Origin of the sequence: Amycolatopsis sp. NPDC001319 (assembly GCF_042896185.1) — a bacterium.
Taxonomy (GTDB): domain Bacteria; phylum Actinomycetota; class Actinomycetes; order Mycobacteriales; family Pseudonocardiaceae; genus Amycolatopsis.
Map to the genome: position 1 here is coordinate 279160 of NZ_JBIAWY010000002.1, position 55569 is coordinate 334728.

Below are 55569 nucleotides of genomic sequence, written 5' to 3' on the forward strand. Positions count from 1 at the left end.
CCGCGCGCGGCACGGCGCTGGGCGCGGCGAGTGGCATCGGCCGCTTCGGCGCGATCTCCGGCCCGCTCGTCACCGGCTTCCTGCTCACGGCCGGGCTCGCGTACCCGTGGGGCTTCTACCTTTTCGCCGTCGTCGCGGCCATCGGCGCGGTCGCGATCACGGTCGTCAACCGCGATCCGGCGCCCGACGCACCGCTGGAGGTGACGGCGGAGGAGGAAGCCGCCACCCGCACCGAGTGACGGGCGGGGTCAGGCCCGCTCGTCGAGGTCCGTGAGCTGGAGAGCGGCGTCGAGGACCAGGTTCCGCAGCCAGGTGTGCAGCGGGTCGGCGTCGAGCCGCGGGTGCCAGGCCATGCCGTACGCGAAGTCCTCCAGCTCCTCGGGCGCGGCGGCGACGCGCACCTCCCGCTCCGGGACGTGGTCGACGAGGCGGCTCGGCAGGACCCCGATGAGCGGGGTGCCGGGCAGCGCGGCGATCGCCCCGGTGAAGAACGGGACCCGCAGTCCCGGCCGCGCCGTGACGCCGAGCGCCGCGAGCCGGGACTCCGCGAGCATCCGCTCGGCGCCCAGCACCACGACACTGGCGTGCGGGTAGGACGCGAGGTCCCGGACGGTGAGGCGGCCGGCCGTCAGCGGGTGATCGCGCGACAGGACGCAGACGAAGCGTTCGGTGAACAGCGGCTGCCAGCGCAGGGGCGCCGGCGGTGGCACGGGTGTGAGGACGAGGTCCGCGCGGCCGTGTTCGAGGTCGTCGAACGACTGCGGCGAGAGCCACGCGGCCTGCACGGAGATCTCCGGCGCCTGCCCGAACACCTCGCGGAACAGCCGGTTTCCCAGGACTACGGCCGCGTAGTCGGTGAGCTGCACGCGCACGACGTCGGTCACGGAGGCGGGCGAGAACTCGTCGCCCCGCACGATCGACCGCAGCCGCGGCATCACGAGCGCCAGCTCACGCTGGATCGTGCGCGCCCGCGGAGTCGGCTCGAAACCCCGGGCCGTGCGCACGAGCAGCTCGTCGCCGAACGTGGCGCGCAGGCGCGCGAGAGTGCGGCTCATCGCCGACTGGCTGAGGTGGATCCGCGCCGCCGCCCGCGTGAGGTGCCGTTCCTCCAGCAGGACCTCCAGGGCCTTCAGGAGGTTGAGGTCCGCGTTCTCGAGTTGCACGCCATGCATGTTAGACCTGAGCACCATGCAGTGGACGCTCGATCGGTCCGGGACGAAGGTGGTGGGGTGCAGCCCGAGAAGAGGACCGGAACGATGACGAAAACCGAACTGGCGACCGCACTCGACCGGCGCGCCGGCGCCCTCGGCGGACGGGCGGCGCTCGAAGCCGTCGCGGTCGAGCGGACGGTGGCCACCGGGTGGCGGCGGCACCCGGGGTGGGGGACCGATCCCGCGAAACCCGAGCTGGTCGCCGACTTCACCGCGACGCTGGAGCTCGACGTGGCCGGGCCGCGGTACCGGTGGGCGCACCAGGCGAAGACGTACCTGGTGCCGACGGAGCTGGACTACGTGGAGACCGGGAACGGCAGCCGCGGCCACGTGTCCGGTGTGGACTTCATGTTCGACACCCGGCCGGTGGACACGGACATTCCCTCCTGGCGGGTCGCCGCACGGTTGCGGCACTTCGACCTGTCCTCACCCCTGCGGCTGGTCCGCAAGATGCTGGCGCCCGGTGCCGACGTGACCGTCGAACAGGCCGGTGCGGACACCGTTATGACGCTGCGGGAGTTCGGCCGTCCGCCGGTCCGGCTCAGCGTGGCGGCGACGGGGCTGCCGGTGTCCGTGGAGGTGACTGAGGAGCACTCGCCGCTCGGCGACGCCGCGGTCCGGGTCGCGTTCGACGACTTCCGCCGGGTTTCGCGGGTGCTGCTGTCCTTCCGCGTGGACATCACGATCGGTGATCTCCACGTCCACAGCGAAACGCGGACGGAAGCGACCGTCGGCGAGTCCGCTGACGACGCGGTTTTCGGGTCAGGGGAAGGGAAAATCGTCGACTCGACCGTGGAGCAGGCGTCCTACGCGCTGAATTCGACCGAGTGGATCATGAACTACGTCTACTCCGGCGTGCGGTTCTACTTCGACCTGCAGACGACTCCCGTGACACCGGAACCGGTCGATCTCGCGCCCGGGGTGAAGCTGGTGATCGGGCCGAGCCACAACACCCTGGTCGTGGAGCTGCCGGACCGCCTGCTCGCCGTGGAATCGCCGCTGTACGACGACTACAGCCGCGCCGCGCTCGCCCAGGTGAAGCGCGCGTTCCCGGGCAAGCCCCTGCGTGAGCTCGTCTGCACGCACTTCCACTACGACCCCGTCGGTGGTGTGCGCGAGTTCGCGGCCGACGGTGACCTGACCGTCCACGTCGGAACGCCGTCGGTGGCGTTCTTCGAGCAGGTGCTGGCCGCACCGCACGAGGTCGACCCGGATCGCCTCGCCGCCGGGCCCGTGACGACGGCCGTGCACGGTATCGACGACACCCTGACCTACGACACGGCCGGCGGCGGGACCGTCGCGGTCCACCGGATCGTCAGCGACCACGCCGACGACATGGTGATCGTCCACGTGTCGTCGGGCAAACTGGTCTTCAACTCCGACCTCTGGAACCCCACCCCGGTTCCGCCGGCGCCGGGTGACCAGCGCGGCCGCCTGGCCACCCAGCTGTACGACACCATCCAGGCCCTGGGGCTGGACGTCGACACCGTCGTCGGCGGGCACCGCGGCAGCGACGGGACGACGTGGGCCCACGCGGCGCCCGTCGAGTACCTGAAGCGGGCGGCCGGGTACTGACGGAGTCCTTTGTAGACGGACGCGCCGGCGGGAACGGACAAATCGCCCGCCGGCGCAGGGGTTCAGCCGAAGTTCAACCGGTGGCCACCGGCGGGATCACCCGGGGCTCAACCGCGGCCGAAAGCCTGTCGGAGCTCCCACCGTGCCCGAAGCCGGAAGGATTCCGATGACCGACGCCCCGGAGAACGACAGAACCGGTCTCACCCGTCGCAGGTTGTTCGGCGCTGCCGCCGCCGGTGGCCTGGCCGCCGCCGCGTCCGTGCTGCCCCCGAACGTCCGCAGCGCGCTCGCGGCCCCGCCGCCGTCCGGCGGGCGCTTGCGCGACATCGAGCACGTCGTGCTGCTGATGCAGGAGAACCGCAGCTTCGACCACTACTTCGGCACGCTGTCCGGCGTGCGCGGCTTCGACGACCCGCACGCGCTGCGGCTGCCGGGCGGGCGTTCGGTGTTCCACCAGCCCGACCCCTCGCACCCGGACGGCTACCTGCTGCCGTACCGGCTGAACACGAAGATCACCGCGGCGCAGGCGATCCCGTCCACGAGCCACGCGTGGGGCGTGCAGCACCAGGCGTGGAACGACGGGAAGATGGACAACTGGCTGCCCGCCCACCTCGCGGCCGACGGCGCCACCAACGGTCCGTACACGATGGGCTACTTCACGCGCGAGGACATCCCGTTCCAGTACGCGCTGGCGGACGCGTTCACGATCTGCGACGCCTACCACTGCTCGGTCCTCGGCCCGACCTGGCCCAACCGCTACATGTGGCTGGCCGGCACCATCGACGCGGACGGCGAGTTCGGCGGCCCGTCGCTGGAGACGGGCAACGTGCCGGACGGGCACTTCACGTTCAAGACCTACCCCGAGCGCCTCACGGAAGCCGGGGTGAGCTGGAAGGTCTACCACTCGCCGGGCGGCGCGACCGGGCTCCCGCCGTTCAACGCGATCAAGGCCTACGCCGACGCGCAGCCGGGTTCGCCCCTCTACGAGCAGGCGATCAAGCCGTCGCCCCTCGGCCAGTTCGAGTACGACGCGCTGCACGACCAGCTGCCCACCGTCAGCTGGCTGCTGCCGCCGAGCGCCGCCGACGAGCACCCCGCCCACCTGCCGGCCGCGGGCGCCCAGTTCGTCGCCGGCAAGATCGACGCGATCGCCGCCAACCCGGACGTCTGGGCCAAGACGGTGTTCATCCTGTCCTACGACGAGAACGACGGCGTGTTCGACCACGTCCTGCCGCCCACCCCGCGCCCGGGCACGCCCGGCGAGTTCGTGTCCGGCACCTCGCCCAGCGGCGTCAAGGGCGGCGGCCTGCCGACGGGACTGGGTTACCGCGTGCCGTGCATCGTCGTCTCGCCGTGGACCGCCGGCGGCTGGGTGAGCTCGGAGCTGTTCGACCACACCTCGCAGCTGCGCTTGCTGGAGAAGGTGACCGGCGTCGCCGAGCCGAACATCAGCGACTGGCGCCGCCGCACCGTCGGCGACCTGACCTCGGTCTTCCGCTTCCACGACGCGACCAAACACGCGCCGGTCCTCCCCGACACGCAGGGCCAGTACACCCTGGCCCAGTACGAGGTCGCGCAGCTGCCGAAGCCGACCGCGCCCGCCGGTGGGCAGGAAGTGCCGCACCAGGAACGAGGTCACCGCCCGCAGGTGCGCTGACCCCCCGGGAGTCTCGGTCAGCCGGTGACGGTGTCGCCGTGCCGGTGGGCCACGCGCCACACCCCGTGCTCGCGGCGGTAGACCTGCGTCGCCCGCAGGGTGTAGGTGCGTGGCTCACCGTTCACGGACACCGTGGTGTGCTCGAAGCCCGTGGTGTAGGCCATGTCGCCGACGACATCGCAGGCCAGCACCTCGAAGCGGAAGTCCGTGCAGTCGGAGAAGGTCTCGCCCAGCGCCGTGAAGAGGCCGTCGACCTCCCGCCGCCCGCACGCATTGCGCCAGGCACCCAGCACGCTCACCGGCTCGGCCCGCGACCAGATCGCCCGCCGCGGCGCCGGATCTCCGTTGTGCAGCGCGAACTCCGCGTCGTGCAGCGTGGTCCCGACCCACGCCAGGAACTCGTCGCGATCGCTCATCGCCCCATCGTCCGCCGCCGCGGGCGGGAAAGCACCGGCCCGGATTTCACCCCGGGTCCCGACGTGGCCTCGGCCGGACGGCGGGAAGGCGCCGTCCGGCTTGGGGAAACGCACGCAGAAACATGTGTTGCCGGGCCAACTGAGTGAACCACGTTCGACGCCAAGCCCCGCCGCCAACCGGCGCGCCGTGGCCGACGGGCGAAGGGTTGCCGGTGCGGTTGTCCACGCGCCGGACAGTGAAATCGAGAGCCGACAAGGACGTTCCGCCGCTCCGGTACGTCGCTGGTGGGGGGAAGCGCCTAGCCCACGCCGGCTTCGGCAGGCGAGTGGGCCTCGCCCGACGCCCGACGTGGACTCGGCCGGATGGCGGGAAGGCGCCGTCCGGCCGAGGAGTCGGGGGGTGCTCAGTTGTAGAAGTGGATGTAGCGGAAGTCGCCCTTGTCGAGGTCGTGGACGAGGTAGTGGCCGTCGCCGGCCCAGTTGTAGTCCTCGACGGTGACGGTGGAGCCGTGGACGCTGTCGACGACGGCGACGTGGCCGTAGCGGCCCGCGTCGGTCTGGGCGATGGAGCCGGGGGTGGGCGTGTTGTCCACGCGGTAGCCGTGCGAGCGGGCGTTGTCGTCCCAATACTTGGCGTCGCCGTAGTTCGAGGCGCTCTCGCCGTGGCGGTCGATGGTGAACGCGGCCCAGGAGACGCACTCGCGGTTGTACATGTTCCAGTCGTCGACGACGGAGTCCTGCGGGATGTTGCGCCACTTCGCGGGGTAGTTGTCGCCGATGAGGTTGACCTTCGCCGATGGTGCGAGGGTGCCGAGCCGGGCGGCCATCGACATCGGGCGGGCAGCGGCGGTCGCGGTGGCAGGCGCCGCGGGAGCGGCCAGGGCCGGCACGGCGGCCGCCGCGCCGGTGGCCGTGAGGGCGGCTGCGGCGGCGAGGGTGGTCAGGGTCCGGGTGAGACGGCGCATGGCGGTGCCTTTCCGGGGAAACGGGGAACGGGAGGACCGGGAGAATGTTGTGGCGGACGGTAACCAGCGCCGCACCGCGCGTTCCAGACCGAAGTGGACGGCCGGGGTCCGGCGCCGAAGACCCGCAGGTCGACAGCTCGTGTTCACAGAATTGGCGTCACCACGTCCAGCACGCGCCGTGGATGCCGGGCCGCGCGTCGCGGATGGCGAACGTGACGGCGTGGGTCGTGCCGACCCGCAGCGGATCGCCGGTGCGGCGGGGCCCGTCGGGGCCGCGGCGCTCGAACGAACGGACCTGCCGCGGCAGCCGCAGGCCGAACTGCACCTGGCACACGTACTCGCGCACCGGCCGCGTGAAGCGCCGCCCGTACTCCTGCGTCGGCGTGCCGGGCGGCAGCACGATCTCGTACTCGACGGCCGTGACCTCACCGGCCGCGAGCACCCGGTCGAGCAGCAGCTCGCCGGCCGTCATCCCGGTCTCGCGGTCCACCCGCACGCGCCCGACGCGCGCGAACCGCACACCCTGGTACCGCGGTTCGGCGGGCAGCGGGCCGTCGGCCTGGTGGTAGGTCATCATGCGGTCGACGCCGTCCATGGTGGCCTCCGCGACGAGCCGAACGTGCAGGGCGCGCTCGCACCCGTCGTCGTCGACGGCCACGCGGTCGTGCACCGACCAGAACGCGAGCTGCCCGTCCGGTGGCGGTTTGAGGTCCACAGTGAGCGGCCTCAGATCCGGCCACAGCCGGCGGCGCTTCACGCGGTCGGGCGGGTGGCCGAGCCAGCGCCCGCGCGGCGCTCGCGGGCCGAGCAGCGACGTGAGCGACCCGGGGGAGAGCTCCAGCACCGCTTCGAGCTGCGTCACGGCGTTCAGCGACGTTTCGCGCTCGGGCCGGGACCGGCCGCGGCGCCAGTAGGACAGGGCGGAGCGCGAGAGCGTCACGCCTCGGGTGGCGAGGTGGTGGCGGACCCGGTCGAGGGAGAGCCCGGAGTCTTCGATCGCGGCGTCGAGCGTGACCGCGAACGAGCCGGGGTGCTGCGCAGACACGCCCCCAGCATGATCAACACCCCGGTCATGGGGAACCGACGAAAGTCGGGGTCACCGCCCGTGACCCGTCGCGCGGTCTCAACCTTTCGGCCGTCCCACCCGTTGGACCCGGAGGAAATGTCGCCGGAGAGCTGGGGAAGTGCGTGGCGCAGGACGAGACGCGGGCGCGGGAGCCGCTGCGCGCGTCGTGGAAACCGTTGCAGGAGCGCAGATCCGCGAAAAGGAAGAAGGGTTTCCTGCGCACGTACGGCTGGCGCCTCTACGCGCTGCCGGTCATGGTCGTGCTCACCGTGCTGGTGCTGGTGAACACCGCCGCCACCTCGGTCCCGTCGACGGCGGCGCAACAGCCCGCGCCGGCAGCGGCGCCCGCCCGCGTGGAGTCCTCCGTGGACTTCGCCGAGCCGGGTGTTCCCGAGAACCCGGCGAAACCGGCCGATCCGAACGTGCCCACCGCCGACCTGCCTGCCGGCGGGCCGTACACGCAGACCGGCCAGGGCAGGTGGCACGTGATCCCCGGCTCCGGGCCGAAGATCGGCACCGGTCGCCTCTACCGCTACACCGTCGAGGTCGAGGACGGCATCGACCCGGCGAGCTACGCCGGTGACGACAGCTTCGCCGCCGCCGTACAGGGCATCCTGTCCGACCTGAAGAGCTGGACCGCCGACGGCAAAGTCGCGCTGCAGCGTGTGGACGCGAGCGATCCGCACCCCGACTTCCGCGTCAGCCTCTCCACCCCGGACACCACGCACCGCGCCGACGCCTGCGGGTTTTCCATCACCTACGAGGCTTCCTGCTTCCGGCGCAGCATGCACCGCGTGCTGATCAACCTTTCCCGCTGGGTCCGCGGCGCGAAGGCCTACGGCGCGAACACGACCGCCTACCGGCAATACGCGATCAACCACGAGGTCGGCCACGCGCTGGGTCACTCCCACGTCGGCTGCGGCGGCACCGGCCGGCCGGCGCCCGTGATGATGCAGCAGACCTTCGGCGTCGCCGACGACTACGTCGCCCGCCTCAACAACGTCCCGGGCGGCGACCAGGGTGCCGTACCGGCCGACCACCGCGTGTGCGTGACGAACTCCTGGCCCTTCCCCGACGGCCGCTGATCTGTATAACGCCCTATACGGCGGCCGATGAGTGCAGAGATCCAGCGCGGCACCCGGAAAGATCAAGCGAGGACGGCGACCGCCACCTTCGCGAGCCGCTCCGGATCCGCGATCACTTCGTACGCGGCAATACGCCCGGCCGTCACCGTCACCTTGAGCACGCCCGTCAGCCGGCCGTACGGCGCCAGCACCAGCCCGACCGTGCCGTCCACCAGGGCCGGCTCCGCGCGCCGCGCGCGGTCGGCGAACGCGGTGGTGCCGCGCGCAACGGCGTCGGCCCCGCGGAGGACGGCCGCCGCGCCCGGCGGCAACGCGGCCGCGTCGGCGTGCCGGACGACATCGGGGGCCAGCAGTTCGAGCAGGGCGGCCAGATCGCCGCCGCGGGCCGCGGCCAGGAACGCCTCCACGACCTGCCGGTGCGCCGCGAGGTCGGCGCTAATCGCGGGCGTGCCGCGCACCCGCAGCCGCGCGCGGCTGGCGAGCTTCTTCGCCGTCGCGGGCGTGCGGTCCAGGATCGGGCCGACGGCGTCGAACGGCACCGAGAACAAGTCGTGCAGCACGAACGCCACGCGCTCGGCGGGCGCGAGCGTCGCCAGCACCACGAGCAGCGCCCGGCCGACCTCGTCGGCGAGCGCGACGTCCGCTTCGGGCCCCGCCACGCCGCGGTCCGGGACCTGGTCGAACGGCGTCTCCCGCCGCGCGCGCAGCACGTCGAGGCAGATCCGCGAGACGACGGTGGTCAGCCAGGCCGCCAAGTTGTCGACTTCGGACGCCGACGCCAGCCGCAGCCAGGACTCCTGCACGGCGTCCTCGGCTTCGGCCGCCGAACCGAGCATCCGCCGGGCGAGCGCGCGCAGCCGGGGCCGTTCCGCTTCGAACCGGGCCGCGAGGGTTTCGCGCATCGGTCACCTTTCCTCTTCGTGGTGCGTCGGGGTGGGTGAGTGAGACCGACCCGCTGGACCTGAGGAGAGGAACCGGATGACCGACATGCTAGCGCCCCTGCTGCGCATCGACTCGAGCGCCGACGGCGCGGAGTCCGTGACGCGGCGGCTGACCTCGCTGTTCGTGCGGCACTGGCGGGGCGAGGTGCGCCACCGCGACCTGGCCGCCGACCCGGTGCCACCGATCCGCGAGCCCTACGCCCGCCTCGGCCGCCGCGTCGAACGCCGGGGGACCGTGCCGCCGGCCGACATCTCCGCGCTGGCCGTCGACGAAGCCGAACGCCGCGAGTGGGCCCTGACCCTTCCGCTGGTCACGGAGCTGCGCGAAGCCGGGACCGTGCTGCTGGGCGTGCCGATGTACAACTTCTCCGTCCCCGCCGCGCTGAAGGCGTGGATCGACCGCGTGACGTTCCCCGGCGTGTTCGCGAACGCCTTGGGTGACACCAGGTTCGTGGTGATCACCGCGCGCGGCGGCGCGTATGGCCCGGGCACTCCGCGCGAAGGCTTCGACTTCCAGGAGCCCTACCTGCGCGCGTACCTCACGAACTTGGGTGTCCGTCCCGACAACCTGGCGTTCGTGCACGCGGAGCTGACGCGCGTGGGCGACATCCCGGCGCTGGCCGGGCTGGAGGAGCTCGCGGAGAAATCCCTGGCCCAGGCCGAAGAGCGCATTCTCGAGCTGGTCGCATGACAGCGCTCACCCGAAAACGCGGGGCGCCCGCGGAAAAACTCCCGCGAGCGCCCCGGCACTCACCTCACGTCAGATCCGAACACTTCAGCGCGTCCGGATCTTTCGCTCCGCCAGGCGACCACCTCACGTTCGCGAACGACGCCGAGAACGGCCCGTCGGTGTAGACCAGGAACGGCGTGTTGACGTTCTCGAAGTCGAGCCCGTTCGCGAAGCACGACAGCGGGATCTTCACCGTCGACTTCTGGCCCGACGGCAGGTCCGTGAACAGCTTCGTGGCGTTGACCTCCGAGAAGCACGGGTAGACGCAGTGCATGCTCACCACGGTCCGGTTCACCGGTGGCGAGTTCACGATCACGTCGAACTCGAGCGCCCCGTCCGCGTTGGGGTATCCGCGCAGGTCGCTGGTCGCGGGGCTCTGCAGGTACAGCTGCGCCGCACCCGTGCCGGTCCACGTCGTCTTGAGGCCGTCGGCCTGCACGTTGACGTCGGCCGGGGTCACGGTGATCTCCGGGTGCTCCGCGGTGCCGTCGGGGCCGATCTCGGTGCCGCCCCAGTTCGAGGCCGAACCGATGTAGCTCTTGTACGGCGCGATGTCCGTGCGGTCGAAGATCGACAGGTCCTCGGTCGCGGTGCCCCCGCCGCCGGTCGACCCGCAGGTCGTCGGGCCCTCGGTCTCGTCGAGCTTGGCCACGGTGGCGCGCTGGCCGGTCTTGAGGCCGTAGCCCAGCGCGAACAGCGGGTCGTAGTCCGGGCTCCACGGGTTGAGCGGCGTCTGGCACGCGCTCTTCGGCCACGAGTAGGACAGCTTGCCCTGGTACCCCGTGCCGTCCTTGCCCTTGACCATCATGTCCGCGACGCCGCCGCCCTCGGTGCCGGGCAGCCAGGCCGCCACGAACGCGTCGGAACGGTTGATCTCCTTGTTCAGGTACAGCGGACGGCCGCCGACGTACGCGGTGACGACCGGGACGCCCTTGCCGCTCACCTTGTCGAGCACGGCGAGGTCCTCGGGGTAGAGCTTCGCGGCTTCCAGCGACTTGCGCTGCAGGTCGCCCACGCCCTCGGCGTACGGCGTCTCGCCGATCACGGCGATCACGGCGTCGTAGCCGGCCGGGTCGACGTCGCCCTTCTCGCTGTAGGTCACGTTGGCGTCGCCGAGGTCTTCCTTGAGCCCGCCCAGGATCGAGGTGGCGTTGGGGAAGTCGGCGTTGGTGTTGCCCGTGCCCTGCCACGACAGGGTCCAGCCGCCGGTCTGGTTCTGGATGCTGTCGGCGCTCTTGCCGACCACCAGGACCTTCGACTTCGGCTTGAGCGGCAGCACGTTGCCGTTGTTCTTCAGCAGCGTCTGCGACTCGCGCACGGCGTCGCGGGCGAGCCACTTGTCCGTGAGCGCCTCGTCGGAGTTGGCGTACGAGCGGTCCGACGGCTTCTGCTCGTCGAGGATCCCGGCGCGCAGCTTCACGCGCAGGATGCGGGTCACGGCGTCGTCGATGCGGGCCATCGGGATCTGCCCGTCGTTGACCTGCGCGACGGTGTTGGTGATGAACGCCTTCCAGTCGGCGGGCACCATCACGAGGTCGACGCCGGCGTTGATCGCCTGCGGGCAGCTCGCGTTGGTGCAGCCGGGGACCTGGCCGATGCCGTTCCAGTCGGACACGACGAGGCCGTCGAAGCCCATCTTGCCCTTGAGGATCTGGTTCAGCGCCTTGTCGCTGCCGGTCAGCTTGCCCTCGTTGATGCCGAGGTCGGCGTTGGTCCAGCTGTTGAACGACACCATCACGGTCTGGGTGCCGGCGGCGAGCGCGCCGTAGTAGCCCTGGCCGTGGATGTTGATCATGTCGGCCTCGGACGAGGGGTTCACGCCCTGGTCCTGGCCCTTGATCGTGCCGCCGTCGCCGATGTAGTGCTTGGCGGTGGCGATCACGCCGTTGTAGGTGATGCGCTTGGTGGCGCCGTCCTGCAGGCCGTTGATGGCCTCGTAGCCGTAGGCGCGGGTGATGCGCGGGTCTTCGGAGAAGCCCTCGTATGTGCGCCCCCAGCGGTCGTCCTGCACCACGGCGAGCGTGGGCGCGAACGCCCAGTCCTGGCCCGTGGCGCGGATCTGGCGGGCGGTGGCGTTCTCGACGTCGCGCACCAGGCAGGAGTCGTGGGCGGCGCCGAGCGCGATGTTCTGCGGGAAGACGGTGGCGCCGTAGACGTTGTTGTTGCCGTGCACGGCGTCGATGCCCCAGATCACGGGGATCTTCGTGCGGCTGGTCTTCGACGCGCTCCAGTAGGCGTCGGCGAGGTTCAGCCAGTCCTGCTGGGTGGCGTGCTTGTTGCCGCCGGGCCACGAGCCGCCGCCGTTGAGTACCGAGCCGATGGCGTACTGCTTGACCTCGGCGGGGGTGATCGCGTTGATCTCGGGCTGCGTCATCTGCCCGACCTTCTCCTCCAGCGTCATGCCGGAGAGGATCTTCGCGATGCGCGCCTCGTCTTGCGGGTTCTTCTGCATCTTGCTGTCGACCTTCGGCCAGTCCGAAAGCGTCGGCAGGGTGTTCTCGATGCGGGCGCAGCCGTTCTTGTCGAGCGCGGGCTGCCCGATCTCGGGCTGCGCCGCGGCCGGGGCGGCCGGTGCGGCGGGTGCGGGCGCCGCGTTCGCGACGCCGCCCAGCAGGGTGAGGCTCGCGAGTGCGGCGAACGTGGTCCTTCGGGCCCGGGACCACCCGGGGGATCTTCTGGCCATCGACAGTCCGTTCTGCAGAGGGCGGCGGGGACGGGCCCAAAGCGGGCCTTGGCGATCCTGACCGGACAAAGAGGATGGCGTCAAGAGGTCCGGACCCTACGGAAGTCCGTTATTTCTCGACTCGAATTAAGGCGTGATCGCACGGGGGTCACGGATGGACCAGACCAGTGCGCGCCGCGGGCAGACCCGGGTGGCCGCGAAGGCAGACTTCGCCGGATCGTCAGCGGATCGCGTCGGTGGGGAGTACTGCGTGCACACCCCAGGTCTGGTTGGCGACCTGGGTGACGCGCAGGTCGACCACCGGGCTCGCCAGCGCCAGCGCGGTGGGGCGGTCGAGGTCGTGGAGCGTCTGCAGCCACGTGAGCATCGCGCCGAGCGCCTCGGCGGTGGCCTCGTTGAGGTCGGTGTGGAAGCCGAACGTGACGCGCCCGGCCGGGGTCTCGGCGTGGATGCCGGGCACGGGCCGGTCGGTGGTGAGGTCGAGCGTGAGCTCGGTGGTCATCGGGCACTCGATCGCCGTGCCGCCGACCTCGCCGTCGCCCTGGGCCGCGTGCCCGTCGCCGGCGAGCAGGTGCGCGCCGGGGACCGTCACGGGCAGGTACAGCGTCGAGCCGGCCACGAGCTCGCGGCAGTCGATGTTGCCGCCGCCTTCCGGGCGTGGCGGCACGGTGGAGTGGTCGCCCGGCTCGGCCGGCGGCAGGCCGATCACGCCGAGGAACGGTGCCAGCGCCACGGTCTGGCCGCGGTCGTTGGTGCCGGTGCGCTCGCCGGCGTCGAGCTCCCACAGCAGCCGTCCGGGCGGGCCGCCGGCGACGCCGAGCTTGCGCGTGAGCCAGTTGTCCTTCGACGCCGACACGGTCCAACCCCAGTCGCCGGGCCGCAGGTCGTCCAGGTGCACGGCGAGCACGGTGCCCGGCTCCGCGCCGCGCACGGCGATCGGGCCGGTGAGGCAGTGGCCGCGACTCGGGTCGATCATCCGCGGCCGCTGCTCGCCGGGTGTGCGCTGGCGTTCCAGGAATCCGTGGCAGTCCAGCGATCCGACCACGATCGTGTCCCCCGGGTCGACGGTCAGGACGGGCTCGGTGTCCCGGTTGAAGACGTCGATCGTGGTTTCGCGGGTCGGATCGAGGTGGTGCCGGGCCATGTGCGCGCTCCCTGGGGTCGGTGCTCGCCCCGGATCGTCGCACGGACACTCGTCCGCCGGCGCCGCCGAGTGAGAAATGCCGCCAGGCGGCCGAGGCGTTCGTCGGCTTCGCGGTGGTCGCGGCGCGTCTGGTGGTCGAGCTGCCAGGCCAGGTTCGGAGTGATCACGGTGCGCTCCCTCTTCGTCGGTCGTCAGGGGGACGACTCACGGGAGAGCGCGAAACAGACACCTCTTCGCTATCCGGTTCGACCGGCCCGTTCCACGACGGCGCCGGCGACCACCGACGCGAACACGCTCAGCGCCACGATCAGCTCTGCCCACAGGAACGCGGTGTAGTCCAGCAGCGTCCCGATCGGCGGCGAGCCCGGGGCGGCGTTGCGGAACGACGCCAGCGCGAACAGCGACGCGGCCATGAACCCGAACGCCGGCCACACCAGCCCGCGGCGGCGCGCGATGAGGTGGCGCGCCCCGAGCGCCACCGCGACGGCGATCGCCCACATCGCGAACATCATGAACAGCGCGAACACGAGCACGCTGGTCGCGCGGGTGAGGCGGATGTCGAGTCCGCCGGAGCTGTCGGAGCCGGTCACCGCGAGCCCGAACAGGCTGTCGACCTTGTCCACGGTCAGCAGCACCGGCACCGGCTTCCCGTCCTGCACGGCGGCGAACTGGATGTGGCTCTCGTAGCCGTCGAACGGGTAGTCGGTGATCGCGCCGCCCGTCAGCGCGATCGGCAGGTCGGCGCTCGCGATCCGCTCGTGGGCGGGGAACGTCTGGTCGCCGCGCAGGCTCGAGGAGTTCAGCAACGTGAGGTCGCTCGCCGGCGCGAACCCGTCGTCCTCGCCCAGCCGCCCGCGCGGCACCACGAGCACCCGCAACGTCACCTCCCGCGCGACCGCGTCGACCTTCTGCACGGTGGCGTTCACGTCGATCCGGTCGGGCTCCTCGGTGCCGATGGAGTGCCACGTGTCCCCGGCCGTGCGCTCGGCCGCGTGCACCCACACCCCGGCCCCCGCCGCGATCCCGATGCCCACCAGCACGCCCGCGGCCCAGGCCACGCCCTTCCACCTCATGGCGGTGATGGTGACACCACCGGTGCCGGCCCGCCCCTCCGCTCACGCAGGCGGGTGACTGGTCGTTGCGCATGATGTGCTGCATGACGCGGTGGATTCGCTACCCCTGGAGCGACGAAGACCTGATCGGTTTCATCGAATTCGGCGACGACGGCTGGGCGATCCGGCACGTCGAGCTCCAAGGTCCTGACCGGCGGCCGGTGACAGCGGCGTCTCTCGACGAGGTGCTGCACATCCGCGACCACGGCGATCTCGGTGACATGCAGGCGTACGAGCGCCAGTACGGCGTTCTGGCCGAGGGGGACGTACGGGGCTGGGGCGAGGCAGATCAGGTCGTCGAGATCTCCGGTGCCGAGTTCGAACGAGTGTGGGTGCCTGCTCGTCGTGCCCTGGACCAGGCCGGCCCCTCCGCTCACGTAGGCGGGTGACCCCGGACGACAGGGGAGACGAACCGGTTCGTATCCTCACCGCATGGCGTTCTTCTCAGTGACCCGCCACGGGCGGTGGACGTTCGTCGGGCCGGGCGGCGAGCCGTTCGTGTCGATCGGGGTCGCGCACGCGCACGACACGAACCTCCGATACGCGCACAACCGGGACATCTGGCGCACGCGCTACGGCGGCTCGCGCGAGAAGTGGCTTCGCGACGGTCTGGGCGCGGACCTGCGCGCCTGGGGGTTCACGACGGTGGGTTCGACGGCGGAGTACATCAGCGGCACCGGGCTCGGCGTGACCGGCACGGTCGTCGATCTGGGGCACGCCGAGGACCTGCCGGGCGCGGACGTCGCGCAGGCCGGGTTGCCGTACGTGCAGGCGTTGCGGGTCGCGGAGATCGAGTCGTGGAACGGGCATCCGGCCTACCGTGACCCGCGCTCGCCCGCGTTCGCGGAGCACTGCGACCACCTGGCGCGCACGCTGTGCCGGCCGGAGGACCCGTTGCTGCTCGGGTACTTCCTCGTCGACGGGCCGGCCTGGGCCCGCCACCCGACGGGCGCGGGCTGGCCCGGCCCGCTCGCCGAAACCGCGGAGGCCTACTACGCCACCGCCACCGCGGCGATCCGCCGCTACGACCCGGACCACCTCATCCTCGGCGACCGTTTCGGCACGAAAGCCGGCGCACCGGACGAAGTTCTCGACGCGGCCGCGAAGCACGTCGCTGTCCTGTCCGTGCAGACCTTCCCCGGCCCGGGCGCGCTCGACACGGCGCTGGAGACGCTCGACCGCTGGCACCGCAGGACCGGCCTGCCGGTGCTCGTCGCCGACACCGGCAACTGGTGCCCGACCCGCCTGAGCCCGCACCGCACCGGCAGCATGCGCGACCAGGCCGACCGCGCCGCCGGGTACGTCCGCACCGCGGAGGCGTTCGCCGCGCTGGACTGGTGCCTGGGCTGGCACTGGTGCGCCTACGTCGAGAACCCCCAGCGCGGCTGGGGCCTCAAGGATCCGTGGGACGAACCGTACGAAGACCTCGTCGGCCCCATCGCCGAGGTCAACCGGCGCGTGGCCGCCACCTGGGCGGTGCGCGGTGCCTGACGCCACCCGCCGCAACCCCCAGACCCACCGCGCGATCCTCGACGCCGCCTGGGACCTCACCGCCGCCGGCGGCTGGGCCGCGGTCAGCGTCGACGCCATCGCCGCGCGCGCCGGCGTCGGCAAGCGCACCGTGTACCGCTGGTGGCCCAGCAAGGCCGCGGTGGTGCTCGAAGCCTTCCTCGACCACGCCCGCGCCAACCCCGTCACCACGCGCGCCACCACCGCCGAAGGCCTGCTGCGCGCCCACGCGCGCCACTTCGCCGACCTCTACGTGGACACGGTGCTGGGCCGCGTCTTCACCGGGCTGCTCGGCGCCGCGCAACAGGACCCCGACCTTGCCGCCCGCCTCGACGAGCACTGGTTCGAGCCCCGCCGCGCCCCTGTGCGCACCGCGGTGCGCGAGGTCGTCGGCCCTGACGTCGACGTGGAGCTGCTGCTGGACTTGGTCTTCGCGCCCCTGCACTACCGCCTCCTCACCGGCCGCCGCCCGCTCGACCACAGCTACGCGGACGCCGTCGTGACCTCGGTCGTGCGCGGGGTACTAGGTTGACGATCGAGAGCCAGCAAGCTGATCGACAGGAGTGACATGCGCAAGGAGAAGGTGGACGTCCCGGCCGCAGACGGGGTCGCCGACTCGTACCTGGTCGTTCCGGACGGCGGGCCGCACCCCGGGGTGCTGCTGTTCATCGACGCGTTCGGGTTGCGGCCGCGGATCGAGGAGATGGCGGAGCGCATCGCGGAGGCCGGTTACGCCGTGCTCGCCCCGAACCTGCTCTACCGCGGCGGCCGGGCGCCGCAGATCGACGTGGCGGAACTGGGCGATCCGGACAAGCGGGGCGAGATCTTCGGCAAGATCATGCCGCAGATCCAGGCCCTGGGCACGGACAACGCGATCCAGCGTGACGCGGAGAAGTACCTCGACTTCTTCGCGGCGCAGGAAGGGGTCGCCCAGGGCCCGGTCGTGATCACGGGCTACTGCATGGGCGGCACCAACGCCCTGCGCGTGATCGAGGCGTTCCCCGAGCGCGTCAAGGCGATCGCCGCGTTCCACGCGGGCGGGGTGGTCACGGACGCGACCGACAGCGCCCACCTGGGCGTCGGCTCGATCACCGGCGAGGTGTACTTCGGGCACGCCGACCAGGACCACTCGATGTCGGCCGAGCAGATCAAGACGCTGGAGGCCGCGCTCGACGAGGCCGGGGTCACCTACCGCTCGGAGGTCTACGAGGGCGCGACCCACGGGTACACCATGACCGACACGGCGGCTTACGACGAGGCCGGCGAGAAGCGGCACTGGGAGAACCTGTTCGCGCTGCTGGAACGCGTGAAGTGACCCACCGGCGGGGCGGCTCTCGAACAGAGAAGCCGCCCCGCCGCCGGTCAGTCCCGGCTGCGGTGGAAGATCATCCGGTACGCGACGAGGATGATCAGAGCGCCGAGGATGGCCAGGCCCCACGTGCGCAGGTCGAAAAACGTGCCGAGCTGCACGTGGAAGAGCGTCTTGCCGACCCAGCCGCCCACGAACGCGCCGCCGATGCCGAGCAGGATCGTGATGATGCAGCCGCCGGGGTCCTTGCCCGGCATGAGCGCCTTCGCGATCAGCCCCGCGATCAGGCCCAGCACGATCCAGCTGATGATTCCCATGACTGTCCTCCCGGCCGCGGTGCGGCGTCGAGCTCCGGCGCTAACCGCGCGTTCTTGAGCGCACAGGATGGCAGGCACCCGAACGGGTGGCGCGGCGAGCGGACCGGACGTGACCTGGATCTCATCGGACCGCGGGATCGGGAGTATCCACAATGGACCTGCGGCCCGCTCGATCGGCGGGGGGTGCGGACATCTGGGACCGTGGAGGTACAGACCCCGTCCGATCCCACGTACGCGCCGAACAGAGGAGCGGTCCATGGCCCAGCCCGCACCGGTCACCAAGAATCCCGACAAAGGATATCTGGCCGTGCTCGGCTGGAGTCTCAACGCGGTCGAGGCGCTCGACCGCTTCGACCGCCGTTACGTGGTCGTCGCGCCCGACTGGGCCGAGGAGTACTGCGCCGAGCACGACATCCCGTACCTGCCGTGGAACTTCGAGAGACTCAACGACCGGTCGATGGAGATCGCCGAAACCCTGAAGCAGGAGGGGGTCGACGTCGCCATCCCGCTGTTCGAGGAGACGGTGGAGTGGGCCGGCGCGATCAACTCCGTGCTGATGGACAACCCGCGCCTGTTCGGTCAGGCGATGTTGTTGCGGGACAAGGCTTTGATGAAACGCCGCGCGCAGCTGGGCGGGATCCGCGTCGGCATCTTCGAAGAGGCCCACGCGCGTGACGACGTGGTGCGGTTCCTCAAGCGCGTCAACCAGACGCTGCTCAAGCTCGACGGCGACCCCAACGACCCGATCCACCTCAAGGCGTTCGACAAGGCCGGCTGCCTGGGCCACCGCGTGATCCGCACCCCCGACGAGATCGACATGATCCCGGAGGAGGAGTTCCCCGTCCTCATGGAATCCCACCTCGACGGCTGGGAGTTCGCCGTGGAGGCGTGGATCCACGGCGGGAAGATCAAGTTCCTCAACATCTCCGAGTACGTCACGCTCGGGTACTCGGTGTTCGTGCCCGCGACGCCGGAGCTGGAGCGCTACCGGCCGCAGATCACCGCGCAGATCGAGAAGCTCGTGAAGACCTTCGACATCGAGTTCGGGTTCGTGCACCCCGAGTACTTCGTGACCAGCGACGGCGAGATGTACTTCGGCGAAGTCGCCTACCGCCCGCCGGGTTTCAAGGTGTTCGAGCTGCTCGAACGCGCCTACGGCTTCAACGCCTACCAGGCGCTGGCGCTCGCGTTCGACCCGAAGACGACCGAGGAGGAGATCGACGCGTTCTTCCCGCGCGAGGTCGTCGACGCGACCGGTGTCGCCGGCTGCTTCGGGGTCTACCCTCGGCGGCGGGTCGTCAGCGAGCTGCGGATCCCGGAAGAGACCGAAGACGACGACTACTACGAGTCCCACGACCTGTCGGCACCGCTGGAGGAGACGGTGACCAAGCGGACCGCGTTCGGCACCCACTGGGGACTGCTGTACTTCTTCGGTGACGACGCCTACCGGATGCGCGAAACGCTGAAGAAGCAGGAAGAGCTCGACTTCTACGTCTGAGAACCAGGCGGGAGAGCCGACCGGGGTAACACCAGTGAATCCGAACGCCGACAGCACGGGCGGTACCACCCTCGCCAAACGGGTGGCTTCGCTCGACGACGCCGTCCAGGCCATGGCCGAGACGCGCGATTTCGGCAAGCACGCCAAGCTGCGGCGGGTGCTGGAGGCCCTGCGGCGCGTGCTGCTGCAGCCCGGCGGGGCTGCCGCCGTCCAGGCCCGCGCGCGGGCGCTGGACGAAGCCGGGCTTTACCTGGGCACCGACTGGGCCTCGCCGGAGATCCTGTTGCCGGCTCTGGTCGGCGCCGGGCTGCACAGCGGCGAAGCGGACACGGTCGTGATCGAGGCGGCGAGCGAGCTGCGCATGCTCGCCGTCGCGCTGGGGGAGTACGAGCACCCGACGCTGTCCGCGGAGGACGCCCGCGGGTTCCTGTCGCAGGTCCTGGCGATGAACCTGGAGCTGCTGTTCACCCCGCCCACCGAGGCCGAGCGGGCGCACGAGGGCCGGACCGCGCAGCTCATCCGCGCGCTGTTCCGCCACCTCGCCGACGGGATCGGCTACGCCAGCGTGCTCGACAAGCTCGTCGAGGAGATCTGGCGGATCCTGCGCCAGCGCCCGATCCAGGTCGAGCAGGTGCAGTCGCTGATCACGCGGATCTCCGTCTACCGCGGGGATCCCGAGGTGGACCTGGGCCCGAACTCCGGGCAGGGGCTCGACCGGCTCATCACGAGCCTGTTCGGCACCACCGAGGCGTGCCGCGAGGACCCGGGCTTCGAGGTCTTCCGCGCGCGGCTGGAGGCGATGGACGCCGGCGGCCTGCAGTACGAGGCGTCCGGCTTCGCGCGGGCGATGCACGACACCGGGCTCGTTTCGCCGTACCACGCCGAGTTGCTGCGGTTCGTGCGCAACGAGGGCGACTACCTCGTCGCGGAGGCGCTCGGGCTGTCCGACACCGGGCGCAACTGCCTGCTGCGCTACCGCGATCTGGTGCACCAGCTCATCGAGGAGGCCGTGCACCCGGAGACCGCGCAGTGCGTCTACGGTCTCGCGCTGCTGCTCGACCGCGGCATCCTGCACGAGCCGCCCGTGGTGCCCGCGTTGTGGCGCCAGCTGGCGCTCACCCTCGGCCCGGTCGCGCGCGAGCGGCTCACGGCCGTGTTCGGCCCCGCGCCCGACGCGAAGGCGCGCCTGACCGCCGGCGTGCTGTCGATGCTCGGGCTGCCGCTCGGCGTCGGGCAGGGCGACAACCCGACCTGCCAGTCGGCCCGCGCGCTGTCGATGTGGGCGGGCAACGACCCGGACTACCTGCTGCAGATGGTCGTGTGGGCGGCGCGCGACGACGAGATCACCATGCACTTCGAGGGCCAGCCGATCTCGTCGCGTGAAAGCGAGGGCGGCGTCGCGCGCAAGCTGCCCGTGGACCTCGACCCGGTGTCGCTGCTCGTGGTGCCCCACCTCGACCGCATCTACGCCGAGATGGGCCGGCGCTGCGTCGACCGCCCCGGTGACCCGCACCGCTGGGTCAACCCCGAGTTCCACGGCTGGTGGGCGTTCCGCGGCTTCCGCATCAACGTCGACGTCGCCACCGGGAACCTCATCGACCTCGACGAGTTCCTGCGGGCCTTCCACGCCAGCTACCACCCGGCCTACAACGGCGACCAGCCGCTGATCCACCCGCAGCCGGCCGGCGTCGCCGTCACCGACAGCGCCGCGCGCTACGTCGGCTGGCACGCGATCACGATCCTGCGCGTCGCGCCCGACCCGCAGGACGTGATGCGCGTGTACTTCTTCAACCCCAACAACGATAGCGGCCAGGACTGGGGCGACGGCGTGGTCGTCTCCACCGCCGGCAACGGCGAACGCTTCGGCGAGGCGTCGCTGCCGTTCGACCAGTTCGCCTCGCGGCTCTACCTCTTCCACGTCGACCCGCTCGAACACGGCGAGCCGGAGAAAGTGCCGGCCGAGGTCGTCGAGCGCATCGGCGGGTACATCGAACGCAGCTGGGGCGCCGACCGGCTGCCGGCGGGGAGCTTCCAGGCCGCGCCGCCGCCGCACTGAGCCGCCGCCCGCGTGGCATCATGGACAGGCGGAACAGTGTTCCGTTCAGGTCGATGAGGAGAGCTGTGGTGAACGAGGAGCCCGTCGCGCGGACGAAGCGGGCGGACGCGCGGCGCAACGAGGAGTCGCTGCTGGCCGCGGCGGCCGCGGTGTTCGTCGCGTCCGGGGTCGACGCGCCGGTGCGCGACATCGCGGCGAAGGCCGGGGTCGGGATGGGCACGATCTACCGCCACTTCCCGACGCGGGCGGAGCTGATCGTCGCCGTGTACCGGCACCAGATCGAGGCGTGCGCGGAGGCCGGGCCGCGGCTGCTCGAGAGCGGCCCGACGCCGCACGCCGCGCTGGGGCGCTGGATCGAGCTGTTCGTCGACTTCCTGGTGACCAAGCACGGGCTCGCCGGCGCCATGCAGTCCGACCAGGCCGGGTTCGAGGCGCTGCACTCGTTGTTCCTCGACCGCCTGATGCCGGTGTGCGCGCAGCTGCTCACCGCGGCGGCCGAGGCCGGGGAGATCCGCGGCGACGTCGAGGCCTACGAGCTGATGCGCGGCGTCGGCAATCTGTGCATCGGCGCGGAGAACGACGACCGCTACGACGCGCGCCGCCTGGTGTCGCTGCTGGTCGCGGGACTGCACACGTAATCCCGCGCCGTCGGCTGGACCGGCCCGGCGCCCGGCGCTACGCTCCGCGTGGCCCGAGTCCGGCCGATGCGGAAAGGTGCAGATGACTGCGTCGACGACGATCCCGCACCGGGAGAAGCTGCTGCGCGAGGGCATGCGCCGGCTCTACGTCCACGGCTTCCACGGCACCACGATCGACGCGATCCTCGAGGGCGCCGGGGTGCCGAAGGGCTCGTTCTACCACCACTTCGGCTCGAAGGAAGGCTTCGCGAAGCAGGTGCTCGCGCGGTACGTGCAGTTCCAGCTCGACCAGCTCGGCGAGTGGAGCGGCCGCGCGGACCTGACCACACCCGCTGTGCTTTCGGGCTACTTCCGGGCGATGGCCGACCGGTTCATCGCGTCCGGGCACCGGGACGCCTGCCTGGCGGGCAAGCTGGCCACGGAGCTGTGCGCGGACCACGAGGTGTTCCGCGCACAGCTGGCCGAGGACCTGGGTGTCTGGAAAGGACGGATCGCCGAGCTGCTGCGGCAAGGGCAGCGGCGCGGTGACGTGCGGGCGGACCAGCCGGCCGAGACGCTCGCCGACGCCGTGCTCGCGTTGCTGCAAGGCGCTTTTGTCGTCGCGCTGGCTTCACGCGACGACGCGTCGCTGGCCTCGGTGGGCACGGCGCTGGAGCTGCTGGTCGCGTCGCCCGGTTGACCGTCCGTTGTGGACTCAGAAGACGAGCACGCCCTGCGCGGCGGGCTGCAGTGTGCCGACCTCCACGGACTTGATCGGGAACTGGGGCACCTGAACGGTTTGCCCGTCGAGGCCGATGAGGTCGATGTTCGTGGTTCCCGTGGTGCCGGGCGGGGTCGCCTCGAAGTTGCTCGCCACGAAGGCGTCGGGGTCGGCCTTGTCGCCGAGCGTCCACTTCACGCCGGCGAACGCGGTCGTGCCGGGCTTGAGTGTGACGGCGGTGGCCGCACCCGGGATCTCGACGTCGTGGATCGGGAAGCCGAGCGGTGAGCCGTCGGCGCCGAGGAACCGCAGCTTCGGCCAGCCCTTGAGGGTCACGGTGGTCTTGCCGCGGTTCTCGAGCGTCAGCAGGGCGACGTTCTGGTCGGGCTGCAGGGTGAGCTCCGCGTGGAACGTCTCGGCCGAGGCGGCCTTCTGAACAGGCGGTTTCGCGGATGTCGACGGGGCCTGCGGCGGGGCCGCAACCGTGGCGGGCGCGCTCGCCGACGCCGTGGCGTTGCGGGCGACGAGCGAGTCGGGCGAGGCTGAGCCACCCGTCGAACCGCTGCACGCGGTGAGGGACACGGCGAGCGCGGCGAAGGAGACGACGGTGGCCACGGTGGTGACGCGCATGGGACACGAACCCTTTCTCGAAGTGCCGGATCGTCCGCCCGGCTCACCGCCCATCACGGACGCCGGCGGAATCCGGTTCAGTGCAACGGTTTCCGGGCCTGTGACCAGGTGCGACGCGCCGGTGGACCAGGGCCGGGAACCAGGCGCGCGCGAATGCGCCTACGCTGTGGGGCCATGGCGGATCGCGCGCTGTGCCTGGAGCCACTGGAGCTGTCCGGGCGGGAACGATCGGTCCTGCGGAGTGTTGCGGTCCGCGGGGCGTCCTCGTCGTTGTACTGCGAGCTCGAGGCAGGACACGGCCACGAGCACGTCGCGGGCGTCCGCGGTGACGGGCCCGGCGGCCCGAGGTGGTGGTTGCGGTGGTGGCCCGGCCGGCGTGTGCTGGAGGCCCGCGCGGAGTGCGGCGCGCTCGCCGAAGACGGCGCGGTGTGCCGTGTGCCCGGCGGCCACGAGGGCGGTCACACGTCCGAGCTCGTGGATCTCGAGCACGTCGAGGAACTGGCCGACACAGCGCGGTCGGCCGGACCTCGGTAGAGTCGCACTTCATGCGCGAAGGTTTCAAGGACGACCTCGACCGGCTCGACGAACGGCTCGCCGGGATGGGTGACGCCGCGGCCGCGGCGATGCGGTCCGCGACCCGCGCGTTGCTGACCGCGGACCTCGCGCTCGCCGAGCAGGTCATCGGCGCCGACTCCGACCTCGACGACCAGCGCGCCGAATGCGAGGAAGAGGCGTACTCGCTGCTCGCCCTGCAGGCCCCTGTCGCCGGCGACCTGCGTGGCGTGCTCGCGGTGGTGTACTGCGCCGAGAAGATCGAGCGGATGGGTGACCTCGCGGCCCACATCGCCAGCACCGCCCGGCGCAGCCACCCGGAGCGCACCGTTCCCGCCGACCTGGAGCCCGTCTTCGCCGAACTGGGCGACGTCACCGCCCGCATGGCCGACCGCCTCACCCAGTTCATCCGCGGCGGCGGCGTCGAGGGCGGCTACGCGGAGCTCAGCCGCTCCGACGAAACCGTCGACGCCCTCCACGCCCGCGTGCTCGCCACCATCACCTCCGCCAAGTGGACCCACGGTCAGCGCACCGCCGTCGCCGCCACCCTGCTCACCCGCTTCTACGAACGCTTCGCCGACCAGACCGTGTCGGTCGCCAAGCGCCTCGAATTCGCCGCGACGGGCGCTTTGCCAGGCTGAGCCTGCCCGTCGGGTTCCTCGGGCTGGGCTTGGTTGCGGGTAGCCGCCTGCTTGCCGCGGTTTCGGTGAGCGCCTTGCCGACGCGGCTGTGTCGGTCGCTGCCGCGCCCGGAACTCGCGGCGACAGTTGTCTTCGCCGGGCCCACGCTGGCGCTGCCCCACGCGGCGACCGGCGCCTCCTCACGCCGGCCGCCGCCAGTGTCCGATGTGGATAATCAGCCGCGAAGTCCCGTCACCCCAGGCACTCGCGCAGTGCCGTGACCAGGTTGGTGGCCCGTGCGTCGCCGTGGCCGATCATGCGGTTGGCGACGTAGGCGAAGCCCACGGAGTGGTCGTCGTCGGCGAAGGAGAATTGGCCGCCGGCGCCGTCGTTGCCGAGGCTGCGCGCGCCGAGCATCGGGCGGAAGGCCGAGTCGAGCAGGAAGCCCGAGCCCCAGCGGGCGCCCGCGTCGAAGCCGAACCAGTCCGGGCCGGAGGAGACCTCGCGGGCGGCGTCGGTGACGGTCGCGGGGGACAGCAGCCGGGGGCTGCCGTCGAGGCCCGTGACGGCGGCCGCGTACAGGCCCGCGAGCCCGGTCGCCGAGGCGGTCGCCCCCGCGCCCGGCAGCTCCATGCCCAGCAGCGCCGGGTCGTTCCAGCCGTGCGGTTCGTCGAGGCCCGGGAACGCGAGTGCGCCGTTCATCGTGACGATCCGGGTCAGGATGTGCTCCGGCGGCGGCATGGGCGGGCGGCCCTCGGCCTCCGCCAGCCGGGCCCGTGCGGCCATCTCGGCCGCGGGCAGGCCGAGCCACGCGCGCAGCCCGAGCGGCTCGCCGACGACCGAGCGGAAGTACGCGCCCGGCGTCTGCCCGGTGAGCCGCCGCACGAGCTCGCCGAGCAGGAACCCGAACACGTGGCCGTGGTAGGCGTACGTGGTTCCGGGCTCCCACAACGGTTTCTGCTCCTCGATCGCGCGGATCACCGGGGCCCACCGCGCGATCTGTTCGAACGGCACGGTCTCGTCCAGCACCGGCAGCCCCGCGCGGTGCCCGAGCACCATCCGGGCGGTGATGTCCGCTTTGCCCTCCGGTGCGAACTCGGGCCAGTACCGGCTGACCGGCGCGTCGAGGTCGAGCTTCCCCTCCTGCGCGAGCAGGTGCGCACACAGGCTCACGATCGCTTTGGCACAGGAGAAAACCGGCACCACGGTGTCGCTTTCCCACGCGCGTCCCGTGGCCTCGTCGGCGACGCCGCCCCACAGCTCCACGACCTTGCGGCCGCCTACGAACACCGTCACCGCGGCACCCAGTTCGGGGAACTCGGCGAAGTTGCGCGCGAACGCGTCGGCGACGGCTCCGAACCGCTCGTCGGCTTCCCCGTGGTGGGTCGTGCTCACTGTCGCGCTCCTCCGTGCTCGATGCCGACGCGCACGCTACGGCGCGAACCCCGCCCCCACCACCGAATTTGCCGCCGGTCACCCGGCGGTGCCAAGATCCGCCCATGCCGACCTTCGCCGCGCCGGACGGGACCACCCTCGCCTACCGCGTGCTCGGCGCCGGCACACCCGTCGTCTGCCTGCCGGGCGGCCCGATGCGCGACGCGGCTTACCTCGGCGACCTCGGGGGACTGGCCGCGCACCGCAGCCTGCTGGTGCTCGACCTGCGCGGCACGGGCGCGTCCGCGGAGCCCGAAGACTCCGGCACCTTTCGCTGCGACCGCCAGGTCGGCGACGTCGAGGCCCTGCGCGCGCACCTCGGCCTCGAAACCCTCGACCTGCTCGGCCACTCCGCGGGCGCGAGCCTGGCGATGCGGTACGCGGCCGCGCGGCCCCGGCGCGTCGGCCGGCTCGCGCTGATCACCCCGAGCGCCCGGTCCGTCGCCTTCGAACCGACACCCGACCGGCGACGCGAGTCGATCGCCCGCCGGGCCGCGGAACCTTGGCACGCGGCCGTCGCGGCGGCGTACGAAGAGATCGCCGCCGGGCGCGCCACGAGCGCCGCCTGGGCCGCCCTCGCCCCGATGTACTACGGCCGCTGGAACGACACGGCGAAAGCCCACCACGCCACCGAATCGGCCCAGCGCAACGCCCGCGCCGCCCGCCGCTACAACTCCGAAGGCGCCTTCGAACCGCCGCGCACCCGAGCCGAACTGGCCGCGGTCACGGCCCCAGTGCTCGTGCTCGCCGGCGAGCTCGACTGGATCACCCCGCCGGACATCGCCGCCGCCATCGCGGCGCTCTTCCCCGACGCGCACACCGTGACCCAGCACGGCGCGAGCCACTACCCGTGGATCGACGACCCGGCCGCCTTCACCGAGACCGTGGCGAAGTTCCTGTCCTGACGCGGTTCCCCGCGCCTCTCCCGCCGCCGCTCAGCGCCGCTTTCGCCGTGCCGCCCGCTGCCACTCGGCGTCTTTGACGCGCAGCCCGAACGCCACCTTCACCTCGGGCCGCTGCAGCGGCCGCAGCACGGCCTGCGCCAGAAGCAGCCACAGGAAGAGGCCGACCGGCGCGGCGCCGCCGCCCGAGCCCGCCGAAAGCAGCGTGACGAGACCGCCCACCAGAAGGATCAGCCCGAACCCGAGCTCGATGCCGAACGTCGTCCACCACACCGCGGGCCGGCGACGGCCGAGCAGCACCGCGCAGACGGCCACCGCCACGGCCAGCACGGCGTCCAGCGAGGCCAGCGCGAGGACACCGCCGAGGCCGTCGGCGTCGTCGAGGCTCGTCACGAGGACCCAGACGAGCACCGACAGCGCGAGGTACAGCGTCGCCTGGGCGGCCATCGCCCACCGCGCCGAGGAGATGGCGTGGCGGATGTCTTCGTCGTCGTACTGGTACTGCGGGGCCGGCAGCTCGAAGGGACTCGGGTCGGACACGGCGGGCACCACCTCTCGGAGACGTCCGCCGAGCAAACCCCCGCGGGGCGCTTTCCGGTGGACGGCGGCAGGAACCGGCCAAGACCACCACACCCGCGCGGGACCGGTCCCGGCGTCTCCGATCAGGGCAGCCGGTTCAGCTGTCCGTGGTCTTGCTGCACGTCACCGGCTTGCCGGGCGCGGGCGAAGTCGCCTTCGCGAGCTCCCTCTGCTTGTCCAGCAGGATCCGGCACGTCAGCGTGACGTTGCCGGTCGGCGTGGCGGTGACCGAGGCGTCGCGGCCGGCGCTGATGATCACGTCCAGCTTCCACGGCAGCCCGAGCGGGCCGGTGAGCTGGTGCTGCGTCGCGTCGTCCTGGTAGCGGTCGACCGACTGCGAGTAGGTGATCCCGCTCGTGGTCCCGCTGCCGGTGACCTCGTAGCTGATGGCCCACGATTTCCCGGTGGGGTTGGTGCAGGCGACGAGACCGACGAGCGCGGCGGGCACGAGCGCCGCGGAGAGAGCCTTCTTGATCACGCGGCGACTGTACTGGGTGTCCGGTTCGCCCGCCGCGCAGGAGAAGGGCAGGATCGGGGTATGACGGCGCTGACGACGACCAGACGATCCCTGCACGGTGTGGCCGAGCTGCTGCTCGCCGGACCCCAGTTCCGCACGTCCGAGCGCATCGAGCTGCGCGTGGTCGGCGAGGGGTTCGCGACGATCGCCGAGCCCGACCTGGTGGTGGAAGGAACCCGGCTGCGGACGCCGACCGCGGCCGTCGAGCTGCCCGGCCGCACCTACCGCGAGGTGGCCGCGTCGATCGGGGTGGAGCCGAGCGACCTCGCCGACGTCTACTCCGACGGGCCGGCCGTGGGACCCGAGGAGACGATCGAGCTCGACGCCGCCGCGGTGGCCACCCTGCTGTCGGCCTTCGCCGCCGGCGACCGGGCCCTGCGGGAGTTCGCGCCGGACGAGACCCCGGTGCTGTGGCCGGAACACTTCGACGTCGCGATCACGCTCGGCGCCGTCAACTACGGCGTCTCACCCGGCGACGGGTACCTGGCCGAGCCGTACGCCTACGTCGGCCCGCACGAGCCGCGCCAGGGCCAGTTCTGGAACGCGCCGTTCGGCGCCGCGCACCCGGTGCGGGAGCTCGGCGACCTCCTCGCGTTCTTCCGCGAAGGCCAGGCGCTCGCGGGATGACCGCGTGTCGCTGACCTCGGAGCTGGCCGACCCGGCGAGCGTCCTCACGTCCTGGTGCGCCCGGGTGTTCACCGGCACGCCCGCCGCGGCGGCCCGGGTGGAGGCGGCGGTGCAGGACGTGCGGCCGGTCCGCCCGGCCGCCCGCGACGTCCCGCGCCGGCACTGGGCCGAGATCGGGGGCGCGTTCGGCCAGCGCGTGGCCGATCTCGTGCAGCCGGCGCCGCCGTACTACGCGCTGCTCGGGCTCGTCGGCGCGCAGTGGGCCACCGGGGCGTGGGCGCACGCGCAGGCCGCCGAGTACCCGACGCACCGGGGGTTGCCGCCGGAGTTCCGCGCCCGTGCGCTCGGCGTGCGGCCCGCCGCGACGACGTGGCTGGATCTCGGCGACCGGCTCGGCGGCGCGGTGGCCGAGCCGCTGCCCGGCGTCGCCGGGGCATGGGCGGAGTTCTTCGACCGCGCTCGCGCGTACCAAGATCGTTACGCACCACCGGGAACGCTGGGCTCGCCCGGTGTGGAGGCCGGCCTGGCGCGCACGAACTTCGTGGTCTCGGCGTGTGAGGACGTCTACCGCGCGGGCGGGATCGACCCGGGGCTGGCGCGGATCGTCGACGGCGGTGGCGCGAGCGTCGACGCGCTGCGCGGGCTGGCGACGGACGAGCAGGTCTCGGAACTGGCGGAAATCGCGAAGCGGCTGCACGACCGCGGCGCTTTGTGGGAGCTGCGCCGGATGGGCGGGAACCCGCCGGACGGCGCGCAGCTCGGCATCGCCGGGCCGACGATCGTCCCCGGCTGGGCCGACGGCGACGTGCTGCTGGGCGCGATCGACCCGGCCGGCGGGATCGGCGACGGCAGCGCGACGCTGCTCGACGTGAAAACCGTGGTCGGCGTCCGCGATCCGGACCGCGTCGGCCGCTGGCTGTGGCAGCTGCTGCTCTACGCGTGGCTCGACATCGGGGACATCTACCGGATCCGCGACGTCGGGCTGCTGCTCGCGCGGCACGGCACCGTGGTGACGTGGCCGGTGGAGCAGCTCGAAGAGGAGCTGCTGGGCACGCCGGACGTCATCGAGTTCCGTCGCGACGAGGCGCGCGAGCTCGTGGGCGCCATCCTCGCGTCGGTGGGACTGGCGTTCCCGGAGAGCTGACCTCCCGCGGCGCCCGGCCGGCGAAACACACCGCTGCCACGACGACCGCGCAGCCGGCCAGCTGCAGCACCGTCGGCTCCTCGCCGAGCAGCACGATGCCGTAGCCGACGGCGCCGATCGGCTGCAGCAGCATGAGGACCGAACCCGTCGCGGACGTCATCCTCGGCAGCCCGGCGGCGATGAGCAGCCAGCCGACGACCTGGCCGACGAATGCGAGGGCCACGAGCCAGCCGAACGCGGGCCACCCCGGCGTGAAGTCGAGCCGGTGAGTGGGCACCCCGAGCGCGACGGCGACGGCGCCGGCCGAGAGCGTCGCCAGCAGCAGCGATCGGATCTGCGTCGAAGGGCCGCTGCTGAGCCGGATGAACAGCAGGTAGCCGGAGTAGCCGGCGCCGGCGGCCAGAGCGAGGAGCGCGCCGCTGAGCGGGTCGGAGCCGACGGCGCTCTTGCCGAGGAACCCGCCGCTGAGCACGATACCGACGAGCAGCACCGGTGCCGTGAGCAGGAAGCGGCGGCCGGGGGGTTCGGAGAGGAACAGCAACGCCAGCAGCGGCACGACCACGACCTGCACGCCGAGCAGCACCGTCGCGATCCCGGCGCCGACGCGCGGGATCGACTCGCCCCACAGCACGAAGTCGAGGCCGAGACCGATTCCGCCCAGCAACGGGAAAAGGATCTTCGGCCGCACGCCCGTGCGCCGCCACTCCCAGAAGGCGAGCGCGGCCAGCACGGGGAGCGAGAGCAGGCACCGCCAGAACGAGCTCGTGGAGCCGCTCGTGCCCGACACCTTGATGAACACCGACGACAACGCGATGCAGAGGCTGCCGGCCGCGGCGAGCAGGCGCGGGTCGATCCGTTCGGTGAGAACGGTGATCGGCCCGGCCGCCGGGGAACGGGACGGGAGCTCGGTCGTGGTCACCCCTTCAGCCTGCGGTGCGCGACTGTCAAGGACAAGCGAATGTTCCTGAGCGGAATTCGGTAGCATCACTACCGTGTTCAGCCTGGATCGCATGCGCGCCCTGCACGCGGTCGCCCAGCACGGCTCGGTGGCCGCGGCGGCCGCGTCACTGCACGTCACGCCGTCCGGGGTGTCGCAGCAGCTCGCGAAGCTGGAACGCGAGGCCGGCCAGGCGCTGCTGGAACCCCGCGGCCGCGGCGTGCGCCTGACGCGCGCGGGCCAGGTGCTCGCCGGGCACGCCGGCCGGATCCTGGCCCAGGTCGCGCAGGCGCGGTCGGATCTGGAGCTGCTCAACGAGGACGTGCTCGGCCCGCTGCGCCTCGGCGCCATCCCGACGACGATCCACGCCCTTCTGCCGCCGGCCCTCGCGACGCTCGCCGCCCAGCACCCGCGCCTCGAGGTGACGCTGCGCGAGGGCGAGGCCGAGCAGACCCTGCCCCAGGTCGTGGCGGGCGACCTCGACATCGCCGTGGCCGAGAGCTGGGCGGACCGCCCCACGGTGCTCCCGCCGACGGTCACCGCCACCACGCTCTTCTCCGACGTCGCCGACCTCGCCCTCCCCGGCACCCACCGCCTCGCGCACCGCCGCACCGTCGACCTGGCCGAGGTCGACGACGTGCCGTGGATCGCCTGGACCGCCGGCTCGGGCTGCTACGAATGGCTCGTCCACGTCCTCCGGGCGCAACAGCTGGAGCCCCAGATCAGCTGCACGGTCGGCGGCTATCCGACGCAGCTGGCCCTGGTCGCCGGCAACGCGGGCGCGGCTCTGGTACCGCGCCTGGCCCGCGGCACACCGCCGGCCGGCGTACGCATCCTCACCACCCGCCCGGCGTTGTCCCGCACGATCATCGCGGTCTGCCGCGCGGGCGAGGAGGAACACAGCGGCATCCGGGCGGCACTGGACGCGCTGCTGGCCGCTTCGGCCCGCTTCGCAACGGGCGCGCAGCCGGTCCGCTGACGCGGGACCTTCGTGGTGAAGGTGCGGTGTCGAGAGTCGTTCGCTGGGCCGTCGCCGAAGGCGGCTTGCGGCGGCTTGGCTTGTGGGGAGTCAGTGCGGGCGGTGCGCTGGGCGTGGGTTCGGTTGACGCGGGACTTTCGTGGTGAAGGTGCGGTGCTGAGAGGGGCTCGCAGGACCGCCGCCGAGCGCAGTTCGTGGCGGCCTGGCTTGTGGGGAGTCAGTGCGTGCGGTGGGCCGGGCGTGGGTTCGGTTGGCGCGGGATTTCGTGGTGAAGGTGCGGTGCCGAGAGAGTCGTTCGCTGGGGCCGTCGCCGAAGGCGGCTTGCGGCAGCGTCGCTTGTGGGGAGCCAGTGCGTGCGGTGGGCCGGGCGTGGATCCGTCGGCGCGCGCCGGGCGGGATCCGATCCGGTCCCGGACCTTCCGCGCGAGCGGGTCGCCGCCACCGGTGGCGGCGCGCAGGCACTCGGGGTTCAGGCCTTCGGCCCCGGGTCGTTGGGATGCGGTTCGAGCGCCGTGATCTCGAACGTCATCCAGTCGCGCAGTGGGAGGGTGCCCAGGACGTCGGTGCGGAGGGCGGCTTCGGTGTCGGCGCGCCAGATGCCGATGCTGCGCAGCTCGCCGACCGGGCGCCACAGGCGGCCGAGGTGGCCGGTGGCGGCGAGCTCGCGGGCGCGCGCGGCTTCGGCGGTGCGGCGGCGGTCGACCTCGGCGGGGTCGGTGCCGTCGGGGATGGTGGTGGTGATGCGGACCAGGAACTCCTGCATGGTGGCCTCCTCGGGATGCCGTTGCGGCAAGGAGATCCTGCGCCCCGCCGGGCGGCGGGCGCCACGACCGGATCCCTCGGACGTCGGAGGCCGCGGCTCACACGGGGTCGGGCGTGCGGCGGGCGTACGGGTCGGTCGCGGGCACCCACGTCGAGTCGTCCAGGCCGAAGGTGCCGAGGTCCGCGGTGAGGGCGTCGACGACGGCGCGCACGGAAGCGCGGGTGTCGTCGCGGCGGGTGACGAGCGACCAGGTCCAGCACGGCGTCGGGGAGACGATGGGGCGGCGCACCAGGTCCGGTGGCAGGGGAGTCGTCTGGCCCTTCGGCGAGTTGACCACGGGCCGGCGCAGGCGGCGGACGTGCTCGAAGAACGCCGGGCCGGTGATGCCCCCGTCGTCGGTCCGCTCGACGGTGGCGCCGGTGTCGCGCGCGAACTGGCCGGCGTAGAGGTTCCACGACGACCAGCTGAGCGTGTCCGAGTCGACCAGCACCACCACGTCCTTCGCCGCCACGGGTGCGGTGTCGGTGCCGGTGGACACGGCGTAGAGGTGGTCGGCGCCGATGAGGCGCGCGGTGAGGTCCTGGTCGGCGAGGTCGGGCGTCTGCACCCAGCAGATGGCCAGGTCGATGCTGCCGTCGGCGACGCGCCCGGCCTGCGCGTGCGAAGGCAGTACCCACGCGTCGACCTGCACGCGGGCGACGCCGGCGGTGCGTTCGACGAGGTCGGCGGGCCGCCAGTTCACGTAGCCGAGGCGCACGGCCTCGGTGCTCGACAGCCCGGTGGCCCGGCGGCGCAGGTCGTCCGCCTGCTGCAGCAGCGCGCGGGCGCCCGGCAGCAGCGACTCGCCGATCGCGGTCAGCGCCACCGAACGGCGGTCCCGGTCGAACAGCCGCACCCCCAGGTCACGTTCGAGCGCCTTGATCTGCTGGGAGAGCGACGGTCCGGCGATGTGCAGCCGTTCCGCGGCCCGCCCGAAGTTCATCTCCTCGGCGACGGCGACGAAGTACCGCAGCTGGCGCAGTTCCACCAGCGCATCGTAGTTCCCGCGTCACGGCCCGCTGACGAACACCGGCGTGAGCGAAACGGCCAGCCGCACCGTGCCGCCGTCGAGACGCACGGACACCGGCGCACCGAAGGCGTCGACGGCGACCGCCTCGGACGCGGTCCACGGCAGCGTCACCGGGACCGGCGGCTCCTGCTCCCCGTCCACCGGATCCCGCTGGTCCCACACCACCACCAGCGGGCCGCGCCCGGCGCGCTCGACGGCGTAGGCCGGTACCTCGGTGTCCATTCGCGACACTCGCTCGGCCCCCGCGAGCTGCTCGGCGACCAGCGAAAACGTGTCGGCCATCGGCCGCCGCACCGCCAACGACCGGCCGTGGTAGCCCAGCAGCGGCAGCTTCCCGAACAGCAGGTGCATCATCTGCAGCGGGTCGACGGGCCCGGGCACCTCCGGCGCGAGGTTCCAGTAGGCCGTGCGCCGGATCCCCGACGCGAGCGCCAGCACCGTGCGCACCACGAGCTGCCGGCAGCCGATCCGGTCGCGCAGCGCGTCGAGCTCGGGCGGGCAGCCGTCGAGGAACATCTGCAGCCGCGGCGGCAGCTCGGCCATCCGCGCGTACAGCGCCCGCATCGCGGCGCGCTCTGGCGTCTCCTGGGTCGCGCGCTCCTGCAGCTCGCCGGTGCTCTGCGTGGCGGGCGCGTCGGCGAACGCGCTCAGGAAGGCCTGCTGCATCACCGGTTCCAGCTCCGGGAACTCGAACGGCACCGGCCCGCCGTGCTCGCCCGCCACGATCGGCTTGGGCTCGCCGTACGCGGCCATCATCTCGCGCGCAGTGTCCACATAGGATGGAACTGCCGACGGATCACCGTAGAGGTGCACGCTGAACACGTCGAAGTGCTCGCGCCCCGCCGACACGAGGTGGTCGAAGAACTTCCGCGGCTCACTGCCGGGTTCGCTCGAGAACACGTCGTACCCGCACCCGCCGAGCACCACCAGCGCGGCCGGATCGACCTCCTTCACCCCGTCGTGCAGCACCTTCAGCTGCCCGACGTACTCCTCGGCCGTGCCGGCCCACAGCAGCCCGGTGTTGCTCGGTTCGTTGTCGCACTGCCAGAAGTGGACCCGGCCCGCGCACCGCCGCACCAGCTCCCTCGCGAACCGCCCGTAGGTGGCCGGGTCGTGCGCCGGCGAAGGCGGCAGGAAGTCTGTCGGCACCTTCGTCGCCCACGGTGAGCTGGAACAGACGGTCAGCCACACCTCCTCGTCGCCGTCGAGCTGGGCCAGCAGGGCGTCGACCGCCGTCCAGTCGTACTCGCCGGGCCGCGGCTCGACCTGGCTCCAGAACACGTACGCGCGCAGCAGCCCGGCGCCGAGCGCGCGCGCCTGCGGCACGAACTCACCGGGCTCGCCGAACAGCCCGTAACTGATGCCCCGCACCACACCCAGCCGGACACCCGGCAGTACTTCGGTCACCGCATCCCCCTGAAATTTTCACTGATAAACTCAAACTATATGCGATAAACTCAGCGCATGCCAGCAGAGCCCCCGTTGATCTGGACGCTGCCCCCGCCTCCGCCGCGCCAGCGCTCCCTCGGCCGCGAAGAGATCGTCGCCGCGGCGATCGCCCTGGCCGACGAAGGCGCCGCGGTCACCATGAAGTCCGTGGCCGGCCGGCTCGGCCCCTACACGTCGATGGCGCTCTACCGCTACGTCCACAGCCGCGAAGGCCTCAGCGACCTCATGCTCGACGCGGCCGTCGCCGAGGTCCCCGTGCCCGCCGCCCCCGGTGGCAACTGGCGCGAAGACCTCCGCGCCCTCGCGCTGGACACGCGCGGCATGCTCAAGCGTCACCCGTGGTGCGCGCTGCTCGCCCACACCCGCCCGCCGGCCGGCCCGCACCTCATGCGGCGCCTCGAGTTCATGCTCGCCGTCCTGACCGCGCGCGGCGCCACGCTGCCCGACGCGATGACCTACGCCGCGCTGATCGACCGCCACGTCCTCGGCAGCGGCGCGCAGGAAGCCGAGGAAGCGCGCCACGAACCCACCGGCGAAGCCTTCACCGAGGCACTGGCGTCGGTGCGCGACCTCGCCGCCGCCGACCCCGCCGTGCCCCTGCTCACCGCGTGGCTCACGAAGCCGGCCGGCCCGCCCCGCGACGTCCAGTTCGACCTCGGCCTGGGGTTCCTCCTGGACGGCATCGAGTCCCGGCTGCCCGGGCGGTGACGCTCAGCCGCGCCGTTGCGCGAGCCACGCCGGGATCCGGCTGCGCGAGCTGAAGCCCAGCTTGCCGAGGATGTGGTCCACATGGGACTCGACCGTGCGGCGGCTGATCACCAGCCGTTGCGCGATCTCCTTGTTGGTCAGCCCCTCGGCGACGAGCTCGGCCACCTCGAGCTCGCGGCTCGTGAGCTCGGGCTCCGAGGTGTCCCGGACGGGCGCGACCGGCGCGGGAGGGGCGACGGTCTCACCGAGCAGGTGGGCGAGGGCGGCCTCGAAATTCGTCGAAGCCTCGGCGCCACGCTTGAACGCCGTGCGATACCGGGCGTTCCCGAGGGATTCGCGGACCGCCTGTTCACACGCCGCGTGCTGGTCGAGCAGACGGCGCATCCCGAGCATCGCCTTGCCGCCGGTCAGCGGCCACACGCGGTGGGCCACCCCGAGGCGCTCGGCCGCGAGCTCCGTCCGGCCGGTTGCGGCTGCGGTCCACGACAGCAGCTCCACCGACAGCGCCGCATTGAGGATGTCGTTGAACAGGCGCGCCGTGCGAATTCCGCGCAGCAGCCCCGTTTCCGCCGCGTCGTGCTCGCCGAGCATCCATTGCGCGAGCGAACGCGAGTACAGCAGGTGCGTGCGGGCGCGCAGCTCACCGGTCGATTCGCACGCGGCCAGCCCCTCCTCCGCGACGGCCACGGCTGTCGCCGGGTCACCACCCCACGCCTCGGACTGCGCCACCGTGCCCAGGCTGAGCACTTTGATGCTGGTGTAGCCGGGGATGCCAGCGAAGCGGTCGTGGGCTTTCCGGAACACCGTGGTGGCCGTCGGGAAATCTCCTTCCAGGAAGTGGCACGCCGCCGTCAGCATTTCCGTGTAGCCGAGCACGACCTCGTCGCCGTTGCGGCGGCCCCAGTCCTCGGCTTCACGGATCAGCGGCAGCGCGGCGCGGGGTTCGCCCATGAGACAGGCGGCGTACGCGCTGATCCACAGCGCCCGAGCGCGGTCGCGGCTCGGTTCGGGGTTCACGTCGAGCGCCCGCGCGAGCCACAGCCGGCCTTCGGTGAGGTGGCCGCACTGCAGCCAGAAGAAGTGCAGGGTCACCACCAGGTCGAGGCCGGCCGCGTACCGAGCGGGGGTGCCCAGGTCGTGATCGAGCGCGGTGCGCAGGTTCGCGTGGTCGCGCAGCACCGTCGCGTACACCTCGACCTGGTCGGCTCCGGAGTCCCAGTCGGTCTGGGCGCGCTGGGCCAGGCGCTGGAAGTACTCGCTGTGCCGGTTGCGCATCGCTGCTTCGCCGCCCGCCTCGGCCAGCTTCTGCCGGCCGTACTCGCGGATCGTCGTCAGGAGGCGGAAGCGGGTCGGCGCCCGGTCGGCCGAGGTCTGCACGATGGACTTGTCCACGAGCCCCGCCACCAGGCCGAGCACGTCGCCGGGGTCGATGCCGTCTCCGGAGCACACCTCCTCGGCCGCCGCGAGGTGCAACCCGCCGGTGAACACCGCGAGACGCGTCCACAGCACCCGCTGACGCGGTGTGCACAGCAGGTAGCTCCAGTCGATCGTGCTCATCAGCGACTTCTGCCGTTGCGGCGCGACCGGGTTGGGGCTCAGCAGCTGGAAAGTGTCGTCGAGCCGGTCCAGGAGCTCGTCGATCGCCAGGGTGCGCAGCCACACGGCGGCCAGCTCGAGCGCCAGCGGCAGCCCGTCGAGCCGGCGGCACACCTCGACGACGATGGACCAGTTGTGGCTGTCGAGGGCGAACCGGCTGGACACGGCGGTTGCGCGTTCGGTGAACAGCGTCACCGCGTCGAGCCCGACGGCACCGGCGAGGTCGTGGACTTCCGGCACCGCCAGCGGCGCCACGGCGTACACGTGTTCGCCCTGGACACCCAGCACGTGCCTGCTGGTGGCGAGGATCCGGAGGTCCGGCGCCGCGGCGAGGAGGTCGCGCGCGAGCCGTGCGCACGCCTCGACGAGGTGTTCGCAGCAGTCGAGCACCAGCAGCGGGCTCTTGTCGCGCAGGTACTCGGCGAGCCGGCGCGGCGGGTCCTCGTCGGCGTCGCGGATCCCGAACGCCGCGCCGACCGTCTGGGCGAGCAGCGCGGGATCGTGGAGGTCGCCCAGCTCGATCAGCCAGACGTCGTCGGGGAACGTGTGTGCCACCTGGTCGGCGACGCGGAGGGCGAGTCGGGTCTTGCCGACGCCGCCGGCCCCGGTGAGCGTGACGAGCCGTCCCGCGGACAGCAGTCTGCGGACCTCGACCAGTTCGCGCTGCCGGCCGATGAAGCTGGTCAGCTCTGCGGGCAGCGTCCCCATCGAGACCACCTCCACGAGTTGTGAGAGTACGTCTCGCGGTGGCCGATGTCAGGTTGTTCCGTTTTATCCGGGCAGCACCGAACCCCGTACCACGGTGCGGCGCGGGTACGGGGGTTCGGCGGGTCGGCTCACTCGATCGGGGGCGAGAGTGAGGACCTCCTTTCCGCGGGGGCGCTTTTCTTTCAGGCAGCCAGATCCGATGCGGGCGGTCTGGTGTCCGGTGCGGGGGAGTGCAACGCCTCCCGGTCGCGCCCGGCCGGCTCGCAGCCGGGGCGCCAGGTGCCGACGTGCGTCCACTGCCGGCCCCACCAGTGGCTGATGAGGACGGTGGACCGGAAGCAGACCGGGCACGGCTGGCGAAGCGAGTCGATCGCCATGGGGACCTCCGTGTCGGTGGTGCTTCTTGTCCTTCAAGACTCGCGGCTCGGCGCGGCCCGCACATCGGAAGTCCTACGGAGAAACTACGTACGTATCCGGTTCGGCAGAGTTCACCGCCGCTCCAGCCGCCGGACAGGTCCGGGTCGACGGCGCCGGGTGGACTCACCCGGATCCGCTTGAGGCAAGGGAGAAACCCACAGTGTTCACCTCGTCACGCGCCCGGCGCGTGCTCGCGGCAGCCGTCGTCGTCGCAGGGACGGCGGCGGTGGTCACGCCGGCCGCCGACGCGTCGGTGCCCGGTCCCGCCGGCTACACCTGGACCACCGACGTGGTCGCGCCGGGCGTCACCGTCCTCACCGGCGTGCTGAGCCGCACGGCCCACCCTCCGTTCTGGACGGTCACGATCACCGCGCCGGCCCGGAACATCCTCACCGGCGCCGCGACGACGGCCGAGCTCGGCACGGCGGCCTGGGCGCGCGACACCGCCGCCAAGCTGGCCGCGGCGGGCGACCCGGCGCGGCAGGACACCGTCCGCTGGCCCGGTTTCTCCGACACCCCGCACGGCGTCGAGGGCGTGCGCGTGCGCACCGGCTCCTACCCGGCGCAGGCCGCGGCCACCGCTGCGGCGACGACGCTGAAGGCGGCCGGGTTCAGCGCCGTGGCGGAGTGGACGGGCTACGACGCCGACCAGGCGCCCGACGCCGAACGCGTCCACGTCGCCGTGATCGACCGCGACCGCTTCCACGGCAGCATCGAGGCGACGCACGACGGCACGGTGGCGCAGCGGGAAACCACGTCGTCGATCGCGGCGAAGACGGGCGCGCTGGTGGCCGTGAACGGCGGGTTCTTCGTGACCGCCGACGCCGACGGGTTCCAGGGCGTGCCCGCCGGGCTCGCCGCCTACGACGGCAAGCTCGAGTCGCAGTCGTCCGGCGCCCGCGCGGCGCTGGTGCTCGGCCGCCGCGGCGACGTGTCCATCGAGAACGTGACGTCCACGGTGACCCTGGGCTCCGGCGCGGCGACCCACCCGGTCGAAGGCGTGAACCGCAAGCCCGGTGTCGTGCGCGACTGCGGCCGGCCCGGCCTGACGCCGACCACGAAGCCCCGGCAGGACTTCACCTGCACCACAGCCGACGACCTCGTGCTCTTCACCGGCGAGTTCGGCGCCGCCCTGCCGGCCGGCCCGGGCACGCAGGTCACCCTCGGCCGCGACGGCCGTGTGCTCACCGTGGGCGCGCGTGGTGGCGCGGTGCCCGCCGGCGGTTCCGCCGTGCAGGGCATCGGCGCGGCCGCCGGCTGGCTCACCGCCCACGCCGTCGCCGGCCGCAAGCTGACCGTCGACGAGCGCGTGCGCACCGCGTCGGGCCGGCCGGTCGACCTCCGCGCGGGCGACGGCATCGTCAGCGCGGCGCCGATGCTGCTGCGCAACGGCCGCCAGGCCATCGACGCCGCCACCGAGGGTGTGCTCGACCCGAAGGACCTGTCGTTCGGGTACGCCTGGGCCGAGCAGCGCCAGCCGCGCACGATGGCCGGGCTCGACGCGCAGGGCCGCTTGCTGCTCGTGACGGTCGACGGCCGGCAGCCCGGCGTCAGCGAAGGCGTCACGATCGAGGAAGGCGCGCAGCTGATGCGCAGCCTCGGCGCGGTCGACGCGCTCAACCTCGACGGCGGTGGCTCCACCGCGATGGCCGTCGCGGGACAGCTCGTGAACCACCCGTCGGACGCCACGGGCGAGCGCCCGATCGGCGACGCGGTGCTCGTGCGCTGACCCGTCCGGCCGGGCGCGTCCGATCCACCCGGACGCGCCCGGCCGGACAAACCGGGCACCTCGGCTTCCCTTGCGGTTCTTGACCGGCGGCGCCCTCCCGGCGTCCGACATCGATGTCATCTCGGCCGATTCTTGTCTCTCTTGTCTTCTTGACGGGCGGGTGAGCGGCCGGGAAGCTTCCTGGCAACGTTGTCACCCGTCGACGTCGACGCCTGCGGTCCCCGCGTCACGAGGACGGGTTTTGTCTCGAGACCGGGAGATCCCATGACGTTGGACCAGAGCGGCGCGCCGGGCGCGGATTCGGCACTGTCGCGCCGGGGCGTGCTGGCCGCCGGCACCGGGTTGCTGGCCGGGTTCGGCCTGACGGCGGTGCTGCCGGGCGTGGCCTCGGCGGCGCCCGCTTCCCCCGCGGTCGCCGACGGGCACAGCTCGACCGACCTGGCGCTGTTCCGCCCGGTGCAGGTGTCCTCCACCGACTACGCGGCCACCCCGGCCGAGTTCGCGGTGGACGGCCTCGCGCAGGTCGGCGTGCAGGGCTCCGGCTGGCGCGCGGCCGGGAGCGGCTCGCAGTGGATCATCGTGGACCTGCAGGGCCGCTGCCAGGTCGACTCCGTGGTGCTCACGTTCGAGGCCCGCCCGGGCGACCCTGCGTTCGACCCGGCCGCCTCGCGCAGCAACACCAAGGGCACCGAGGTCCAGTCGAGCTACGCGACCGTGTTCGACCTCGACGTCTCCCAGGACGGCAAGGCCTGGCGCACCGTCTACAGCACCGCGCAGGGCACCGGCGGCGTGGTGACCATCCCGCTGAAGCCGGCCGTCGCCGCGCGCTGGGTCCGCCTCACGAGCTCCGCCGGGTCGACCACTAACCCGTTGGGGCTCAACGGGTTCCAGGTCTACGGCACCACCCGCGACAACCGACCGGCCGTGCGCGGCTGGACGTCGTTCCCCGTGCGCGGCCACGACAACCCGCCGGCGCTGGCGGTGGCCGCCGACGGCTCCGTGCCGCTGGAGTCCGGCTGGGTCCTCACCATGCAGGACTGGGCGCCGAGCACCGACGGCGCCGTCCTGTCCGGCACCGCGGTCGACACGCGCGGCTGGCTGCCGGCGTCCGTGCCGGGCACGGTGCTCGGCTCGCTCGTGGAGCAGGGGCAGCTGCCCGACCCGGTCAAGGGCATGGGCAACATGCACATCCCCGAGGCCCTTTCGCGGCACTCCTGGTGGTACCGCCGCACGTTCTCCGTGCCGCGCGGCCTCGACACCTCGGCGGGCCGGCACGTGTGGCTCGAGTTCGACGGCGTCAACCACGAGGCCGACATCTGGCTCAACGGCGCCCACGTCGGCAACCTGGCGCACCCGTTCGGCCGGGCCGCCCTCGACGTCACGGCGGCGCTGCGCCGCACCGGCGACCAGAACGTCGCGGTGAAGATCGCGCCGATGCCGTTTCCCGGCAGCCCGGGCGACAAGGGCCCGGCCGGGCAGTCCTTCGTGGACGCGGGCGGCACGATGTTCGCGAACTCGCCCACGCTCGTCGCGGTGTCCGGCTGGGACTGGATGCCCGCGGTGCGCGACCGCGCGTCCGGCATCTGGAACCACGTCCGGCTGCGCTCGACCGGCGCGATCGTGGTGGGCGACGCCCGCGTGGACACGAAACTGCCCAACCTGCCCGCGACCGACGTCGCGGAGGTGACCATCACGGTCCCCGTCCGCAACGCCGGTTCGGTGGCCCAGCGCGTGAAGGTCACCGCGGCGTTCGACGGGATCTCGGTGTCGAGCACCGTCACCGTCGCGCCGGGTGCGGAGGGCGCGGCCGTCTTCGCGCCGTCCGATTTCCCGCAGCTGCGGATCAAGAACCCGAAGCTGTGGTGGCCCAACGGCTACGGCGACGCGACGCTGCACGATCTCACGGTGACCGCGGCCATCGGCTCCGCGGTGAGCGACCGCAAGAGCCTCAAGTTCGGCATCCGCCAGATCACCTACACCTACGACCAGCCGATCGTGCCCGTCGACGGTGTCGCCTCCCAGACCGTGGACCTCGCGCCCCAGCAGGCGCGCTACGTCCGGGTGCAGTGCGACAAACGCGCCACCGGCTGGGGGTTCTCGCTCTGGACGATGTCCGTGGTGGACAGTGCGAACGCCGGCACCGACCTGGCCCAGGGCAAGACGGGCACCAGCTCCACGGTCGCCGACGGCAATCCGCCGCAGAACGCGTTCGACGGCGACCCGAAGACCCGCTGGACCTCGGAGTACGCCGACAACCAGTGGCTGCAGGTCGACCTCGGCGCCACGACGTCGTTCGACCGCGTCGTGCTGGCGTGGGAAACCGCGTACGCGCAGACGTTCCGCATCCAGGTCTCGGCCGACGGCGACAGCTGGACCGACGTGACGTCGGTGGACAACTCCGCGAAGCCACTGACGTTCATCGTCAACGGGGTCAAGGTGTTCTGCCGCGGCGGCAGCTGGGGCTGGGACGAGCTGCTGCGCCGGATGCCGCCGGAGCGCGTGGACAACGTCGTGGCGATGCACCGCGACATGAACTTCACCATGCTGCGCAACTGGATCGGCTCCTCCTACCGCGAAGAGCTGTTCGAGGCGTGCGACCGGTACGGAATCCTCGTGTGGACGGAGTTCTGGGACGGGTTCTCCACCGACCCGGCCAACCACGACATCTTCCTGGCCCAGGCCAAGGACACCGTGCTGCGCTACCGCTCCCACCCGTCGGTCGCGGTGTGGTTCGGCTGCAACGAGGGCACCCCGCCGGCCGTGATCGACCAGGCGCTGCGCGCGATCGTCACGGAGAACACGGACCTGTTGTACCAGAGCAACTCCGCCGGCGGCGTGATCACCGGCGACGGCCCGTACCGCTGGCTCGACCCGAAGCAGTACTTCACGGGTGAGGCGACGGGCGGCAAGGCCGGGTTCTGGAGCGAGATCGGCATTCCCACCGTGTCCGTGGTGGAGAGCATGCGCAACCTCGTCGGTGACGGCGACCCAGGCTGGCCGATCGGCGCGCCGTGGTTTCTGCACGACTGGTCCACGCAGGGCAACCAGTCGCCGCAGACCTACCTCGCGGCGATCGACGCGCGGCTCGCGCCCTCGTCGAGCCTGGAGGAGTTCTGCCGCAAGGCGCAGTTCGTGAACTTCGAGAGCATGCGCGCGATCTTCGAGGCGTGGAACTCGAAGCTGTGGAACGACGCCACCGGCGTGCTGCTGTGGATGTCGCACCCGGCCTGGCACAGCACGGTGTGGCAGACCTACGACTACGACCTCGACGTGAACGGCAGCTACTACGGCTCCCGCAAGGGCTGCGAGGCCCGCCACGTGCAGGCGGATCTCACGACCTGGCAGGTGCGCGCGATCAACCACACCCCCGACGCCATGAGCGGCATGACCGTCACCGCGCAGCTGCACGGGCTCGACGGCAAGCCGCTGGGCGCGGCGCAGACGCAGAAGGTCGACGTGGCCCCGATCTCGGGCACGGCCGCGTTCACGGTGCCGTTCGGCGCGGACCTGCCGGCGCTGCACCTGCTGCGCCTGACGATGACGGACTCGCACGGCGCCGTCGTCTCGGAGAACACCTACTGGCGCTACCAGGCGGACACGGCGATGCGCGCGCTCAACCAGCTCGGGCGCACGCAGCTGTCGACGAGCCTTCGCCCGGCGGGCAAGGACGGTTACACCGCGACGATCCGCAACACGGGCAAGACCGTGGCCGCGATGGTGCGGCTGTCGCTGCGCGAGAACAACGGCAAGGACCGCGTGCTGCCGACGATCTACGGCGACAACTACTTCTGGCTGCTGCCAGGGGAGTCCCGCACGGTCACGGTCGCGCCGCGGCGCTCCGTCAAGTCCCCGCGGCTGTCGGTGGAGGCGTACAACGTGCCGGCCAGGCTGAGCTGACTCCCGGTTGCCGGGGCCTGTCCGCGAGGCGGCCCCGGCAACCGGTGTTCACGAGACGGCCGCCCGCAGTCGGTCGGTGAACGTCGCGTCGTCGAGCCCGTCGGTGAGGTGCGTCGCGTAGGCGCCGTCGGGATCGAGCACGTAGGTGATGGCCGTGTGCGGCACCGCGTAGCCGTCGGGGTCCTCGGGATCGTCCTTGCGGCGCGCGAAAACCCGGAAGGCGCGCTTGGCCCGCTCGATCTGCTCGGGCGAGCCGGTGAGGCCGGTGAAGCGCGGGTGGTCGCCTTCGAGGTACACGCGCATCACCTCGGCACTGTCGCGCTCCGGATCGACGGTGATGTACAGCGGCTGGATCTTGTCCGCCAGCGGCCCCAGCGCGGCCAACGCGGCGTCCAGGCGCCCGAGCGCCCGCGGGCACACCATGCGGCAGTGGGTGAAGCCGAAGAAGACCGTGACCCACTTGCCCCGGTAGTCCCGCTCGGTCACGGCCCTGCCGTGGTGGTCGACGAGACTGAAGGTGGCGTCGATCGGCGTCACGCCGGGTCCTCCCTGTCGTGCTGGTGCTCGCGCAGTGCGACGCTACTCCGGCGGGAACGTGGGCGGGCGCCCCGGATTACCCTGGTTTCGTGGCCTCCGACGCGCTTCACCGAGCTCTGACCGAACCCGGCGACCCACCCGTCCGGGCCCTGCCTCCGGAGGCCGCGCGGCTGCTGACTTCGCTGGCCGCGCCCGGGCGATTGGCCGCCCACCTGCGCGCGGTGCACGACGTGGCTTCGGACCTGACCGCCTGGCTCCTGCGGTCCTACCCGGTGGTCGGTTTCGACCGGGCCGCGGTGCTGTTCGGCGCGGCGACCCACGACATCGGCAAGATCGCCCACCCTCGGGAACTGTCCGAGCCCGGCTCGGACCACGAGGAAGCCGGCTACCACCTGCTGCTCGCCGAGAACATCGACCAGCGCCTGGCGCGGTTCGCGCGGACGCACGGCAGCTGGGACCGGCCCGGCAACGAGCTCGACGACCTGCTGGTCAGCCTGGCCGACAAGGTCTGGAAAGCGAAACGGGTCCCGGACCTGGAACAGCTCGTCGTCGACCGGCTCGCCGAGGCCACCGGCGAGCAGCCGTGGCAGACGTTCCTGAAGCTCGACGAGCAACTCGAGCACCTGGCGGCCGGCGCCGATCATCGGCTGGACTTCCAGAACCAGTACCCCGTCGCGGCGTGATCTCCCCGCCGGTCGAGGCGGCAGGGTTCAAGTCAAGCACTTGACTTAACTCGCGAAGATCCGGTTGACTGATCACGAACCGCAGGCACGACGCGGGGAGGAGCAACCGTGGCCGGAGTGATCGGGAAGGCGGTCCGCGCCGAGGCGACGCGGGAGCGGATCCTCGCCACGGCCGAGCGGCTGTTCGCCGAGCACGGCGTGTACGCGGTGTCGAACCGGCAGATCAGCGAGGCCGCGGGGCAGGGCAACAACGCGGCCGTGGGCTACCACTTCGGCACGAAAGCCGACCTCGTGCGCGCGATCGCCCGCAAGCACGCCGGGGGCATCGAGGAGATCCGGACGCGCATGGTCGCGCGGGTTCCCGAGGACGCCGGCGTGCGCGACTGGGTCGAGTGCCTGGTGCGGCCGGTCACCGACCACCTGGCCGCCCTGCGCGCGCCGACGTGGTTCGCGCGCTTCGCCGCGCAGGTGATGACCGACCCGGCGCTGCGCGGGATCATGATCGAGGAGGCGCTGAGCGCGCCGGCGCTGCACCGCATCCTCCACGGCCTCGACACCTGCCTGCCCCACCTCAGTCCCGCCGCCCGCGCCGAGCGCGACGCCATGGCGCGCCTGCTGATGGTCCACACCTGCGCCGAACGCGAACGCGCTCTCGCCGAAGCCGGCCCCACCCCGCGCCCCGACTGGCCCACCGCCGGCACGGGCCTCGTCGACGCCATCGTCGGCCTCTGGCTCGCCCCTGCCACGGTGCCGGCACCTGATGCCCGCTGACGTCACACCGAAGCGGGCCACCGTCCACTTCGGACCGACAACCACCCACCCCGCCGCGGAGGAACGCATGACGAGCACGCTGGACCAGGCCACCCCGGGCGCCGACGAGGTGCCCGAGTTCCCGATGGCCCGGGCGGCCGGATGCCCGTTCGATCCGCCGCCGCGGGCGCGCGAGTTGCAGGAGGCCGGGCCGCTGGCGCGGGTGCGGCTGTGGGACGGCAGCACTCCGTGGCTGGTGACGCGGTACGCGGACCAGCGGGCGCTGCTGGCGGACGCCAGGGTGAGCGCCGACATCACGCGGCCCGGCTACCCGAGCCCCGCGCCGTTGCCTCCGGGCGGGTCGGCGATCAGTTTCATCCTGATGGACAACCCGGAGCACGCGCGGTTGCGCCGGATGGTGACGGCGCCGTTCACGGTGCGGCGGATCGAGGCGCTGCGCCCGGCGGTGCAGAAGATCGTGGACGACTCGCTCGACGCGATGCTCGCCGGGCCGAACCCGGTGGACCTCGTGGAGGCGTTCGCGCTGCCGGTGCCCTCGCTGGTGATCTGCGAGCTGCTCGGCGTGCCCTACCGCGACCACGACTTCTTCCAGACCAACAGCAAGGTCATCATCAAGCGCGACGCCGATCCGGCCGAACGCGCCGCCGGGCACCGCGCGCTGCTGGGGTACCTCGACGACCTCATGGGGGAGAAGCTCGCCCGCCGGCAGGACGACCTGCTGTCCGGGCTCGCCGACCGCGTCGAGGCCGGCGAGCTCACCCGCGCCGAGGCCGCGCAGATGGGTGTGCTGCTGCTGATCGCGGGCCACGAGACCACGGCCAACATGATCGCGCTCGGCACGCTGACGCTGCTGCGCCACCCGGACCAGCTCGCCCTGGTCCGCGAGACCGACGACCCGGCCGTGATCGCCGGCGCGGTCGAGGAACTGTTGCGCTACCTCACGATCACGCACAACGGCCGCCGCCGCGTGGCGATCGAGGACATCGAGATCGCCGGTGAGACGATCCACGCGGGCGAAGGCCTGATCATGGCCAACGACATCGCCAACCGCGACGAGAGCGTGTTCCCGGACCCCGACGGGCTCGACGTGCGCCGTCCTGACTCGCGCCGCCACGTGGCGTTCGGCTTCGGCGTGCACCAGTGCCTCGGGCAGCCGCTCGCGCGCGTGGAGCTGCAGGTCGTCTACAACACGCTCTACCGGCGCGTCCCCACGCTCGCCCTCGCGGCGGACCTGGACGAGATTCCCTTCAAGCACAACGGTTCCGTGTACGGCGTGTACGAGCTGCCCGTCACGTGGTGATGCGGAGCCCCTCCAGCACGACGTCGAGGTAGGGCTCGGCGGTGCGGCCCGTCGCCGGGTCCTTCGGCAGAGCGCCGACGAGGGTGAGCACCTGAGTCGCCGTCACGTCGGGCCGCACGTGGCCCTCGGCGCGGGCGCGGTCGAGCAACGCGGCGAAGCTCGCCTTCATCGGCGCGCACGTGGTGGCGACCGGGGAGCCGTCGTCGGCCAGCCCGTCGCCGACGTGCCCGCTCAGGCCCGGGTACTCGGTCGCGGCGCGGTCGTAGAGCCGCAGCCACTCCGGGAGCCGGGCGGCGCCGTCGGGCGCGTCGAGCAGTTCGCGGGCGCGCGCGTCGAGCAGGTCCGCGCTGTCGCGCATGATCGCGGCGAACACGTGCTCGCGCGACGGGAAATGCCGGTACAGCGTGCCGCGGCCGACTCCCGCTTCCTGCGCGACGACCTCCAGCGGCGCGTCGGTGCCCAGGCGCGCGAAGACGTCTTTCGCAGCTTCGAGGAGCACGTCGTAGTTGCGGCGCGCATCGGCGCGCCGGGGTTTCGCGGGACCGGTCACGTCCCGAGTGTATCCGGACGCGGTGTCCGCTATCACCGTGACAACCGGACGCGGTGTCCATATCGTCGGTGGCAGGAAATGGACACGACGTCCGGATGGAGAGGAGATCCCATGGCTCCCGTGATCGCCGTGGTCACCGGCGCGAGCCGCGGCGCCGGCAAGGGCATCGCCCTGGCGCTGGGCGCGACCGGCGCCACCGTCTACGTCACCGGCCGCAGCGCGAACCCCGGCGACTCGCCCCACGGCGGCACGGTCGCCGACACCGCGGCCCTGATCGACGAAGCCGGCGGCACCGGCGTGCCCGTGGTCGTGGACCACGCCGACGACGAGGCCGTCGCCGCGCTGTTCGCCCGCGTCGCCCGGGAGCGCGGACGGCTCGACATCCTCGTGAACAACGCCGCGAAGGTCGCCGAGCCGATGCGGCCCGGCGGGTTCTGGGCCAACCCGGTCGAGGCGGCCGACCTGATCACCGTCGGCCTGCGTTCGCATTTCGTCGCCGCCCACCACGCCGCGCCGCTGCTGCTGGCCAACGGCCGCGGCCTGATCGTCCACACCGGTCACTACGGCGCCGTCTCCTACCACCAGGGCCCGGCCTACGGCGCGCAGAAGGCGGGCGCGGACAAGATGGCGGCCGACATGGCGAAAGACCTGCGTCCGCACCACGTCGCGGCCGTCTCGATCTGGATGGGCGGCCTGCGCACCGAACGCGCCGAGGCCCACCTCGCGACACTCCCGCCGGCCGCCCGGACCGGCCTGCGCGAGTCGCCGCAGTTCACCGGCCGCGTGATCGCCGCGCTCTACGCGTCGCCCGACCTGATGGGCTACTCGGGCCGCACGCTCATCGGCGCCGAGCTCGGCGCCCGGCTCGGGGTCACCGACGTGGACGGCACGGTTCCGCTCAGCCGGCGCGACGAGCTCGGCGCGCCTCCCGAGCCGCACCCGTCGCTGCTGGGCTGAACCGGGCCGGAGAAACTTTTCGCCCCACTCGCCGCGCCGTGTCGAGTTACGGTCGGGCTGTTCGTCATCCTCTTCGGACGAGCTGGACCAGATGAGGCGGAGGACCTGTGCAGTACATGTTGCTGATCTACAACTGCGTACGCCCCGAACCGGGCGATCCCGGGTTCGAAGAGGCGGTGGCACGGGTGAACGCGTTCGCCGACGAGTGCCGGCGCCGCGGCGTGTGGGTGGAGGGCAAGCCGCTGCAGCCGGAGGCGACGGCGACGACCGTGAGCGTGCGGGACGGGCGCACGTTGATCACCGACGGCCCGTTCGCGGAGACCCACGAGCACCTCGGCGGGTTCTACCTGTTCGACTGCCGCAACCTCGACGAGGCTCTCGAGCTCGCCGCACTGTGCCCGATGGCGGAGGAAGGCTCGATCGAGGTGCGGCCGGTCGTCGGGATCCCGGGTGTGGGCCACGCGCCGCTCGACGTGGCGGCCCCTGCTGAGTGAGCCGGCCGCCGCCGCGGTGGAGCGGGTCTACCGCGCGGACCGCGCGCGGATGCTCGCCGCGCTGATCCGCGTGCTCGGCGACTTCGAGCTCGCGGAGGACGCGTTGCAGGAGGCGTGCGCGCTCGCCCTGCGCAAGTGGGCCGCCGTGCCCGACGACCCGGTCGCGTGGCTGCTCACGGCGGCGCGCAACAACGCGATCGACCGGCTGCGGCGCGCCCGGCTGGGCCGGGAGAAGCTCGCGGCGATCGGGGCCGAGGTCCAGGAGGTGCCGATGATCGACTTCTCCGATCGGCGCCTGCTCGAGGTGGGCGACGAACGGCTGAGCCTGATCTTCACCTGCTGCCACCCGGCGCTCGCCGAGCCGGCGCGCGTCGCGCTGACGCTGCAGGCCGTGGTCGGGCTGACGGCCGGGCAGATCGCCCGGACGTTCCTCATCGGCGAAGCGACGCTCGCGCAGCGGCTGGTCCGGGCCAAACGCAAGATCCGCGATGCCGGCATCACGCTGGAAGTCCCGCCGGATCACCTGCTGCCCGAACGGCTCGCCGGAGTGCTCGCCGTGGTGTACCTGATCTTCACCCAGGGCTACACCGCCGCGGCCGGCTCGCCCGAGCACACCACGCTGCGGCGGGAGGCGATCCGGCTCGCCCAGCTCGTGGCCACGCTGATGCCGGACGAACCGGAGGCGCTCGGCCTCGTCGCCGTGCTGCTGCTGCACGATTCGCGCGCGGCGGCGCGGCACAGCCCGACCGGTGACGTGGTGCTGCTGGAAGATCAGGACCGGACGCGGTGGGATCGCGGCGAGATCGCCGAAGCCCTGGGGCTGCTGGACCGCGCGCTGCGCCACGGCGAGCCCGGGCCGTACCAGGTGCAGGCCGCGATCGCCGCGCTGCACGCGCAGGCGCCCTCGGCCGAGCTCACCGACTGGGCGGGCATCGCGGGCCTGTACGCGCGGCTGCTGGAGCTCACGCCTTCGCCCGTCGTGGCGCTGAACCACGCCGTCGCGGTGGCGATGGCGCAGGGCGCGGCCGACGGGCTCGCGCTGATCGACCGCATCGACGGGCTCGGTCAGTACCACCTGATGCACGCGGCGCGCGCCGACCTGCTGCGCCGCCTCGACCGCCGCGGAGAGGCGGCCACCGCCTACCGGCGCGCCCACGAGCTCGCCCACACGCCGGCGGACCGGCGGTTCCTCGCCCGCCGCCTGCTCGACCTCGACGCACGCACCCCTGGGGAGGCACCGTGAGACTGTCCATTCTGGAGCGCGGCCACCGCCGCCGCGCGAAGCTGTTCCTGTCGGCCACGTCCGCGATGTCCCGAGTGGACAGTCCCGACATCGTGCGGACGCTGCTGTACCGGCCGGAGTTCATGACCCGTGCGCTGCTGGACCTCACGGCGCCGGCCATGCGCGGCCCGTCGTCGTGGACGGCCGGCGAGCGCGAGTACCTGGCGATGGGCACGGCGAAGCTGCACGAGTGCCCGTTCTGCATCGTCACCCACGCGGAGCTCACGCGCATCGCCGGCGACGGTGAGGTGGACCCGGACGAACCGGCGTCCGCCCGCCCCGAACTGCGGGCGGTGCGCGCCTTCCTGGACACCGTTTCGCGGCCGGGCGGCGAGCCCGACGCGTCGCTGGTAGCCGACGTGCCCGCGCCGGCCGTGCTGGAGGCGCTGCGCGTGAACCTCGTGTGGGACGTGGTCAACCGCCTGGCCAACGCGTTCGGCTTCGAGCTGCGCGACGGCCAATTGGAGAGCGGCACCCAGGCGCTGCACCGCTTCGGCTACCGCTTCCCCGGTTTCCTGCTCTCCGGCGGTACGAAGACCGACCACGGCGACGTCGTCGAAAACCTCCGCCACGTGGTGGTCGAAGCGCGCGGTGTCACCGACCGGGCTCTGCGCGCGGCGCTCGTCGCCGGCGACCCGGTGGCCGAGCCGTGGCAGACCTACGCCGACACCGTCCGCGCCGCGTCCTACCGCGTGACCGATGCCGACGTCGCCGCCCTGCTGGCCGCGGGCCACACCGAGGAAGAGGTCTTCGAGGTCACGGTCGCGGCCTCGGTCGGCGCCGCACTGGCCGCGTTCGACCGGGGCCGCAAGGCGCTCGGGACATGACCCCGGCACGACCTCGAGGACCGGGGTCGGGCCCGCCGCGTCAGGAGAGGGGAACCCAGAGCGCGGTGATCGGCGCGCTCGGTCCGGTCGTGCCCGCTTGCCGGCCGTTCCTGCCGGGTTACTGCCACCCGCCGGAATCGGACGAAGCCGGTGGGTGTGTCCACACCGGACACACCCACCGGCGTACCTCACGCGGCGACCGGCTCCCAGGCCGCCCGGCCGAGGAAGGCCAGCAGTCGCGTCTGGTCGTCCGAGCCGGCCGGCGGGGTGAGTTCCGGGCCGAAGAAGCCGGGGGCGCGCACGGCGTGCGCGCGGGCCCAGTCGAAGGCGACCGCGACCGTGGCCGGGTCGAGGTGCACGTCGGCGCCCAGGGCGTGGCCGATGTCCCACGTGTGGGCGACCAAGTCGGTGGTCAGCAGGCTCACCACCGCGGCGACCGGCACGTCGCCGAGGCCCGGGATCGTGGTGGTCCGCGTGAGTGCTTCCGGGGTCAGCGCGGCGAGGCAGGCCGTGCGGGCGTTCCGCCAGGTCGTGAGCGGGTCGTCGCCCGCGACCGGCGCGGGGTGGGGCGAACCCGGTGCACCCGAGCGGTCTGCGTAGTCCTCGCCGGCGGCCCAGGCGCGCAGCTGGTGCTGGCCCCAGACCGCGTGGCCCGCGAGGTCGCGCACCGACCACCCGGGGCACGTCGAGCGCGCGTCCCAGCGCTCGGCCGGCACCGCGGCGAGCACCGCGTCGAACCCGTCCTGCGCCTGCCGGTACAACGCCAAAGTGTCCATCGTCCGTCCTTTCCACGAGGTCCTTGCACCCCGAGGACGAACGGGCGTGGCCCGGCTCGACAGCGGTCTACGGACTGGCGGCGAGGAACACGAAAGCCGCGAGCAGCACGAGGTGGACACCGCCCTGCAGGCGCGTCGCGCGGCCCGGCACCACGGTGAGGCCGCCGACCACGACGGTGATCACCAGCAGCACGATCTGCGTGGCGTCCAGGCCCAGCAGCAGCGGCCCGCTGAGCCAGATCGACGCGAGCGCGATCGCCGGGATCGTAAGGCCGATGCTGGCCATCGCCGAACCCAGCGCGAGGTTCAGGCTGACCTGCACGCGGTCGCGCCGCGCGGCGTTGGTGGCGGCGAGCGTCTCGGGCAGGAGCACGAGCAGCGCGATCACCACGCCGACGAACGACTGCGGGAACCCCAGCGCCGCCACACCGGCCTCGATCGCCGGGGACTCCACTTTGGCCAGCCCGACCACCGCCACGAGCGCCACCAGCAGCAGCCCGAGACTGAACAACGCGGTGCGCGTGGTCGTCGGCTTCGCGTGCGAATCCTCCTCGACCACCGCGCCGGCGTCGTCGATCGGCAGGAAGAAGTCGCGGTGGCGCACGGTCTGCGTGACCACGAAAAGCCCGTAGAGGATCAGCGACGCGATCGCGGCGAACCCCAGCTGCGCGGGGGAGAACTCGGGGCCGCGGCGGGAAGTGGTGAACGTGGGCAGGACGAGGCTGAGGGTGGCGAGCGTCGCGACGGTGGCCAGCGCCGAGCCGGTGCCCTCGGCGTTGAACACCGTCGTCTTGCGCCGCCACGCGCCCACCAGCAGCGAGAGGCCGAGGATGCCGTTGCACGTGATCATCACGGCCGCGAACACCGTGTCCCGCGCGAGCGAAGCCGTTTTCGGGCCGCCGGAGACCATGAGCGTGACGATGAGCGCCACCTCGATCACCGTGACGGCCACCGCCAGCACGAGCGACCCGAACGGCTCGCCGACGCGGTGCGCCACCACCTCCGCATGGTGCACCGCCGCCAGCACCGCGGCCGCCAGCACCACCGCGACGAGGATCACCGGCACCGTCCCGAGCACCCGCCCCCACGTCACCGCCAGCACCACCACCGCGACCGCCGGGGCGATCGTCGTCCAGCGCAACCAGGGAGAACCCGTCCGGGAAGCCATGCCCCGCAGCTTCGCAGATCAGACCGCCAACCGCCCCCGGACCGCGCCGCGCCGGGTGACGGCGAACCGGGAGATCCGCTCCTGGCTGGAGCTGCCGAAGCCGTGACGGCGCGGCCGTCCTCCTTTCGGGGAGGGCGGCCGGTTTCGCGCGGCGCGGGGCGGGCAACCCCGGCGGCGGAAGGGCGGACCGGCGGCGGTTCGCCACGACGCGACCGAGCGGGGGACACCGCATGCGCATCGGCTACACGTTGATGACCGAGCAGGCCGGGCCGAAGGACCTGGTCGCCCACGCGGCCGGGGCGGAGCGGGCGGGCTTCGACTTCGAGGTCTGCAGCGACCACTACTCGCCCTGGCTCGCGGAGCAGGGACACGCGCCGTATGCGTGGAGCGTGCTCGGCGCGGTGAGCCAGGTGACCGAACGGGTGGACCTGATGACGTTCGTGACCTGCCCGACGATGCGGTACCACCCGGCCGTCGTCGCGCAGAAGGCGGCGACGATCCAGCTGCTGTCCGACGACCGGTTCACCCTCGGCCTCGGCGCGGGGGAGAACCTCAACGAGCACGTCGCCGGGCAGGGCTGGCCGCCGGTGAACGTGCGCCACGACCTGCTCGCCGAGGCCGTGCAGATCATCGGCGGCCTGTTCGACGGCGGGTCGTTCAGCTACGAGGGCAAGCACTTCCGGGTGGACTCCGCGAAGCTCTGGGACCTCTCGCCGACGCGCGTGCCGGTCGGGATCGCCGTGTCCGGCAAGCAGTCCGTGCACCGGTTCGCGCCGCAGGCGGACGTCATGATCGCGGTCGAGCCCGACCCGGCTCTGTGCGGCGAGTGGGACGCCACGCGCCTCGGCCCGCCGACGCGCAAGGTCGCCCAGCTGCCCGTGTGCTGGGATCCGGATCGCGGCGCGGCCGTGCGGCGGGCACACGACCAGTTCCGCTGGTTCAGCGGCGGGTGGAAGGTCAACTCGGAGCTGCCGGGCCCGGCCGGGTTCGCCGGTGCGACGCAGTTCGTGCGTCAGGACGACGTCGCCGCGGGGATCCCGTGCGGTCCGGAGGTGGGGCCGATCCGGGAAGCGGTGCGGCAGTTCGCGGACTCGGGGTTCACGGATCTGGCGCTGATCCAGATCGGGGGCGACCGGCAGGAGGAGTTCCTGGCGTTCTCGGAGAAGGAGCTGTTGCCGGCTCTGCGCGAGTAGGCGGCGGTGAAAAACCGGCCGATTTCCCGGTGGCCGCACGGGGTATCCGGCGCGCATGAGCCATAGCCGTGGAAAAGTGGAGGTCTCGGCCCGGGTCCGCCTCGACGGACCCGAGGACCTGGCGAAGGAGTACACGCCCGGGGTCGCCGAGGTGGCCGAGCGGGTGGCCGACGACCCGTCCGCGCTGATGCGCGAGACGGTGAAGGCCAACGCGGTCGCGATCGTGTCCGACGGCTCGGCGCTGCTCGGCCTCGGCGACCGCGGGCCGGCCGCCGCGCTGCCGGTGATGGAGGGCAAAGCGGCGCTGCTGAAGCGGTTCGCCGACGTCGACGCCTGGCCGATCTGCCCGGTCAGCCGGGACCCGGACGACCTGGTGCGCACCGTGAAGGACCTCGCGACCTCGTTCGGTGCGATCAACCTCGAGGACATCGCCGCGCCGAGGTGCTTCACCGTCGAGCGCCGCCTGCACGACGAGCTCGACATCCCCGTCTTCCACGACGACCAGCACGGCACCGCGGTCGTCGTGCTCGCGGCGCTGCACAACGCGATGAAGCTGACCGACCGCGAGGCCGCCGGCACCTCCGTGGTGATCTCCGGCGCGGGCGCGGCGGGCAGCGCCACGGCGCGGCTGCTGCGCGAGGCCGGCTACGAGCGCATCGTGGTGTGCGACAGCCAAGGCGTGCTGCACCCCGGCCGTGACCTCGTCGGCGAGAAACGCTGGCTCGCCGAGAACACCAACCGCGACGGGACCGTCGAAGGCAGCCTGCGCGACGCGCTCTCGGGCGCCGACGTCTTCATCGGCGTCAGCGCGGGCGGTCTGCTCGGCGAAGACGACATAGCCGCGATGGCCGACCGCGCGATCGTGTTCGCGCTGGCCAACCCGGACCCCGAGATCGATCCGGACCTCGCGGGCAAACACGCCGAGATCGTCGCGACCGGGCGCAGCGACCACCCGAACCAGATCAACAACGTGCTGGTGTTCCCGGGCGTCTTCCGCGGCCTGCTGGACTCCGGCGCGCCCCGCATCACGAGCCGCATGCTGCTCGCCGCGGCCCGCGCCATCGCCGATGTCGTCGCCGACGACCTCACCCCGCAGCGGATCGTGCCCACGGTTTTCGACGACGGTGTGGTGGACGCCGTGGCGGGCGCGGTGATGGAGGCC

54 protein-coding genes (2 of these 54 cut by a window edge) are annotated in these 55569 nt (G+C 72.3%); 31 read left to right on the forward strand and 23 right to left on the reverse strand.

Annotated features, from left to right (window positions below):
• Window positions 1-239, forward strand: partial view of an MFS transporter gene (locus tag ACFY1H_RS07000; protein ID WP_386945167.1) — the 3' portion only. Its footprint begins 1039 nt before the window's first position; 239 of the gene's 1278 nt are visible here — the last part of the coding sequence; the start codon falls outside the window, past its left edge; its stop codon occupies window positions 237-239.
• A gap of 9 nt (window positions 240-248) precedes the next feature.
• Here ACFY1H_RS07000 and ACFY1H_RS07005 read toward each other — a convergent pair whose 3' ends face one another.
• Window positions 249-1163 carry a LysR family transcriptional regulator gene (locus ACFY1H_RS07005; RefSeq protein ID WP_386945169.1) on the reverse strand — a complete coding sequence of 305 codons (915 nt, stop codon included), beginning with the start codon at window positions 1161-1163 and terminating at the stop codon, window positions 249-251.
• A gap of 93 nt (window positions 1164-1256) precedes the next feature.
• Between ACFY1H_RS07005 and ACFY1H_RS07010 the strand changes: the two genes are divergently transcribed.
• Entirely contained in the window at window positions 1257-2786 is a 1530-nt protein-coding gene (locus ACFY1H_RS07010; protein WP_386945170.1) for an MBL fold metallo-hydrolase, read from the forward strand.
• A 166-nt stretch (window positions 2787-2952) separates the two neighbouring features.
• Entirely contained in the window at window positions 2953-4443 is a 1491-nt protein-coding gene (locus tag ACFY1H_RS07015) for an alkaline phosphatase family protein (RefSeq protein ID WP_386945172.1), read from the forward strand.
• Between the two features lie 17 nt (window positions 4444-4460).
• Here ACFY1H_RS07015 and ACFY1H_RS07020 read toward each other — a convergent pair whose 3' ends face one another.
• The 3 genes from ACFY1H_RS07020 to ACFY1H_RS07030 all read right to left on the reverse strand — a co-directional run bounded on the left by ACFY1H_RS07020 (window position 4461) and on the right by ACFY1H_RS07030 (window position 6869).
• Window positions 4461-4859, reverse strand: a complete 399-nt coding sequence (locus ACFY1H_RS07020) for a nuclear transport factor 2 family protein (protein WP_366576567.1) — start codon at window positions 4857-4859, stop codon at window positions 4461-4463.
• Window positions 4860-5263: 404 nt separating this feature from the next.
• On the reverse strand, window positions 5264-5824 hold the full coding sequence (locus tag ACFY1H_RS07025) for a CHAP domain-containing protein (RefSeq protein WP_366576565.1): 561 nt from the start codon (window positions 5822-5824) through the stop codon (window positions 5264-5266).
• A 157-nt stretch (window positions 5825-5981) separates the two neighbouring features.
• Entirely contained in the window at window positions 5982-6869 is an 888-nt protein-coding gene (locus ACFY1H_RS07030; protein WP_386945175.1) for an XRE family transcriptional regulator, read from the reverse strand.
• Between the two features lie 143 nt (window positions 6870-7012).
• Here ACFY1H_RS07030 and ACFY1H_RS07035 point away from each other — a divergent pair, with 143 nt between their 5' ends.
• On the forward strand, window positions 7013-7975 hold the full coding sequence (locus tag ACFY1H_RS07035; RefSeq protein ID WP_386945177.1) for a DUF3152 domain-containing protein: 963 nt from the start codon (window positions 7013-7015) through the stop codon (window positions 7973-7975).
• Between the two features lie 62 nt (window positions 7976-8037).
• Here ACFY1H_RS07035 and ACFY1H_RS07040 read toward each other — a convergent pair whose 3' ends face one another.
• Window positions 8038-8877 carry a sigma-70 family RNA polymerase sigma factor gene (locus ACFY1H_RS07040; protein ID WP_386945179.1) on the reverse strand — a complete coding sequence of 280 codons (840 nt, stop codon included), beginning with the start codon at window positions 8875-8877 and terminating at the stop codon, window positions 8038-8040.
• Between the two features lie 76 nt (window positions 8878-8953).
• Here ACFY1H_RS07040 and ACFY1H_RS07045 point away from each other — a divergent pair, with 76 nt between their 5' ends.
• Window positions 8954-9607 carry an FMN-dependent NADH-azoreductase gene (locus ACFY1H_RS07045; protein ID WP_386945181.1) on the forward strand — a complete coding sequence of 218 codons (654 nt, stop codon included), beginning with the start codon at window positions 8954-8956 and terminating at the stop codon, window positions 9605-9607.
• A 64-nt stretch (window positions 9608-9671) separates the two neighbouring features.
• Here the strand turns inward: ACFY1H_RS07045 and ACFY1H_RS07050 are convergent, their stop codons facing one another.
• The 3 genes from ACFY1H_RS07050 to ACFY1H_RS07060 all read right to left on the reverse strand — a co-directional run bounded on the left by ACFY1H_RS07050 (window position 9672) and on the right by ACFY1H_RS07060 (window position 14546).
• Window positions 9672-12329, reverse strand: a complete 2658-nt coding sequence (locus ACFY1H_RS07050; protein ID WP_386945183.1) for an exo 1,3/1,4-beta-D-glucan glucohydrolase — start codon at window positions 12327-12329, stop codon at window positions 9672-9674.
• 220 nt (window positions 12330-12549) lie between these two features.
• Window positions 12550-13473: an acetamidase/formamidase family protein gene (locus tag ACFY1H_RS07055; RefSeq protein ID WP_386945185.1), complete on the reverse strand. Its 924-nt coding sequence runs from the start codon at window positions 13471-13473 to the stop codon at window positions 12550-12552.
• Between the two features lie 236 nt (window positions 13474-13709).
• Window positions 13710-14546 carry a DUF4436 family protein gene (locus ACFY1H_RS07060; RefSeq protein ID WP_386945186.1) on the reverse strand — a complete coding sequence of 279 codons (837 nt, stop codon included), beginning with the start codon at window positions 14544-14546 and terminating at the stop codon, window positions 13710-13712.
• A gap of 83 nt (window positions 14547-14629) precedes the next feature.
• Here ACFY1H_RS07060 and ACFY1H_RS07065 point away from each other — a divergent pair, with 83 nt between their 5' ends.
• The 4 genes from ACFY1H_RS07065 to ACFY1H_RS07080 are packed head-to-tail and all read left to right on the forward strand — an operon-like array spanning window position 14630 to window position 17409.
• Window positions 14630-14974 (forward strand): hypothetical protein, encoded by a 345-nt coding sequence (locus tag ACFY1H_RS07065; RefSeq protein WP_386945188.1) that lies wholly within the window; start codon window positions 14630-14632, stop codon window positions 14972-14974.
• Between the two features lie 43 nt (window positions 14975-15017).
• Window positions 15018-16076, forward strand: a complete 1059-nt coding sequence (locus ACFY1H_RS07070) for an agarase (RefSeq protein ID WP_386945190.1) — start codon at window positions 15018-15020, stop codon at window positions 16074-16076.
• A complete protein-coding gene (locus tag ACFY1H_RS07075; protein WP_386945191.1) occupies window positions 16069-16626 on the forward strand; it encodes a TetR/AcrR family transcriptional regulator in 558 nt (185 codons plus the stop codon). Before ACFY1H_RS07070 ends, ACFY1H_RS07075 begins: the two co-directional genes overlap by 8 nt.
• A gap of 36 nt (window positions 16627-16662) precedes the next feature.
• Complete coding sequence (locus ACFY1H_RS07080) at window positions 16663-17409, forward strand: dienelactone hydrolase family protein (RefSeq protein ID WP_386945193.1); 747 nt, start codon at window positions 16663-16665, stop codon at window positions 17407-17409.
• A gap of 47 nt (window positions 17410-17456) precedes the next feature.
• Here the strand turns inward: ACFY1H_RS07080 and ACFY1H_RS07085 are convergent, their stop codons facing one another.
• Window positions 17457-17720, reverse strand: coding sequence for a GlsB/YeaQ/YmgE family stress response membrane protein (locus tag ACFY1H_RS07085; protein ID WP_364058448.1), 264 nt, complete (start codon window positions 17718-17720; stop codon window positions 17457-17459).
• Between the two features lie 256 nt (window positions 17721-17976).
• On the opposite strand from ACFY1H_RS07085, the gene ACFY1H_RS07090 reads away from it, so the two are divergent.
• From ACFY1H_RS07090 to ACFY1H_RS07105, 4 genes are all read left to right on the forward strand, one after another.
• Window positions 17977-19218: a carboxylate--amine ligase gene (locus tag ACFY1H_RS07090; RefSeq protein ID WP_366576541.1), complete on the forward strand. Its 1242-nt coding sequence runs from the start codon at window positions 17977-17979 to the stop codon at window positions 19216-19218.
• A 34-nt stretch (window positions 19219-19252) separates the two neighbouring features.
• Window positions 19253-21274 (forward strand): hypothetical protein, encoded by a 2022-nt coding sequence (locus tag ACFY1H_RS07095; RefSeq protein ID WP_386945195.1) that lies wholly within the window; start codon window positions 19253-19255, stop codon window positions 21272-21274.
• 68 nt (window positions 21275-21342) lie between these two features.
• Window positions 21343-21912: a helix-turn-helix domain-containing protein gene (locus ACFY1H_RS07100; protein ID WP_366576537.1), complete on the forward strand. Its 570-nt coding sequence runs from the start codon at window positions 21343-21345 to the stop codon at window positions 21910-21912.
• A gap of 82 nt (window positions 21913-21994) precedes the next feature.
• Window positions 21995-22591, forward strand: coding sequence for a TetR/AcrR family transcriptional regulator (locus tag ACFY1H_RS07105; protein WP_386945197.1), 597 nt, complete (start codon window positions 21995-21997; stop codon window positions 22589-22591).
• A 15-nt stretch (window positions 22592-22606) separates the two neighbouring features.
• Here ACFY1H_RS07105 and ACFY1H_RS07110 read toward each other — a convergent pair whose 3' ends face one another.
• Complete coding sequence (locus ACFY1H_RS07110; protein WP_366576533.1) at window positions 22607-23242, reverse strand: DUF4232 domain-containing protein; 636 nt, start codon at window positions 23240-23242, stop codon at window positions 22607-22609.
• A 174-nt stretch (window positions 23243-23416) separates the two neighbouring features.
• Between ACFY1H_RS07110 and ACFY1H_RS07115 the strand changes: the two genes are divergently transcribed.
• Window positions 23417-23776 carry a hypothetical protein gene (locus ACFY1H_RS07115; protein WP_366576531.1) on the forward strand — a complete coding sequence of 120 codons (360 nt, stop codon included), beginning with the start codon at window positions 23417-23419 and terminating at the stop codon, window positions 23774-23776.
• A gap of 11 nt (window positions 23777-23787) precedes the next feature.
• Complete coding sequence (locus tag ACFY1H_RS07120) at window positions 23788-24435, forward strand: phosphate uptake regulator PhoU (RefSeq protein ID WP_366576529.1); 648 nt, start codon at window positions 23788-23790, stop codon at window positions 24433-24435.
• Window positions 24436-24666: 231 nt separating this feature from the next.
• Here the strand turns inward: ACFY1H_RS07120 and ACFY1H_RS07125 are convergent, their stop codons facing one another.
• On the reverse strand, window positions 24667-25809 hold the full coding sequence (locus ACFY1H_RS07125; protein WP_386945200.1) for a serine hydrolase domain-containing protein: 1143 nt from the start codon (window positions 25807-25809) through the stop codon (window positions 24667-24669).
• Window positions 25810-25913: 104 nt separating this feature from the next.
• Here ACFY1H_RS07125 and ACFY1H_RS07130 point away from each other — a divergent pair, with 104 nt between their 5' ends.
• On the forward strand, window positions 25914-26753 hold the full coding sequence (locus ACFY1H_RS07130) for an alpha/beta fold hydrolase (RefSeq protein ID WP_386945202.1): 840 nt from the start codon (window positions 25914-25916) through the stop codon (window positions 26751-26753).
• A gap of 30 nt (window positions 26754-26783) precedes the next feature.
• Here ACFY1H_RS07130 and ACFY1H_RS07135 read toward each other — a convergent pair whose 3' ends face one another.
• Window positions 26784-27290, reverse strand: coding sequence for a hypothetical protein (locus tag ACFY1H_RS07135; RefSeq protein WP_386945204.1), 507 nt, complete (start codon window positions 27288-27290; stop codon window positions 26784-26786).
• 136 nt (window positions 27291-27426) lie between these two features.
• Window positions 27427-27807: a hypothetical protein gene (locus ACFY1H_RS07140; RefSeq protein WP_386945206.1), complete on the reverse strand. Its 381-nt coding sequence runs from the start codon at window positions 27805-27807 to the stop codon at window positions 27427-27429.
• 60 nt (window positions 27808-27867) lie between these two features.
• On the opposite strand from ACFY1H_RS07140, the gene ACFY1H_RS07145 reads away from it, so the two are divergent.
• Window positions 27868-28473, forward strand: a complete 606-nt coding sequence (locus ACFY1H_RS07145) for a hypothetical protein (RefSeq protein WP_386945208.1) — start codon at window positions 27868-27870, stop codon at window positions 28471-28473.
• 4 nt (window positions 28474-28477) lie between these two features.
• Window positions 28478-29617: a hypothetical protein gene (locus ACFY1H_RS07150; RefSeq protein WP_386945210.1), complete on the forward strand. Its 1140-nt coding sequence runs from the start codon at window positions 28478-28480 to the stop codon at window positions 29615-29617.
• On the opposite strand, the gene ACFY1H_RS07155 is transcribed toward ACFY1H_RS07150, so the two are convergent.
• A complete protein-coding gene (locus ACFY1H_RS07155) occupies window positions 29535-30536 on the reverse strand; it encodes a DMT family transporter (RefSeq protein ID WP_386945212.1) in 1002 nt (333 codons plus the stop codon). The genes ACFY1H_RS07150 and ACFY1H_RS07155 overlap by 83 nt on opposite strands.
• Before the next feature lie 73 nt (window positions 30537-30609).
• Here ACFY1H_RS07155 and ACFY1H_RS07160 point away from each other — a divergent pair, with 73 nt between their 5' ends.
• Entirely contained in the window at window positions 30610-31533 is a 924-nt protein-coding gene (locus ACFY1H_RS07160) for a LysR family transcriptional regulator (RefSeq protein ID WP_386945214.1), read from the forward strand.
• Window positions 31534-32002: 469 nt separating this feature from the next.
• Here the strand turns inward: ACFY1H_RS07160 and ACFY1H_RS07165 are convergent, their stop codons facing one another.
• The 3 genes from ACFY1H_RS07165 to ACFY1H_RS07175 all read right to left on the reverse strand — a co-directional run bounded on the left by ACFY1H_RS07165 (window position 32003) and on the right by ACFY1H_RS07175 (window position 34772).
• Window positions 32003-32296: a muconolactone Delta-isomerase family protein gene (locus ACFY1H_RS07165; protein WP_386945216.1), complete on the reverse strand. Its 294-nt coding sequence runs from the start codon at window positions 32294-32296 to the stop codon at window positions 32003-32005.
• 97 nt (window positions 32297-32393) lie between these two features.
• On the reverse strand, window positions 32394-33323 hold the full coding sequence (locus ACFY1H_RS07170) for a LysR family transcriptional regulator (protein WP_366576509.1): 930 nt from the start codon (window positions 33321-33323) through the stop codon (window positions 32394-32396).
• Window positions 33324-33344: 21 nt separating this feature from the next.
• Window positions 33345-34772, reverse strand: a complete 1428-nt coding sequence (locus ACFY1H_RS07175) for a hypothetical protein (RefSeq protein WP_386945218.1) — start codon at window positions 34770-34772, stop codon at window positions 33345-33347.
• Window positions 34773-34829: 57 nt separating this feature from the next.
• On the opposite strand from ACFY1H_RS07175, the gene ACFY1H_RS07180 reads away from it, so the two are divergent.
• A complete protein-coding gene (locus ACFY1H_RS07180) occupies window positions 34830-35522 on the forward strand; it encodes a TetR/AcrR family transcriptional regulator C-terminal domain-containing protein (protein ID WP_386945220.1) in 693 nt (230 codons plus the stop codon).
• 3 nt (window positions 35523-35525) lie between these two features.
• Here the strand turns inward: ACFY1H_RS07180 and ACFY1H_RS07185 are convergent, their stop codons facing one another.
• Both ACFY1H_RS07185 and ACFY1H_RS07190 read right to left on the reverse strand, forming a co-directional pair.
• Window positions 35526-37826: an ATP-binding protein gene (locus tag ACFY1H_RS07185; RefSeq protein ID WP_386945222.1), complete on the reverse strand. Its 2301-nt coding sequence runs from the start codon at window positions 37824-37826 to the stop codon at window positions 35526-35528.
• Between the two features lie 182 nt (window positions 37827-38008).
• On the reverse strand, window positions 38009-38203 hold the full coding sequence (locus ACFY1H_RS07190) for a hypothetical protein (RefSeq protein WP_366576499.1): 195 nt from the start codon (window positions 38201-38203) through the stop codon (window positions 38009-38011).
• Window positions 38204-38403: 200 nt separating this feature from the next.
• Between ACFY1H_RS07190 and ACFY1H_RS07195 the strand changes: the two genes are divergently transcribed.
• Both ACFY1H_RS07195 and ACFY1H_RS07200 read left to right on the forward strand, forming a co-directional pair.
• The gene (locus ACFY1H_RS07195; protein WP_366576497.1) at window positions 38404-39972 is read left to right on the forward strand and encodes a phosphodiester glycosidase family protein; all 1569 of its coding nucleotides are present in this window, start codon (window positions 38404-38406) and stop codon (window positions 39970-39972) included.
• Window positions 39973-40236: 264 nt separating this feature from the next.
• The gene (locus tag ACFY1H_RS07200; RefSeq protein WP_386945224.1) at window positions 40237-43869 is read left to right on the forward strand and encodes a discoidin domain-containing protein; all 3633 of its coding nucleotides are present in this window, start codon (window positions 40237-40239) and stop codon (window positions 43867-43869) included.
• A gap of 48 nt (window positions 43870-43917) precedes the next feature.
• Here ACFY1H_RS07200 and ACFY1H_RS07205 read toward each other — a convergent pair whose 3' ends face one another.
• Complete coding sequence (locus ACFY1H_RS07205; protein ID WP_366576493.1) at window positions 43918-44406, reverse strand: SCO family protein; 489 nt, start codon at window positions 44404-44406, stop codon at window positions 43918-43920.
• Between the two features lie 89 nt (window positions 44407-44495).
• Between ACFY1H_RS07205 and ACFY1H_RS07210 the strand changes: the two genes are divergently transcribed.
• The 3 genes from ACFY1H_RS07210 (at window position 44496) to ACFY1H_RS07220 (ending at window position 47160) form a co-directional block, all read left to right on the forward strand.
• Window positions 44496-45089, forward strand: coding sequence for an HD domain-containing protein (locus ACFY1H_RS07210; RefSeq protein WP_386945226.1), 594 nt, complete (start codon window positions 44496-44498; stop codon window positions 45087-45089).
• 108 nt (window positions 45090-45197) lie between these two features.
• Window positions 45198-45860: a TetR/AcrR family transcriptional regulator gene (locus tag ACFY1H_RS07215; protein WP_386945228.1), complete on the forward strand. Its 663-nt coding sequence runs from the start codon at window positions 45198-45200 to the stop codon at window positions 45858-45860.
• Window positions 45861-45927: 67 nt separating this feature from the next.
• Window positions 45928-47160: a cytochrome P450 gene (locus ACFY1H_RS07220; protein WP_386945230.1), complete on the forward strand. Its 1233-nt coding sequence runs from the start codon at window positions 45928-45930 to the stop codon at window positions 47158-47160.
• On the opposite strand, the gene ACFY1H_RS07225 is transcribed toward ACFY1H_RS07220, so the two are convergent.
• Complete coding sequence (locus ACFY1H_RS07225; RefSeq protein WP_386945232.1) at window positions 47150-47710, reverse strand: TetR/AcrR family transcriptional regulator; 561 nt, start codon at window positions 47708-47710, stop codon at window positions 47150-47152. The genes ACFY1H_RS07220 and ACFY1H_RS07225 overlap by 11 nt on opposite strands.
• Window positions 47711-47821: 111 nt before the next feature.
• Between ACFY1H_RS07225 and ACFY1H_RS07230 the strand changes: the two genes are divergently transcribed.
• The 4 genes from ACFY1H_RS07230 to ACFY1H_RS07245 all read left to right on the forward strand — a co-directional run bounded on the left by ACFY1H_RS07230 (window position 47822) and on the right by ACFY1H_RS07245 (window position 51270).
• Entirely contained in the window at window positions 47822-48667 is an 846-nt protein-coding gene (locus tag ACFY1H_RS07230) for an SDR family NAD(P)-dependent oxidoreductase (protein WP_386945234.1), read from the forward strand.
• 107 nt (window positions 48668-48774) lie between these two features.
• Window positions 48775-49161: a YciI family protein gene (locus ACFY1H_RS07235; RefSeq protein ID WP_366576483.1), complete on the forward strand. Its 387-nt coding sequence runs from the start codon at window positions 48775-48777 to the stop codon at window positions 49159-49161.
• Window positions 49154-50404: an RNA polymerase sigma factor gene (locus ACFY1H_RS07240; RefSeq protein WP_386945939.1), complete on the forward strand. Its 1251-nt coding sequence runs from the start codon at window positions 49154-49156 to the stop codon at window positions 50402-50404. The genes ACFY1H_RS07235 and ACFY1H_RS07240 overlap by 8 nt, the downstream gene beginning before the upstream one ends.
• Complete coding sequence (locus tag ACFY1H_RS07245) at window positions 50401-51270, forward strand: hypothetical protein (protein WP_386945236.1); 870 nt, start codon at window positions 50401-50403, stop codon at window positions 51268-51270. The genes ACFY1H_RS07240 and ACFY1H_RS07245 overlap by 4 nt, the downstream gene beginning before the upstream one ends.
• Window positions 51271-51458: 188 nt before the next feature.
• On the opposite strand, the gene ACFY1H_RS07250 is transcribed toward ACFY1H_RS07245, so the two are convergent.
• Both ACFY1H_RS07250 and ACFY1H_RS07255 read right to left on the reverse strand, forming a co-directional pair.
• Window positions 51459-52046, reverse strand: coding sequence for a TIGR03086 family metal-binding protein (locus ACFY1H_RS07250; protein ID WP_366576479.1), 588 nt, complete (start codon window positions 52044-52046; stop codon window positions 51459-51461).
• 67 nt (window positions 52047-52113) lie between these two features.
• Entirely contained in the window at window positions 52114-53214 is a 1101-nt protein-coding gene (locus ACFY1H_RS07255) for an ionic transporter y4hA (RefSeq protein WP_366576477.1), read from the reverse strand.
• A gap of 230 nt (window positions 53215-53444) precedes the next feature.
• Between ACFY1H_RS07255 and ACFY1H_RS07260 the strand changes: the two genes are divergently transcribed.
• Both ACFY1H_RS07260 and ACFY1H_RS07265 read left to right on the forward strand, forming a co-directional pair.
• Entirely contained in the window at window positions 53445-54407 is a 963-nt protein-coding gene (locus ACFY1H_RS07260) for a TIGR03557 family F420-dependent LLM class oxidoreductase (protein WP_366576475.1), read from the forward strand.
• Between the two features lie 55 nt (window positions 54408-54462).
• Window positions 54463-55569 carry the 5' portion of an NADP-dependent malic enzyme gene (locus ACFY1H_RS07265; protein ID WP_386945238.1) on the forward strand. The gene runs 15 nt beyond the window's last position, so only the first 1107 of its 1122 coding nucleotides appear in the window; its start codon is at window positions 54463-54465; the stop codon falls past the right edge of the window.

Excerpts from the sequence above, each read along its gene's own strand:
- ACFY1H_RS07165 (WP_386945216.1), bottom strand. The coding sequence starts at position 32,296 with ATGCAGGAGTTCCTGGTCCGCATCACCACCACCATCCCCGACGGCACC.
- ACFY1H_RS07250 (WP_366576479.1), bottom strand. The coding sequence starts at position 52,046 with ATGGACACTTTGGCGTTGTACCGGCAGGCGCAGGACGGGTTCGACGCG.
- ACFY1H_RS07070 (WP_386945190.1), top strand. The coding sequence starts at position 15,018 with ATGGCGTTCTTCTCAGTGACCCGCCACGGGCGGTGGACGTTCGTCGGG.
- ACFY1H_RS07065 (WP_386945188.1), top strand. The coding sequence starts at position 14,630 with ATGACGCGGTGGATTCGCTACCCCTGGAGCGACGAAGACCTGATCGGT.
- ACFY1H_RS07025 (WP_366576565.1), bottom strand. The coding sequence starts at position 5,824 with ATGCGCCGTCTCACCCGGACCCTGACCACCCTCGCCGCCGCAGCCGCC.
- ACFY1H_RS07110 (WP_366576533.1), bottom strand. The coding sequence starts at position 23,242 with ATGCGCGTCACCACCGTGGCCACCGTCGTCTCCTTCGCCGCGCTCGCC.
- ACFY1H_RS07115 (WP_366576531.1), top strand. The coding sequence starts at position 23,417 with ATGGCGGATCGCGCGCTGTGCCTGGAGCCACTGGAGCTGTCCGGGCGG.
- ACFY1H_RS07055 (WP_386945185.1), bottom strand. The coding sequence starts at position 13,473 with ATGGCCCGGCACCACCTCGATCCGACCCGCGAAACCACGATCGACGTC.
- ACFY1H_RS07105 (WP_386945197.1), top strand. The coding sequence starts at position 21,995 with ATGACTGCGTCGACGACGATCCCGCACCGGGAGAAGCTGCTGCGCGAG.
- ACFY1H_RS07010 (WP_386945170.1), top strand. The coding sequence starts at position 1,257 with ATGACGAAAACCGAACTGGCGACCGCACTCGACCGGCGCGCCGGCGCC.
- ACFY1H_RS07200 (WP_386945224.1), top strand. The coding sequence starts at position 40,237 with ATGACGTTGGACCAGAGCGGCGCGCCGGGCGCGGATTCGGCACTGTCG.
- ACFY1H_RS07255 (WP_366576477.1), bottom strand. The coding sequence starts at position 53,214 with ATGGCTTCCCGGACGGGTTCTCCCTGGTTGCGCTGGACGACGATCGCC.
- ACFY1H_RS07260 (WP_366576475.1), top strand. The coding sequence starts at position 53,445 with ATGCGCATCGGCTACACGTTGATGACCGAGCAGGCCGGGCCGAAGGAC.
- ACFY1H_RS07190 (WP_366576499.1), bottom strand. The coding sequence starts at position 38,203 with ATGGCGATCGACTCGCTTCGCCAGCCGTGCCCGGTCTGCTTCCGGTCC.
- ACFY1H_RS07050 (WP_386945183.1), bottom strand. The coding sequence starts at position 12,329 with ATGGCCAGAAGATCCCCCGGGTGGTCCCGGGCCCGAAGGACCACGTTC.
- ACFY1H_RS07180 (WP_386945220.1), top strand. The coding sequence starts at position 34,830 with ATGCCAGCAGAGCCCCCGTTGATCTGGACGCTGCCCCCGCCTCCGCCG.
- ACFY1H_RS07085 (WP_364058448.1), bottom strand. The coding sequence starts at position 17,720 with ATGGGAATCATCAGCTGGATCGTGCTGGGCCTGATCGCGGGGCTGATC.
- ACFY1H_RS07015 (WP_386945172.1), top strand. The coding sequence starts at position 2,953 with ATGACCGACGCCCCGGAGAACGACAGAACCGGTCTCACCCGTCGCAGG.
- ACFY1H_RS07060 (WP_386945186.1), bottom strand. The coding sequence starts at position 14,546 with ATGAGGTGGAAGGGCGTGGCCTGGGCCGCGGGCGTGCTGGTGGGCATC.
- ACFY1H_RS07090 (WP_366576541.1), top strand. The coding sequence starts at position 17,977 with ATGGCCCAGCCCGCACCGGTCACCAAGAATCCCGACAAAGGATATCTG.
- ACFY1H_RS07080 (WP_386945193.1), top strand. The coding sequence starts at position 16,663 with ATGCGCAAGGAGAAGGTGGACGTCCCGGCCGCAGACGGGGTCGCCGAC.
- ACFY1H_RS07130 (WP_386945202.1), top strand. The coding sequence starts at position 25,914 with ATGCCGACCTTCGCCGCGCCGGACGGGACCACCCTCGCCTACCGCGTG.
- ACFY1H_RS07230 (WP_386945234.1), top strand. The coding sequence starts at position 47,822 with ATGGCTCCCGTGATCGCCGTGGTCACCGGCGCGAGCCGCGGCGCCGGC.
- ACFY1H_RS07040 (WP_386945179.1), bottom strand. The coding sequence starts at position 8,877 with ATGCGCGAAACCCTCGCGGCCCGGTTCGAAGCGGAACGGCCCCGGCTG.
- ACFY1H_RS07220 (WP_386945230.1), top strand. The coding sequence starts at position 45,928 with ATGACGAGCACGCTGGACCAGGCCACCCCGGGCGCCGACGAGGTGCCC.
- ACFY1H_RS07185 (WP_386945222.1), bottom strand. The coding sequence starts at position 37,826 with ATGGGGACGCTGCCCGCAGAGCTGACCAGCTTCATCGGCCGGCAGCGC.
- ACFY1H_RS07120 (WP_366576529.1), top strand. The coding sequence starts at position 23,788 with ATGCGCGAAGGTTTCAAGGACGACCTCGACCGGCTCGACGAACGGCTC.
- ACFY1H_RS07020 (WP_366576567.1), bottom strand. The coding sequence starts at position 4,859 with ATGAGCGATCGCGACGAGTTCCTGGCGTGGGTCGGGACCACGCTGCAC.
- ACFY1H_RS07045 (WP_386945181.1), top strand. The coding sequence starts at position 8,954 with ATGACCGACATGCTAGCGCCCCTGCTGCGCATCGACTCGAGCGCCGAC.
- ACFY1H_RS07145 (WP_386945208.1), top strand. The coding sequence starts at position 27,868 with ATGACGGCGCTGACGACGACCAGACGATCCCTGCACGGTGTGGCCGAG.